Consider the following 57,671-nt stretch of genomic DNA (forward strand, 5'->3'; position numbering starts at 1 on the left):
GGTGATCGCCGCCGTTAACGTCGTCTTCCCATGATCTACATGCCCTATCGTCCCTACATTGACATGCGGCTTCGTTCGCTCAAACTTTTCTTTGGACACCGTACTCACTCCAACCAAAACAGATATTCAGCAAAAATTTCAGGATGCTTTCTTGACCACTGCTTCGGCGATGGTAGCAGGGGCTTCGTTGTATTTTGCAAATTCCATGGAATAGGTCGCGCGGCCCTGAGTGGCCGAACGCAGATCGGTGGCATAGCCGAACATTTCCGCGAGCGGCACTTCGGCGCGGATGACCTTGCCCGATGGCGAATCGTCCATACCCTGCAAGATGCCACGCCGACGATTCAGATCACCCATGACATCGCCCATGTAGTCTTCGGGAGTGACGACTTCCACTTTCATGATGGGTTCCAACAGGATCGCGCCCGCCTTGTGAGCACCTTCCTTAAAGCCGATTGATCCCGCGATCTTGAAGGCCATTTCACTGGAATCGACCTCATGGTAAGAGCCGTCGAAGATCGTGACCTTGACATCCACCACGGGATAGCCCGCCAGCACACCCTTTTCCATCTGTTCCTGCACGCCTTTGTCAACGGCTGGAACGTATTCTCTGGGAACCACGCCACCGACGATGGCATTGACGAACTCGTACCCTGCCCCCGGCTCGCGCGGCTCAAGTTTCAGCCAGACATGACCATACTGACCGCGACCGCCGGACTGGCGCACGAATTTACCTTCTTGTTCCACTGCCTTGCGGATCGTTTCACGATAGGCAACACGCGGCTTGCCGACATTAGCATCGACTTTGAACTCACGCTTGAGCCGATCTACGATGATTTCCAGATGCAACTCGCCCATGCCAGAAATGATAGTCTGGCCTGATTCCTGATCGGTATGCACTCGGAAAGAGGGATCTTCTTGCGCCAATTTGCTCAGGGCAACGCCCATTCTTTCCTGGTCGGCCTTGGTCTTGGGTTCCACCGCCACAGAGATCACCGGCTCAGGGAATTCCATCCGCTCCAAGGTGATGATCTTATCGGGATCGCACAGGGTATCACCGGTGGTGACATCTTTCAGCCCAACGCAAGCAGCGATATCGCCCGCACGAATTTCCTTGATTTCCTCACGGCTGTTGGCGTGCATCTGTACCAGCCGACCGATGCGCTCGCGCCGGCTCTTGACCGGGTTATAAACGGAATCGCCGGAATTGACCACGCCGGAATAGCAGCGGATGAAGGTCAGGGTACCGACGAAGGGATCGGTTGCGATCTTGAATGCCAGTGCGGCAAACGGCGAATTATCACTCGCTGGGCGCTCGCCTTCGCTCTCGGCGGCATCATCCAGCACCCCTGTAACCGGCGGCTTGTCGATAGGTGAAGGCAAATAGCGGATCACCGCATCCAGCATCGCCTGCACGCCCTTATTCTTGAACGCGGAGCCGCACAACGCCGGCACAATCTCACCTTTGAGGGTGCGGGCGCGAATCCCGGCGTAAATCTCTTCCTCGGTCAGGGTGTGACCTTCGAGATATTTATCCATTAACTCGTCGGAGGCTTCAGCGGCAGCTTCGACCATCTTCTCGCGCCATGCTTCGCAATCGGCACGCAAATTGGCGGGAATCTCGACATATTCGAACTTCATGCCGAGGCTTTCCTCGTCCCAATTGACGCCTTGCATCTTCACCAGATCGACCAAGCCCCTGAACTGGTCTTCAGCCCCGATAGGAAGCTGGATCGGCACCGGCTTGGCGCCCAAACGGCTTTCAATCTGGCCGACCACACGCAGAAAATCAGCTCCGGCACGATCCATCTTATTGATGAACGCCAGACGTGGCACACCGTATTTATTGGCTTGCCGCCAAACGGTTTCCGATTGTGGTTCCACACCGCCGACTGCGCAAAATACCGCGCACGCGCCATCCAATACCCGCAATGAACGCTCGACTTCAATGGTGAAATCGACGTGGCCAGGGGTATCGATAATGTTGACGCGATGCTCGTCAAACTGGCCCGCCATGCCGTCCCAAAAGCAGGTCGTCGCCGCAGAGGTAATGGTGATGCCGCGCTCTTGCTCCTGCACCATCCAATCCATCGTGGCTGCGCCATCATGCACTTCGCCCAGCTTGTGGGAGACGCCCGTATAGAACAGGATGCGCTCGCTCACTGTGGTCTTGCCGGCATCAATGTGAGCCATGATACCGAGGTTTCGGTAGCGCTCGATGGGGGTTTTACGGGCCACGACTCTTTATTCCTTACGAACCAAACTTACCAGCGATAATGGGCGAAAGCCTTATTGGCTTCCGCCATGCGATGCACGTCCTCGCGCTTCTTGACGGCGGCGCCGCGACTGTCCGCGGCATCCAGCAACTCACCGGCCAGACGCCGGGCCATGGATTTTTCGCCACGCTTACGGGAAGCGTCGATCAGCCAGCGCATCGCCAGGGTGTTACGGCGAATCGAGCGGACTTCGATAGGCACCTGATAAGTCGCGCCACCGACCCGGCGAGATTTCACCTCGACGACCGGCCGCACATTATCGAGCGCCTGCTCCAGCGTCTCCATGGGGTTTTCCTTGCCCTTCTCGGCCATGACATCCAGCGCACCGTAGACGATACTTTCAGCCACGGATTTCTTGCCGCGCTCCATGACCATATTGACGAACTTGGCCAGCATTTCGCTCCCGTGCTTGGGATCGGGGAGGATGATGCGCTTGGGGACTTCTCTTCTTCTGGGCATAACCGTCTCGATCTGCTACTAACGCGAATAAGGCGATATTTAGGATTTGGGCCGCTTGGCGCCATACTTGGAGCGGGCCTGACGCCGCTTGACGATACCGGAGGTATCCAAGCTACCGCGCACAATGTGGTAACGCACACCAGGTAGATCCTTGACGCGGCCGCCACGAATCAGCACTACCGAGTGCTCTTGCAGATTGTGGCCTTCACCGCCGATGTAGCTGGTCACTTCCTGGCCGTTGGTCAGGCGGACACGCGCGACCTTGCGCAGCGCCGAGTTGGGCTTCTTCGGCGTCGTGGTGTAGACGCGGGTACACACACCGCGCTTCTGCGGACAGCTTTCCAGCGCCGGCACGTTGCTTTTGGCTTTTTTGCTGGAACGCGGCTTGCGCACCAACTGATTGATTGTGGCCATTGGCCCCTACTCCAATACGCTTTGAAATTCGGTGAACCCGGCAGCGGGCGGGCGCTGTCAAAAATCCGGGCTGCAAAGACGCGGAACTATAGGGAGGTAAGACACTGAAGTCAAGCGTGGTTCTGCAATATCAGGGTAACCACGCTATGTAAGCAGTATGATAGACAAATGATCGTACGAACAAAATAACTCTGCGCTAATCCAACGCAACCCTCTCCGAAATCTCGACCTCCACCGCGTGTTCCCGACCGTCATCCAGCAAGCGGATCACCGGTTCAGGCTGTGCTACCCCGTCCACGGTCACCTGCATTCCGCCCTCGCCGGTGGCGCTTTGCGCGACCGTGATCGCGTAGCCCGTCTGCCGATAGCGGTAATGCACTTTGAATCCCGACCAGTCCGCGGGCAGGCAGGGCGCGAGATGCAACACATCCACGTCTAGCCGCAAGCCCAGCAACGATTCCACGATCAGCCGATACAGCCAGCCCGCTGATCCGGTATACCAGCTCCAGCCGCCCCGGCCGATATGCGGCGCTACCCCATACACATCGGCCGCCACCACATAAGGCTCGACCTTGTAGGTTTTCACGGCTTCGGGCGTCAGGGCATGGTGGATCGGATTGATCAGACCTAACAGCTCCCAAGCACGCTGGTGGTCACCCAGCGCGGCGAAGGCCATCGTCGCCCATACCGCGCTGTGGGTGTATTGACCGCCGTTCTCCCGCACGCCGGGCACGTAACCCTTGATATAGCCGGGATTCAACTCCGAGCTGTCGAACGGTGGATCGAGCAATTGAATCAGCCCTTTATCCCGCCGCACCAGCCGCGCGTCCAGCGAGTCCATAGCCAGGCGAGCGCGAGCACCATCGCTGGCGCCGGAGAGCACCGCCCAGCTTTGCGAGATCGAATCGATTTGACATTCGACGTTGCTGGCGGAACCCAGCGGCGTCCCGTCATCGAAATAGGCGCGGCGATACCATGCCCCATCCCACCCCTGTTCCTGAATCGCTTGGCGCAGACGATCCGCGTGCTCACGGCACTGTTCGACGAAGGGTCGATCACCGTACAAGGCGGCGACTTCGCTAAAGCGCAACAGCACGTCGTACAGGAAAAAGCCCAGCCAGATGCTTTCGCCTTTGCCGTGGATGCCGACCAGATTCATGCCGTCGTTCCAGTCGCCCGCGCCCATCAGCGGCAACCCGCGTGGACTGAGCAAGGCCAGACCGCGCAAGATAGCGCGTGTACAGTGCTGGTACAGACTCGCGGTTTCCTGGGATTGCTGGGGCAGGTCGTAATAGGAATCCTCCCCGACCGGCACCGGACGACCCTCCAGAAAGGCGACTGGCTCATCCAATACCTCGCAATCACCGGTCGTCAGCACGTAACGGGCTGTGGCCAGCGGCAGCCACAGATAATCGTCGGAACAGCGGGTGCGCACGCCCCGGTTCGACGGGGGATGCCACCAATGCTGCACGTCACCTTCCCCAAACTGATGCGCCGCGCACAGCAGTAATTGCTCGCGCAACAGCGTCGGCTGGGTATGAACCAGCGCCATCACATCCTGCAACTGATCGCGGAAACCGAACGCGCCGCCGGACTGATAGTATCCGCTGCGCGCCCACAGCCGACAGGCCAGAATTTGGTAGACCAGCCAGCCGTTGGTCAATACGTCAAGCGACGGGTCGGGGGTTTCCACCCGCACCGCGCCGAGGGTATGACGCCAGTAAGTCCGCACGGCGTCCAGGGCAGAATGGGCGGCCGCCACGCCGCGATAACGATGCACCAGCGTCCGGGCGTCCTCCGCACCATGCCGACCAGCCACCCCAAGCCTGAACACGATTTCGCGTTCCTCGCCAGGGTCGAGATCGACCACCACCTGGATGGCGGCGCAGGGGTCGAGGGCAGAGCCGACCCGGCCGGATAGTCGCGCCCAGCCCAGTGCGGCTGGCTGGTCAGGCCGACCGTTACGACCGAAAAATTCTACCCGGTCACCACTGACGGTTCGCGTCGGGTCGTCTACATCGAAAAACGCAATCCGATCCGCAAATTCGCTGTTGTAGGGATTACGTGCGAACAGCGCACCGCTGTCGGCATCGATTTCAGTGATGACATAGGGGATCGACTTGGGCCGCAGGTCGCCGAGCACCCACTCGATATAGCCGGTCGCCGATAGCCGACGCGGTTCAGTCGAGATGTTATGCACCTTCAGCGCCCAGAATTTGATCGGCGCGTCGATGGCCACATACATCCACAATTCCGAACGGATGCCGCCTTCCGTATGCTCGAAGACGCTGTAACCGAAGCCGTGCCGACTGGTGTAAGGCCCGACACCGCGCCGGGGCAGTGGCGTGGGTGACCAGTAATGACCGCTTTCTTGATCGCGCAAATAAAATGCCTCGCCGCTGGCGTCGGTCACCGGGTCATTGCGCCAAGGGGTGAGGCGAAACATGTGGGCGTTTTCGCTCCAGGTGTACGCTCCGCCGCTTTCCGAGACCACCGTACCGAATTGCCGGTTCGCCAGCACGTTGGCCCACGGTGCGGGCGTCACGTTCTCTGGCGTAGTGGTGATGACATATTCCTGACCATCTGGGGAGAAACCACCTAATCCGTTGCGGAACGCCAACTCGCGGCGTGGCGTCTCAATGGGTGTTTCGGCCTGATGGATACGGGTCGGATGAAGCACGGGCGGGTGTTTATAGGGGAGCACGCGCTGATTGATTTGCTCGGCTAGCGTGCCCCGGCCGTCGCTGAGAATGGCGCGAGCCACCGTCTGGAACAGGATGCGATCCTCGTGCGAGATTTGCTCGGCGGCACGTACAAAAATGCCGCCGGGTCGGTCGATCATATGCGCCTCATCACCGGCGGTAATCAGGCCCACGATTTGCTCCTGAAGCGATTGCCGGTAGCCCACGCGATCCTCGTTCCAGATCACCAGATCCACGGTCAGACCCTTCAAACGCCAGTAGGCGTGCGCCCGCACCAACTGGCGCACCAGTTCGATGTGGGTCGCATCCCCAATCTGCAACAACACAATCGGCACATCACCGGAAATCCCATAGGCCCACAGTGCGGATTGGCCGCGCCGGTTCTGACTGATGACGCCCGCCTCAGCGCGTAACGAAGCGTTGGCGTATAGCACGGAACTGGCCAGATGGGCGTACAGTCGAGCCTCGGCCTGGGTGGCGTCGAGCTGACGCAGCACCACCTGCGCATGGGTCCAGGCCAGTTCAAACACCCGATCCGCCAGCCGCTGATCCTGATATTTGCCGATCAGATTCCAGGCCAGCTCGCGGGTGTCGCACGCCCCACACACCAAATCCACCGTCGCGGTTTGATCGGGATCGAGCGTGATCCGATAGCGGATGGCGGCGATGGGATCGAGCACCGAGCCAGCGCTGCCGGAGAGCGCCTCCGGTTCCAGTAAGGCTTGCGGTTCGGCCACGGTGCGGCCGCGCCCGATAAACTGCATTCGGTCGGTTTCATACGACACGCTCGCTACCGTCTCGCCGCGCACCACCATCAGGGAAAACAGCCACGGCGGCTGCTCCTCGCGGGAACGGGGTCGGCGCGTGCACAGAATCGCCGGATGCGGGTGCAGGATTTCGGTCTGCGCAAACAGATTGCTAAAAGCCGGATGCAGCGCATCGGCGGCCGATGTGGCTAGCACTAACTCGGAATAGCTGGTGATCTCAATGACCCGACGGGTGCGGGATCGATTGCCAAGACGAATCCGCCGCAGTTCGATATCGTCTTCTGGCGACACCGCAATTTCGGTGTAGGACTCAATGCCATGATCGCGGCGGCGGAATTCGGCGCGGCCCTCGGTAAAAATCGCTTCGTAGCTGTCGGGTTGCTTGAGGGTCGGCTGAAAAGCGGTGGACCAAAATTCGCCGCTGTCCAGATCGCGCAGGTAACAGAAGGTGCCCCAATGGTCGCGGGTGGTGTCTTCCCGCCAGCGAGTGAGGGCTAACTCCTTCCAGCGGCTGTAACCGCCGCCTGCATTGGTCACCATCACATGGTAACGGCCGTTGGATAACAACTGCACTTCGGGGAATGGGGTGTTGGGTGTAGTAAACACCCGCACTGAATCCTCCGGGCCACCCGCGATAAGCCGACTGTCGGTCAATTCGCCGGTGGTGCGGGTGTGGAACGCGATGGTTTTAGGAAGGCGCTCCTGCAACAGCAGCGCGGTCGCCTGAAATTGCGGCGTCGCAGCAAAGCGTTTTTGCATCGGCCGATCCAGTAACAGATAGGCGAGCGCCAAAAAGCTCATGCCTTGATGGTGGGCCATATATGACCGCACCACGGCGTGATGTTGGCCGCGCGGTAACCGGGACGGCGTGTAATCGATGGCCTCGTAGAAGCCGTATGGGCCGGTAAAACCGGCGGCGGCCAAGTGCTGTAAATTGGCGCAGGCGGCTTCAGGATCGACCATCAGCGCCAGCGCGCTGGCATAAGGGGCAACCACCAGGTCACTGGCTAACCCGCGCTTCAAGCCCAAACCCGGTACGCCAAAAGCGTGATATTGGTAGTTGAGTTGGGCATCCACCGCGTTGTAGCCGGATTCCGAAATCCCCCAGGGCACACCGCGCTGCCGACCGTACTCGATTTGGCGGGCCACCACGCCCCGATAAGTCTGATCGAGCAAGGTGTGGTCATCGGTGGGCATCACCAGCAGCGGCATCAGGTACTCGAACATCGAGCCGCTCCAGGAAATCAGCGTCGGTTCGCCCGCTTCGACGCTCAACAGCCGCCCCAGGGCAAACCAACTTTCTTGGGGCAACTGGCCTTGTGCAATGGCTGTGAAAACACCCAACCGAACTTCCGACGCCAGCAGGTCGTAGTAGCTGACATCCCGCCGTCGGTCGCTGTAGTTGTAGCCAATCGCCAGCAGGTGCTGCGCTGGATCGTACAAAAAATCGTAATCCATTTGCGCCATTTCGCCGGCGTGTAGCGCCAACTGCTCGATAGCGGCAAGGCGCTCGCAGGCATGGCGGCGGGCGATCTGAAAGGCTGGCCCTGTCTCAATCAGCCACTTGCGCGCCGCTGACGCCACCGCTGGCGATAATCCGGGCCGCTGCTCCAACAGCGCCGCCGATTCCGCGTCCAGTTGGGCCAGTTGCCGCAAGGTCGGCAGAGCGCCGCTTACCAGGAACCCCGTCAACCCGCTGTCCGGCGGAGGCGGCAGCGTGAGCCACGGCGCGAGAAACAGCAGTTCATCCAACGCGCTCCGACATTGCTGGGCCAGGGCTTGCGCCCATTCCCACGCTGTTTTGTCGGCATTCTTCTCTACCTCGCCAGCGCCTTGTTCAGCGGCGGCGGTGAGCTGTTGGAGAAGCTGGTGCACGGCAACCAGTGTGCCGGGGCGCTCTGAAGCAGCCCGTTCCAAAGCTTGCTGGAATTGCTTGAGGGGCAGCGGCAACTTTTGTTTCAGTGCCTCCGCCAGCATCCCGAAGGTGTCTTGCAAGCCATCAACCCAGCGGACTCCGATAATGGGGTCGTCCGATAGCGCACGCAATCCAGACTGCAAAATCAGCAAGTGACCGGCCAGGTTGCCGCTGTCCACCGCTGAGATGTAGATCGGGTACAGCGGCTTGAGCGATTGGGTGTCGTACCAGTTGTAGAAATGGCCGCGATACTGCTCCAGGCCCGCCATCGTGCGCAGCGTGCAAGCGGTTCGCTCGGCCAGTTGCCCGGCGGTGAGGTAGCCGAAATCGTAGGCCGATAAATTCGCCAGCAACGACAGCCCGATGTTGGTGGGCGAGGTGCGATGGGCGACGGCAGGCGGCTGTTCCTGATAGTTATCCGGCGGCAGCCAGTAGTCCTGCGGCCCGACGAAGGTTTCAAAAAACCGCCAGATTTTGCGCGCGTTCGCTCGCAGGAACCGCCGTTGCTCGTCGCTTAGCCGTGCTTCACGGCGCTGCAAGGGACGGCTCAACCACCAGGCGATGCCCGGTGCCAGCAACCACAACAGCAGAACCGGCCCGGCTGCGACCAGCGCCACCGGATTGAGTAGCGCCAGACCCGCCGTCGTCAGCGCCGCCAGCGTCGGTGCGCTGACCATCGTCCGATAGAACTCCGCAAGATCGCTCCGCTTCTGGTGTGTTGCATCAGTCGAGGGTGTCCATTCCAACAAGCCCCGACCGCTGGACGCCATCCGCCACAGGGTGCGCCCGATGGCGTCCAGGCTGAAAAACGCTTCATAGGGTAAACAAGCGAGCGTGAAAACCTCATTTGCCAACTGCTGAAGCAGCGACCACGCGGCAGTGCTGAGATGCTGGCGCCAGCCGATATCACCGGGTTTGCCCACCAGCCCCGGAAACGCGGCAATGGCCGGCGGCAATAAGAGAATACCGAGCACGGCCAACGTCCAAAAAACTGGACTCGCCAACACCAGCCAGCCCAGCACCAGCAACAGCGTCAACGCGGCTGGGGCCACACTGCGGCGCAGGTTGTCGAAAAGCTTCCAGCGGGATAAGGCGGTCAGTGGATTTTTGCACGAGCGCCCTTCCAGATCGGGCACGCGGGGCAACAGCCAGTGCGCGATTTGCCAGTCCCCGCGAATCCAGCGGTGGCGGCGACTGACATCCACGCGGTAGGACACGGGATAGTCTTCATAAAACTGCACATCACTTAACAGGCCCGACCGCGCGTAACAACCTTCCAGCAGATCGTGGCTGAGGATGCGATTTTCGGGAAAGCGACCCGCGAGCGCGTGTTCGAAGGCATCAACATCGTAGATGCCCTTGCCGATGAAAGAGCCTTCCTGAAACCAGTCCTGATAGACATCGGAAACAGCCCGTGTATAGGGGTCAATACCCGCATCATTGCTGTGGAGCCGGGCGTATCTGGAGCGGTTCATGCCGGTCAGGCTCACGGTAACGCGGGGTTGCAAAATGCCGTAGCCTTGCCGGACGCGCTGCTGACTTTCATCGTAATGCGGCCGATTGAGCGGATGCGCCATGACGCCGACTAATTCGCGGGCCGTATCGCGCGGCAATTGGGTATCGGTATCCAGCGTGATGACGTACTGGACGTTTTCCAGCATCGTCGTATCGCCGACAACCCGCGAGAAGCGGTCTCCAGCCTTGCCTCGCAAGAGGGCGTTCAAATCGCCCAGCTTGCCACGCTTGCGCTCGTAGCCCATCCAGACCCCTTCCTGGGGATTCCAGCGGCGTGCTCGGTGAAACAGAAAGAACGCATCCTCACCCCTGGCTCGTGGGTATTTTTCGTTCAGTGCGGCAATGCCTTGTGCGACTGCCGCGACCAGCGCCGCATCTTCCGGCAGCGTCTCCTGTGGCGCATCACGGAAATCAGTTAGCAAGCCAAAATACAAATGGTGATCCTGATTGGCCAGGAAGCGGACTTCCAGCCCTTCCAGTAAGTCGTCGATGGCCTGAAAGCTGCTAATCAGCGTCGGCGTGACCACCAGAGTCCGCGCTGTCGGTGGAATATCGCTGGAAAAATCCAGCCGTGGCAGGGTGAGCGGCGACACCAGCCGCGTTGCCAGCCAATTGGTCAGCGCCACCGCCAGATGGCTGGTGGCCACCACCGCCAGTAGGCCCAGCAGCACGAGCATTCCACTCGACAGCCCTTCAATCCGCGCCTGGCTGAGCAGGCTGCCGGTGAAGACCGCCGTCATGAGAACTATCGCGCCCAGATACAGCGCTAAAGGAAATTGGCGACCCGCTCGGATCAAGGCCGCCGCTGGGTGAAAACGGGCCTGCACCAGGCGTTCGAGCTGCGACAAACCGGCGGTGACTATGAGGTAGTAGCCGACATGCGCGGCCCGGTCGCTGCGATGAGAGCGGGCGGCCTGATCCCTGGCCAGGCCGATGGCATGGCGGGCGACCTCGGTTTCGGCTAACGGGCTGTTTCTCGCCAGCTTCTCCACGATATGCCGGTAACAGTCCCGCGTTGCGAAATCCATCCTGCCGTAAACGCCGCTCGGATCGTCCCGCAAGATATGCTCGACCGCGCTCAGCGTCTCCACGAACTCGCGCCAGTCCATCGCCCCCAGGGCGCGCAGACTGCCGATACTGTTGCTGACCGATACCTGATTGGCGGCTTGTTGCTGGGTCTCGGCTTGAACCGATTGCTCAATGGTCAGACCCAAATCCGCAAGATGCTGCTCGATCCACGACAGCGGCAAAGCCAGCGTGGCGCTTTGGCCTCGCAAGCGTCGCACCAATTCCGCCACAAAAGCGCTCGATAACGACGGGTTGGATCGGGCCATGTCGGCCACGGTCAAAACCAGATTTTTCGGGTCTGTCTCGACCATCGCCGTCAACTGATCAGCCCAGTCTCCGGCCCGATGGCGGTCGGTGGCGCTGGTAGCGATCCGGGCCGCCGCGCGCCGCAGATTCTCGATCAGCGCCAGCCGCAACATGATCGGCACCGCCCACAATTCGCCGAGTTTGAGAACCGAGACGCTCTGGTAAGCGGCGATAAAGCGACTCAGGGTGTCCGGGTCTACCCGACCGTCGCCGTGCGCGATGATTTCCAGGGCCAGATCGTACACACGCGGCAACCCGGACGACGGCCCACCGCTCAAACGGGGCAGTTCCCGACTGTAGCCTTTGGGCAGGTGGCGTTTGGCGGTGCGGATTTGTTCTTCGATCAGATAAAAATTGTCCAGCAACCACTCCCCGGCCGGGGCGATTCGTTGCTTCGCAGTCACTGCTGCGGTTAGCAGCGTGCAAACCTCGGTCAGGACGCGCTCGTTTTCGGTCAGGCGCGCCAGTAGTCGATCAGGGAGTTGTCCGACCAGCAATGGGTGGGAAGCTGCCAAGCGCTTGCCATGCTGTTCCATCTGTACGGCGCTGAACAGCTCGGCACGCAGCGGTGGTTCATCGGTAGCAAGATGACTCGTGGAACCGCGACCGGAGAGCCGCGCTTTCAGTAAGGGCAAGGCTTCACGAATCCGCATGAGAATGGACGCCGTTGTTGGGAATCAGTGAAGAAGCAGGAGAGCTAAAGCCGGAAAGCCGGCGAGCAAAACCCCTCTGCCTAAGCATCCTGACCCGCAGGCGTTATATCGGTGATGCCGGGGCTATCGAGTACGAACGCCAGGGCATTGAATGTGAAGGTGTCTAAAGCCTGAGAGGTGACCCTATGACCACCGAGCAGCCAGTAGATGATCTATGTGATATTAGAGGACATACGACCGATATTATCGTTAGCTAATTAGACAACATAAATCGTTAAAGTTCGTTCAAATTTTGTTTCAATCTAGTGCTATCGTCGCCCGTTCCCGGCCACCGCTGCTGTGCGAGGCCAGCGGGGCAAATTCCTGACTGCTGCAATGACAAGGCGTTTGTATAGAGCAGACCCACACACGCCAAGGCGGCAATTCTCGCTAGGCGTTCCCGCCAGATTCTGATTAGAGTATGTAGGGATGGGTGAAATTGCTGTGACACCTGCCGAGGACCACACGGAAAACCTGGACGATGATGCCCTTACAACGCTCGCAAACCCTGATACTCGCCACTGTTGCTTTGCTGGTGCTGCTAACGCTATCGGGCCTAAAGCCCTTCGACCGCACCACCTGGATGCTGGAGGTGTTCCCGGTGGTGATCACCCTGCCGGTGCTGTGGGCGACCTATCACCGCTATCCCCTGACTAACCTATTGTATTTTTTAATCTTCGTTCATGCCTTGGTGCTGATGCTGGGCGGTGCTTACAGCTATGCCCGCGTACCGCTAGGCTTTTATATTGCCGATTTATTCGATCTGAGCCGCAATCCCTACGACAAGATCGGCCACTTCATGCAAGGCTTCGTGCCCGCCCTGATAGCGCGGGAAATTCTGGTGCGCGGCCAATTTGTGCGCGGTCGGAACATGCTGGCGTTCATCGTTTTGTGCATCATTCTGGCAATCAGTGCGACTTACGAGCTAATCGAATGGGCCGCCGCGCTGATTTTGGGCCAGGGCGCGGATGAGTTTCTCGGTACGCAAGGCGATCCGTGGGATACGCAATCGGATATGTTTCTGGCGCTGATCGGCGGCATCACCGCGTTGCTGGTTTTCTCCGGCATTCACGACCGGCAGATTGAACGTCTGACCGGCGCTGCGCCATCACAGCCACCAGCCTCAGCGCCATGAAATCACCCGCTGAAAGCTATTTCACCGCCTTGGCTGAGGTGCGCGCCACCGGCGGCGGGGTCAAGGAAACCTCGTTTTATCCCCCGCTAATCAACTTGCTGAACGCAGTCGGCGAGACGCTCAAACCACGGGTGCTGGCGGTATCGCAGTTGAAAAATGTCGGAGCCGGTAGCCCGGACGTTGGCTTGTTCGCCGCCCATCAAATCCCCAAGGGCGAAGCGGAACCGTTGCCGGGTCAGTTGCCGGAGCGCGGCGCGGTGGAAGTGAAAAGCGTCACTGAAGACAGTTGGTTGACTGCCAGCAGCGCCCAAGTTAGCAAATACTGGACGAAATACCGGCTGGTGCTGGTCACTAATTACCGCGATTTTCTGTTGGTGGGCACGGATCGGCTGGGCCAGCCCACCGTGTTGGAAACGCTGCGGCTGGCGACCTCGGCGGATGCCTTCTGGGCCAGGCTGGTGCAACCGTGCAGTTTCGCCCAAACCGAGGGCGAGCGCTTGCTGGAGTTTCTCAAGCGGGCGTTGCTGTGCGCTGCGCCGCTCGATAATCCGCGCGATGTGGCCTGGTTTCTGGCCTCCTATGCCCGCGATGCGCGAGCGCGGCTGGCGGATCAACCCGATTTACCCGCCTTAGCCGCTTTGCGCGCGGCGCTGGAAAATGCGCTGGGCTTGCATTTCGACGCCAGTGATGGCGAGCATTTCTTTCGCTCCACCCTGATTCAGACCTTGTTCTATGGCGCGTTTTCGGCGTGGGTGCTGTGGCATCAGGAGCAGCCGGATCGGCGCGATACCTTCAATTGGAAGATGGCCAGTTGGACGCTGCGGGTGCCGATGATTCATGCGCTGTTCGAGCAACTGGCGCAACCCTCGCGGCTACGGCCATTGGGTTTGGCGGAGGTGCTGGATCGGGTCAATGCGGTGTTGAATCGAGTGGATCGCCCGGCCTTTTTCGGCCAGTTCGCCGCCACCGGCGCGGTGCAGTATTTCTACGAACCATTTCTGCACGCCTTCGACCCGGAACTGCGCAAACAATTGGGCGTTTGGTACACGCCGCCGGAAATCGTCCGCTACATGGTGGCGCGGGTCGATGCGGTGTTAAGGGAGGAGCTGGGAATCACCGACGGGCTGGCCGATCCGCAGGTGTTCATCCTTGATCCGTGCTGCGGCACCGGTGCGTATTTAACCGAGGTGCTGCGCCACATCAAGGACAAGCTGGATGAGCAGGGCTTGGGCGGTTTGGCGGCGGCGAAACTGAAGCAGGCGGCGCTGGAGCGAGTGTTTGGCTTCGAGTTGCTGCCCGCGCCGTATGTGGTGGCGCATCTGCAATTGGGCTTGTTGCTGCACCAATGGGGCGCGGCGCTCCAGGTGGACGCCGCCACCGATCAGGCGGAACGGCTGGGGGTGTATCTGACCAACGCGCTGACCGGCTGGCAGCCGCCGGACGAGGACGGCAAGCGGCGCATGGCACAACTGGCGCTGAATTTCCCGGAGTTGATGGCGGAGAACAACGCGGCGCGGGCGGTGAAGCAGGAACGGCGAATTCTGGTGATTCTCGGCAATCCGCCCTACAACGGTTTCGCCGGGGTGGCGATGGATGAAGAGCAGGAACTGACCCGCGCTTACCGGCAAACTCGCCGCGCGCCGCCGCCGCAAGGCCAGGGTTTGAATGATTTGTATGTACGTTTTTATCGGATGGCGGAACGGCACATTGTCGAGCACAGCGGGCGCGGGGTGATTTGCTTTATCTCCAATTATTCCTGGCTGGACGGCTTATCGTTTACCGGAATGCGTGAGCGTTTTTTGGAGAAGTTCGACCGGGTGTGGATTGATTGCCTGAATGGCGATAAATATAAAACCGGCAAGTTGACACCCGAAGGCTTGCCCGATCCCAGCGTGTTTTCCACCGAATTCAACCCGGAAGGGATTCAAGTCGGAACCGCCATTGCTTTACTGGCGAAGAAACCGCAATCGGATACTCCCCTGCTTCATTTCCGATATTGGTGGGGAAAATTCAAACGCGAGGAATTGCTGAAAAGCCTCAATCAACCGCCCGATTCCGATTACCAACTGCTGCAACCACCGCTCGAATTGGGCTTGCCGTTCACACCGATGCAAGTGGAAGCGCACTATCTGGCGTGGCCGCTGCTACCGGATTTGCTACCAGCTTCCTTTCCTGGCGTAAAAACCAGCCGCGATGAAGCGCTGGTGGATATTGACCGGGCAGCTTTGGAACAACGGATGCAGCGCTATTTCGATCCAAACGTCAGCGATGAAGAAATACGCCGGATTGCGCCGAGTTTGATGGAGAAAACCAGCGGTTTTGATCCTAAAGCAACTCGTACAGCGTTAAAAAAACGCGGCTTTCGACCGGAAAACATCGTCCGTTATGCTTACCGACCTTTTGACACTCGCTGGCTTTATTGGGAAGCAGAAACCAAGTTGCTTGATAGAAACCGCAGCGAATATTTTCCACAAGTCATTACAGAAAACATCTGGTTTACTGCTGCTCAAAAGCTCCGACGAGATTTCGATCCACCCACTGTCACTAAAATACATGGTGCAGGGCATCTTATCGAACGAGGAGCTAACCTTTTTCCGGTTTACATCAAGCCCTTTCACCAGCGCGATGAATATCAACCCAACCTCAGCAAAGCTGCCGCTGACTACCTCGCCCGCCTCGAATCCGACCCACCGACGCTATTCCATCACCTCGTCGCCGTGCTGCACGCGCCTGCCTATTGCGCTGACAACGCCGGAGCCTTGAAACAAGACTGGCCGCGTATTCCGCTACCCGCCACACGGGAACGTCTGCTGGCTTCCGCCGAACTGGGCTGCCAAATCGCCGCCCTACTCGACACCGAAACCCCGTTGCCCGGCGTCACCCAGGGCAAGCCACGCCCGGAACTGGCCGCTATCGGCTTGCTCACATCGGTCGGAGCGGCCGCCATCAGCCCGGAACGCTTGAAGCTCACCGCCAGTTGGGGCCATGCCGGCAAGGGTGGCGTCACCATGCCCGGCAAGGGGCGCACGGTCAGCCGACCATTCGCGGGAACAGAACAACCAGCGCTGGGTGAGGAAACGCTGGATGTGTATCTAAATGCTGATTGCTACTGGAAAAACGTACCGCGCCCGGTGTGGGATTACACCCTCGGCGGCTATCAAGTGCTGAAAAAATGGCTGTCGTACCGAGAATACGAACTGCTGAATCGACCGCTTGAAACCGACGAAGCATTGGAATTCACTTGGATGACCCGCCGCATCGCCGCGCTGATCGTATTGCGCCCGGCGCTGGATGAAAATTATCGGGCGTGCGCCGACTAAGGCGCTCAACTCCACTGGCCCTGGCCTCTCGTCACAAGCCCAATCCTACCTGAGTAGGCCAAAGTAACCGGTTCATTCTGACCACTTGAAAGCCCAATCACCCGACTGAAAGCGCTGAACCATTCCATTTCCCGCTGACCGCGCTACTCTTAGTAACATCAGTGCGACCAAAACGCCCTGGTATGATTCTTGATAACTTCCTCCATCACGATCACCACCATTTCCAGAGAATTGATGGTTCAATCAGCGCCGATCACCAGGCGAAACTCGCATGGAGAAGGTTACGCCGCTCCCTGCACACTGATCCTCCTGATGGGGGAACCCTCAAACCAGAGTGTATTTCGATGAAAAGCAAACTGTCCTTCAAACGGTTCGATGCGGAGCTAAACACCGACGTCTGCGACGCCTACAACAACGCGGAGCTTACGCTTACCCTTAGGATGGGTTTTCGTCAGATCAACCCCGCAGGGGGTGCGGCCGAGGGCACCTATAACGACTATGGCGACGCCACCGCACCCTCGCGCAAAATCATCAAATGGACCGACGCCTCATGGACGGCGTGGAAGGCAAATTTCGTTCAATCCGCTCAATCCTTCTGGAATGGCAAATTCTGGCTGATCAACGATGCCGGGGCGTTTTCCTTTACCCAAGCCGGGGAAACCTATTACCCGAACGTCTGGTGCCGCTTCAAATTGATCGGCAACGAAGCAAATGCGGCCGGCAACCATCACACCATTGATGTGGTGCGCCTCCATGCCAGTGAAAGCTGGTTTGGCTCGCATTCAACGCTCTATGACAGTAAAGATACCAACCTCAACAAAAAACGCACCGATAGCAAAGGCAAGTCCGTGATGCAGCGCGCCCACGTTCATGAGGTCGGCCATCTTCTGGGCCTGGACCATGTGGATGTGGGTAAGCCGCATTGCCTGCCTACGACCAACACCAATGCCTCGGCTTGCTACGGAATCGCCGATGTTGACATACGGTCGGTGATGGGATCGGGGATGGAACTTCGAGAGGAAAACGCCTACCCCTGGCGCGAGGCTTTGCGGAATATCACGGCTTGGGAACTCCTGACCGCTTTATTGAACTCAACTCCCAACGTGGCTTCGGCGACCGCAAATTTGATCGCAGCGATTGGAGGGGGGCCGCGTCAGTCGCTACAAATCCCCGTTGTCCTACTCACTGCGGTCTGGCCCGCCAAGATGAAAAGACACTACCCGCGTACTGCCGAGGAAATCAAAGCAGGCAAGATGATCGTCTCGTGGCCCGTCCGCCGGGTTGCCTGATGAGGGAACCGTTATGACGTTCAGAAACAGGATCATAGCCTTCGCCGTTGCGCTGACGGCGATCTTCTGGCTGAGCGGATTTTCACCGTCGAAAAAAGCAGGCGGCGACGCCGTAGCAACGAGGAACTGTAAGATGGACGCAATCAAACAATCCGTTTGTGTTTACCAAGCGATTCTGGACGATGTGGATAAGAACTATTCCCTGCGTGGTGGCGGCGGAATTAGTCGGATCGTGCAGAATTCAACCAGCACTTATTCAGTCCATCTCCTCCAGGAAGAGCGTGAAGATGTCCGTACCTACGAAGTGAAAGTCGCGCCCAACGGCACAGTGACAATCACTGGCGTCACCGAGAAAACCATCTCGCATTCAAGATAGGATCGGCAAAATAGCCCAATAGGGTCGTCTCTGCGGCTGGCCATGGGTAAGTACTAGAGACGACTGCCCGATCCCGGTTCCACCCACAACCGATCCCGCAGGCCCGACGAGCGCTGCAAGCGGCGTTCCACCGCGCCCGCGAACACGGCCGGAACACCATAAAAACTCGCCTCAGCTTTCGCACGGGTCAGTGCCGTATAAATCAGTTCTCGACTTAAGACCGGCGAGGGTTCATTGGGCGTCACCACCAAAATCCGTTCGAATTCCGACCCCTGACTTTTGTGGACCGTCATCGCGTAAACGGTCTCATGCTCCGGCAAACGCGCCGGTGCGAAACTGCGCAATAAGCCATCACTGCCCAGGAAAAACACCTTCACCCGCTCCGGCTCATTAGGGTCCGGCAAGGCAATGCCGATATCACCATTGAACAGCCGCAAGTTGTAATCATTGCGCACGATCATCACCGGCCGACCCACATACCAGGGCTGACGGCTATCCAGCAAACCTCGGTTGTGCAGCACCGTCTCACACAGCCGATTCAAGGCTTCAACCCCAAACGGCCCGCTGCGCAGCGCCGATAACACCCGAAACCGATTGAAGTGCGTAAACACGTCACTGGGCGCAGCTTGTTCTCGCACCGCATGGAGATAAGGGGCAAAGCCCGCCACCACCGGTGTTGCCAATTGCTCCGGCAATCCCGCCGAATCGGCCAGCAACCGCCAGCCGATATCGCCATAGCGGCCCTGCGCCAGTAACCCGACCGCTTCGGCCGATTGGCCCCGATTGACCGCACGGGCCAGCGCGCCAATCCCGCTGGTTGCCCCAAAGCGGAAGCTGTAGCGCAGCAACACGATGGCATCGGTCAAAGGTGAAACCGCATCCCGACCCTCCGGTAATTTCTCACCGGTCAGTTGCACCAGCTTGGCTTGGAACGCGGGCGAAAACCGACCGGCGCGGGCGCAGATTTCGCCCAGCACTGACCCCGCTTCCACCGACGCCAATTGATCCTTATCGCCCAGCAGAATCAACCGTGCCTCTGGCGGCAGTGCCTCCAGGGTCTTGGCCATCAGCGCCAGCCCCACCATCGACACCTCATCGACCACCAATAAATCCAGCGGCAGCGGATTGTCGGCGTTGTAGCGGAAATACACCGAATCCGGCCGACTCCCCAACAAGCGGTGCAGCGTGGACGCCTCATCGGGAATTTGCGCAGCGTGTTCCGAGGCCAGCCCCAAGCCTGGCTTGGCCGCGCGGATTGACTCCTGCAAACGCGCTGCCGCCTTGCCGGTGGGCGCGGCCAAGGCGATGCGCAACGGCCGGTCGGTCTGACCGCTGAGCAGCGCCAGAATCCGCAACACGGTGCTGGTTTTACCAGTACCCGGCCCGCCGGAAATCACGCACAACCGTTTCAGCGCCGCCACCGCCGCCGCGACCTTCTGCCAATCCGGTCCCTCCAGTTGCGGCGGACGTGGGAACAGCCGATTGAGATCGGCCTGCAAGCGCGCTTCATCCGTCACCTCGACCTCGGCACTCGCGCGCTCAAGCAAATCCGCCGCCAACTGCTGCTCATAGCCCCAATAGCGGTACAGATACAATCGGCCCCGCCGATCCAGAATCAGTGGTTGCCGCTGGCCCGGTCGCCCGACCACCGGACTGACGCGCAAACCTTCCAGCCAGTCACTGATAGGTGGTGGGGCAAAGCCGACGCTTTCCGCCATACTCGCCTGCCAGCGCCGCGTCCATTGCCGGAGATTGACGCAGATATCACCCTGGCCGGTGGCATGACTGGCCAGTGCCGCCGCCAGCTCCAGCCTGCCCTTAACCGCTAGCCCATTCTCTGGGGAGACAGGGCCAGCCAAGCGCCCCATTAAGCGGGCGAAATGGATATCAAGATCGGTCAGCACGCCCTGTTCCCGTAACAGCGGCAGCGGATCGGCCAGGTTGGGAATCGCACTGACGCCGCTCATGCCGTCACCGTCCCGGTTGCCATCAACACATCGAGCGCCCGTATCAGTTCAGCGGGTGGCCGGTCACGAAACACCCCATAATCCTCGCCCCAAGCGGGGTCCATCCCCCGTAAAAACAAGTAGAAAACCCCGCCGAAATGCCGATCATAGTGATAATTGGGCACCCGCAGCCGCAGATAGCGGTGCAGCGCTACGGTGTAAATCAAATATTGCAAGCCGTAAGACTCGCGCGCCATCGCCTCATCCAGGCGCGAGCGCCGGTAAGCAGCCACCTCTGCCCCCAACCAGTTGGATTTGTAATCGGCCAAGTAGAAACGACCACCGCTTTCAAACACCAAGTCGATGTAGCCCTTCATATAACCGCGCAAGGGCGTGAATTCTAAGGTCTCGATCATGTCCTGAAGGGGGCCGCTGTCCTGGCCATGCAGTTCCAACACCCGCCGCAGATGATCGGGGCGCAGATGGGCGAGCGAATAATAAAATTCCAACTCGTTCAGCCGTTGCTCCAAGCCGACGGCTGCCAGGCAAATGTTGCTGTGATCCAGCGGTGTAGCCAGCACCCGTTGCACCATGTCCGCTACGACCGGCGTCCAGGTGGCTGCGTCAAATCCATGGCCGTTCAAGGTCCGTTCCACCAGCGCTTCCAGCGGTTCACGGTTGTACTCGGTAAAATCCAGGCGCTCGAACAGCGCGTGCAAACAGGTGCCAGCTTTAGCCCCGCGCGGGAACTCGAAAATGCTCAAGCCAGGAACTGCGGCCGGTGGCTCTGCGGTTGCCACAACCACTGGCACGGCCGTGGCCATGTCGTAATCCGGTAATTCGCCACCCTGCCCCGCCGCCAATGCGGTAAAACTACCGACCTGCCAGGATTCACGCATCGAGCCTGCAAAAACCCGCGCCGCCAAGTCCGGTTCAGGTACGGCGGGTGGTTGATAGCGTTCTCCCGCAGCCCACGGCAACGGGGCGACCGCGACCGTATCACCGGCTCCGGCCAGCGCGGTGTGCAAATCACCCAACACGGCTTCGGCCGTCATCTCCTTGAAGCGCTGTTTAGTGACTTCGAGCGGATCTTGTGCAGGGCCAACCACTGGCGGCCCGTGCAGGAGCCAAGCCGCTGGCGCGGTTTCCGCCGCTTTGATCTTGCCCCACACCAGATAGCAGCGCTGTTTAGCGCGGGTCAGCGCCACATAGAACAGCCGCAAATTCTCAGCCATCTCCTCGCGGCGGGCGTGCTCGCGCGCTTCGGCATCCTCGCTGGCGCCAAAGGCTAGAAAGGTTCGGCTAGGGTCTGCCGGGTCATGATAGAGCAAGGTTTCGTTGGCTTTTTCTTCGGTGCGCAATTTGCCGTCCCACAAAAACGGACAGAACACCACCGGATACTCCAGTCCCTTGCTTTTGTGGACAGTGACGATCTTGACCAGATTCTCGTCACTCTCCAGCCGCAGTTGCTGCGCCTCATCCTGATTGCCGGGGGCACGGCGCTGTTCACCCAGCCATTTCAGCAAACCGCTCAGGCCAGGATGGGTGCGGCTGGCGAGATGCAGCAGTTCGGCCAGATGCAGCAGATTGGTCAAGCGCCGGTCGCCATCACGAAAGGCCAGCAACCGCTGCGGCACGCCCTCCGCCATCAGCCAGGCGCGGAAAAAGCGCATGAAACCGTGTTCGAGCCAGGTTTGCCGATAATCCTGTAATTTTTGCAGCCACTGCGCCCAGGCCCGCTCGTCCTCACGCAAGCGGTACAGTTCTTCCCCGCTCAAGCCGCACAGATCAGACGCTAGCATCGCCCGCACCCAGCCCTCGTTACCCGGCTCAGCTACAGCCGCCAGCAACCAGGCGAGCTGTTGCGCTTCCTGGGACCAGAACACACTGTCATCGGCGTGCTGGACGCTGGGAACGCCAAGTCGCAGCAACTGATTACGGATCATCCGTCCCTGCCAGTGGCTGCGCACCAACACAGCGATATCACCACCGGCCAACGGGCGGCTGCCTTCACCGTCCGGCTGCTCACCGATGCGCGCCTGATTGCGAGCACCGAGATTGAGCAGATGGGCGATTTCAGCAGCGGTCGCGCACACGGCCTGTTCACCGGCCATGCCTTTGGGAACGGCGGATTCGCTGCTGGGTTCCAGCAACCACAGATGCAGCGCCGGTTCCAATCGCCGGTGCAGCCAAAGATGCTCTGGACGTTTGCTACCGGCCGGCCGAGCCGGATGGAACGGAATACCGTCAAACAAAAAAGTTGGTTGCCGGGTGGCGCCGAATACAGCGTTCAGGGCAGTCAACAAGCGGGCATCAGAACGCCAGTTGACATCCAGGGTGTAATGGCGCGGCGTATCACGCCGAGCGGTCAGGTAGGCAAAGATGTCCGCCCCACGAAAGCTGTAAATCGCCTGTTTGGGATCGCCGACCAGAAACACCGGCTTGCCGGTATCCGCATAGATATGCCGAAAAATGTCGTACTGCACCGGATCGGTATCCTGAAATTCGTCGATCAAAGCTGCCGCATAGCGTCGCCGCAAGCTCTCGGTCAGAGCGATGCCTTGGCGGGGATGGCGCAAGGCGGCGTGTAGATTGAGCAGCAGATCGTCGTAGGATTGCACCTGCTGTTGGCGTTTGCGTGTGGCCAGTTCGGCATTACACCAAGCCAGCAGCTTGACCGGTACCTGATGGCGGCAGTAATCAGCCAGCGTCTCGCAAGCGGTTTTTAGAGTTTGGCAGGCATCAAAAAACGGATGTTGGGGCGCAATCTTGCCCTGTTTGAGCGAGGCTTTGTCTTGCAGCGTTGCCGTGGTGAATTTGTCGAATTTCTCGAACAGGGCAATTTTCGGTAGATCCACTGTCAGATAGGCATTCATCACTTCCAGCCAACCGGGCAAGGATTTCAGGCTGTATTTTTGCCGATTGAGCGCAGGCGATTTCAGCAATAATTCTTCGATCTGGGCGCGCTCCTCCAGCCACAACTGCCGCGCCTGTTGAAAGGCGGCGCTGAACGCTTGTTCGAGCACCCGGCCGTCGGCTTCACCGCTCGGCGTGGTGATTTGCAGGTAGGGTTTACCTAAATAGCGCTCAATCTGGCCGCGCAATTGCTCTGGGCTGGCGCGTTGATCAAGAAAATACTGCACGACCAGCGGCGAGGCGGCGTAGAACTCCCGCCGCCAGAAATCATCGACGATTTCACCCAGCAAATCGCTGGTGTCGGCCAGCAGTTCCGTGTCGAAGGACAGGCCACTCTCGAAGGCGTTATCGCCCAGCACCCGCTTGCAAAATCCGTGGATGGTGAAGATGGCGGCTTCGTCAAAACCGCGCGCGGCGTTGGTCAAACGGCGGATAGCGATCTCCCGATCAGGGGATAAATCGAGCAGACGGGTGGCTAGTTCATCGTCTTCCGAAGCACGACCATCCAGAAAAGCGCGGCGGATTTGCGCTAAACGCTCACGGATACGATCCCGTAATTCCTTGGTGGCGGCGTTGGTGTACGTGACCACCAAAATACGGTCAACCGGAATCCCGGCCTCAACCACCAGCCGTAGATACAGCCCGGTGATGGTGTAGGTCTTACCGGTTCCGGCACTGGCTTCGATGAGGTTGAAACCGGCCAGAGGGATGTAAAGCGGATCGAGGTGTTGCATGTTACGCACCGGAGTTGCTTTCAAGCTGCTGATGAGCCGAAGCGATATGAAAGAATGGCCCACTTAACGAGTAGGATCATTATCCCATTGTCACAAATAATGAGGCTCAAAACGCCTTATCCATCATAATCATTCCTGGCCCCACAAGTATTTTTTGTAGTCCACGGCAAGGCGGCCATCTCCTTCCATACACCCCAGCAGGTCATGCTCCTTAAGAATTCGCAACACTTTTTGGCCTTCGGTTTCCGGTGGAAATGTCGTTTCATCAAGAGCCTTTATCAAAATATCTGCTACTAATTGTGGCAGTGATTTATTAGAGTGATGTTGAAGCTCTAACAGACGCTTGGCGTGTATCTCATCCAACTCAGTTTCAATACGCATGATGGTCTTTCATAATCTTGCATTCATCCGCCAAGTATTTGGCCTAAAGTGTAATAACCGAGATCAGCCGTCAGAGGACCGTAAGCCCCCTGAAACCCAGCCGGCTATAACACGCACCGGTTAGGCTGGGAATGGGCAGAGGATTGTTGTCGGCATAGGTTTAAGGTGTATGGATCAAAGCATACTCTCCCTACTGATGTTGACCCACGCTTTCCGAAAGTATCACTTGACAATAATGCTTGATAGTTTATCCCAAGCCCAAAAAGCATGAGGAAGAAGAAACCTAAAATCGATTTTTTTAGATAAAATCTATACTCTTTTTCGCAAACTCTTGGGATTAAAGTTGTAGCTTGAAAATACTGCAAAAATCCGGAAAAAAGCATTACTGCTATAATTTGAAAAAATACTCCTATGAAAATACCTGCCGCTGAAACCGGTGGGCTGAATTCGCAGCGAAGGTGGTAGAAATATAAATTCATCACAATAAGTAATAAGCCAAAGCCAATTGTAAGAAAATGTCCGACTTTATTGAGCTTTACCATAGAAATATGATGTTCTAACATTAGTTTTTATCCTTAATTATTCTGAGAAAAGCCAGCAAGCTGTATTCAGATAAAAGGCAAAATTCCCAGCATGACTAATGATCATCATCCGAAAAAATAGATTACTGCCAGAAATCAGTCACCTGATCGTTATTCTTCATCCTCCACCCGCACATGCGTAAACAACGGCTCAAAAACCGCCATCGCCAGCGCCTCAAACTCTTTATTCAGCGGATCGGTATCGCGTAACGCCAATTGATAATACGGGTCATCCCGTTCCGCCGAACCCTCTCGATAGTCGCTTCCTTCCCAAGCCATGTGAGCCAGGCGCGCGGCCTTGTCTGAATTGGGTTCCTTGCGCAATTGCTGGACATAGGCCAGTGCGCTTTTTGGGAAGAAATGCACTAACCGCCGCGATCCTTGCCAATACAAATCCAACAGCGCCCGAAGTTGTGGTTCCGGCTCTGCAACCGGCTCCAAGATCACATCTTTGTCTTCCGCAATCCAATGACTTTGCAATAAGACACCCGGCGGAGACATCACATTCAACGCCAGATGATGCAGCCACAGATTCAGATAATCGGCGGCTTTCATCCCCGCCAGCCGATAACCCACCCAGCCTTTCGGCGTCAGCCCGGTTAACCGGTCGGTCAAACGAAACTCGCCTAACGTCAAATCCAAATTCAGCCAATCGGTCTTGCGACTCGTTAAGATCCGCCCCAGGCGACCGGCAAACCGGACCACCCGCTCTTGCGCCTGAGCGAACACGCATTCGCCGACCTGGCCATGCGGCAGCGCACCGCTCGCCTGCATCACCTTGGCAATTTCGGTGACCGGCCGCCGATCCAGATACAAATCCAACATACGCCCGGTCAGCGCATAGCTTTCCAAGCCATCCAGCACAAAGGGTTCGCGGGTTTCCAGATCTTCTTCATCCGGGTCTGGGCGAATCCCCAAGCGCTCCCGCAACAGCCAACGGGCCGGGTTTTTGAAAAACCGCGCCAGACCTTCCAACGTCAATGAGCGCGCCGCCGGTTCCGCTTCCGGCAGCTCACCTGCCAGCAGCGGCACGGTATCCTGCGCTCCGCGCCCGGTATGCCGGCTCGCTTCTACCCACTCGCGCGCGTAACTAAACCAGCGCCCATCGCCGATAAAATAACGCCGACTAAAGGCTTGCAAGGGATGGCGGGTGATGAGTTGCTCACTGGCCCTGCCACTATCATCAGCCCGCCGAAAACCCCGATTTACCGTATCCAGCAACTCGCCCACCAACACCGATGGCGGCAGCACCGCATTGTCACAAATGCTCTGGCCGACATAGCTGATATACAAAAACCGGCGGGCCGACAGCAGCGTCTCCAGAAACAGATAACGATCATCCTGCCGACGAGAACGGTCGCCGCGCCGGAAGCGGGCCGCCATCAAATCGAAATCAACCGGCCGCTGCGGGCGCGGGTAGGCGTCGTCATTCATGCCGATCAGGCAGACCACCGGAAAGGGGATGCTGCGCATCGGCACCATCGCGCAACAGGTCACCCCGCCGCCGAGGAATCGGCCCGGTTGATCGTCGGCTGTATTGATCTCCCGACGCAGCGCTGATTTGATGACCGCCAAGCTCAACGGCTCGGCTAACTCCGCCAGTTCGACTTGCTCGTTCAGTGCGGTGAGCGCGTCGCGCATCAATTGCAACTGCGCTTCCTCGCGCTCGCGGGCGTCGAAAAATTGCTCCAGGACCGCCGTCAGGGTGCTCACCCACGCCGCCACCGGTCGCCGCTCACGCAATTGCGTATCCAAGCCAAACAGCGCCTCGGTGAAGCTGTGCAACTGCCCCAAAGCCTGGGCTTCGCTGCCCTCCACATCATCGTAGGGCAGAATATCGCCATACAGTTCCCGGTCACCGCCCGGCAGGGCATAGCCCAACAATAAGCGATCCAGTCCGGCTCGCCAGGTATGCTCGGCCGTCGCCGGCAACTCCCAGGTGGTTTTAATACCGCCATCGATACCCCAACGAATACCGGCCTCCCGCACCCAGCGCCGGATGCGGTCCAGATCGGCTTCGGCTAAGCCAAACCGTCGCCGGATCGCAGGCGCTGCCAACAAGCCGAGCACTTGCGCCGCGTCGAAACGGCCACCTCCCAAATCCAACAGATTAAAAAACACCTCGACCAGTGGATTTTCTGCCTGAACACCCTGATCGGCGACGCTGAACGGAATCCGCCGTTCGCGTGGGGCGCTGTCGAATACCGCTTCGATCAAGGGGCCGTAGGTGGCGATAGCCGGGGTCATCACGATCACATCTGAAGGCCGCAAATCCGGCTGGGCCTGGAATAGCGCCAACAACTGATCATGCAACACCTCGACCTCGCGCATCGGGCCGTGGCAGACATGCACTTGCACCGAGCGGTCGTCCAGCCGTAACGTCAACGGCGGACACTCATCACCGCCACGCTCGCGCAGATGCAGGATGTCAGCCTGCAAACACGGCAATAATTCTGCCCCGACCGGCTCGACGAACTGTTCCCACTCACTGCGCGGATACGCTTGCAGCAAATCAAGAAAATCCCGCCCCTGCTTGCCGAACGAAGCCAATAGCGGATTACCGACGGTCAGATACGCTTCTTCAGGATCGATGTCTTCGCCCAAGCGGGCAATGTCACGCTCAGGCCGGATATCACCCCAATATTCCCGACATGGGTCAAGGAGGAACCAATGGAGATCGGCATAGCGCGCCAATCCCGCCAACAAATCCAGATACAGTGGTGGCAGCGCCGCTACTCCGACAATAGCGATCCGCTCCGGCAAGCGCGCCTGATCGAAAGCGCCGTCGGCCAACGCTTGGCTAAACTGCTCTTGCACCCGTACCCGATGCGCTTCACCGCGTCGCGACAGCCGCCGCCACAGTTCCGCCTGCCAGTGTTCCCCCTCCCCAGCCTCCCACTTGCGAATCCAATCAGGCCGGTAGATCAAATATTGATCGAAACAATCCGCGATGTGATAAGCCAATTCATAGCGTCGGAAATCATCGTCCCGGTCACCCAGATAGGCGCGTACCGGCTCGAAACAGGGCGCTGTCCCCACATCGCGCAGCAGCTCCAGCAAACGCCAAACCAGCACCGGCTTGTCGAATGTGGAGGTGGCTGGCAATTGCCGCAGCACCACGCGGCTCATTTCCCAGAGAAAACTGGCCGGAAACCGCCACCTGACGTTGGCACAGACGCCCAGCCGATCCGCCAAGCGCAACGCCAGCCAACGCGCCATGCCATTGCTTTGCACCACCATCAGCTCTGGCGCCAGCGGCGAGCGTAACGGTTGTTTCAACAGTTGGCTTAGCCGGTCGGCGAGGGTTTCAAGGCGGTTGCTGCGATGGGTGTAAAACATAATTTTTATCCCGGCACAGAAGGAGCGCGCGAACGGTGTGCGGGATCAGCCATCCGTGCGCTGTCATTTGGCGTCCGCTCCATTCGGCCTCTTAAGAGGGAGGATGAGCGCGCGCCGCTAGCTTACGCAAAGCAGCGCTTAATCGTTCATCGGATTGATTGCGGGCCGCGACTTCCAACACTTTAGCGCTGCGCTTGGTCAGTTTCATCGGCGGGCGCGGTTTGCGGACAGGCACTTCGGGCGGCACAACCCGAATATACGGCTTGGGCAACTCAAGACCCAACTGTTGACCCAGGGTTTCCCGAATATTGTGCAAAGCATAGCGCAAGCGGGTAGCCCAACTGGAGGAGTCGGTATGCACCACCCACTCTTCCGCATCCAGCCGGATGAGCGTCGCGTGGTCGTGTAGATGCGGTGGCAGGTAGGCGCGGAAAACCCGGGTGAGTTTCACCAGATGTTCCGCCCGCTGCATCAACTCACCAAGGACGCCCTTTTGGCGGAACAACGTCTCGCCGATAGGGGAGATCGTCCGCAGCTTGGTGGGTTGCCGTGGGACGGTAGGCGTTGCGTCATGACCTGACCGCGCACCAGAGGTTTTGCGTGGTTTTCGCGTCGGAGCAGGTACGTCAGGATAGGTGGGCGGCGCTTCGGCAACCGTATTGGCCCGCTGGTCCGGGGCGGGTGCCACAGGCGGCAAGACTGGTTGCGGATCGGCCGGGCCGTGACCGCGCAACATCTTCAACAGTTGGGCGGTATGCTGTCGAGCAGTAGCGCGCGCGTCCGTAGAATCGGTCATTGCCAGACCCTCTTTGACAGTAAATGGCCGACAACATGCCAAGCGGCTTCCATCTGGGCCAAATCCTCCGGCGCATTAAGATTAGCAAATAATGCCGGTCCTTCAGGAAATTCGACTGCAACCGGTCGCTGGCGTGACAACCAGCGCGCAACGCCCCTCTCACCTGATGCGAGAAATAAAGCCAGATCGTCCTGCAAACTGATCGGCACCCAAGCGAACACGGGTTGCCAGGCATCGGCCCAACAGGCCACCGCAACCTGAGTATTGGCACGCTCCAGCGCCTGCCACAAGCGCCGCGCGTAATCGGCCGGCAATAGGGGGCAATCGCAGGGAACCGTCAACAGATACGGCGTCCGAGCGACCTGCATGGCCGCCAATACACCGGCCAATGGCCCCTTGAACTGTTCCGGTTCGGCATCCTCAATCACCGGCCAGCCAAACTGGCGATAACGATCCAAATTGCGGTTAGCGCTGATCAGCACCTCGCTGACCTGCGGCTGTAACCGCTCAAGCACATGGGCGACCAAGGGTTTCCCGGCTAGCGACAGCAATCCCTTGTCGCAACCTGCCATCCGTTGGGCGCGGCCACCGGCCAGCACGAGGCCGGTCACCGCAACTGGTGGATCGACCCGCATCGGCTATCTCCAAAAAACCAAGCGGTATCCTGAGTAATGCTTCTCACAGTCATACGCCCCTAGGTGCGTTCAATCTGGCGTTGATCCAACTGGTCGCGCACCGCTGAGTTTCGGGTATTGGCCGCGCTTGCCGAAGAAATTCTTAAACGCTTCGTTCTGACCCAACAGCTTTTGCACCAGGTAACCTGCTGTCGAATCGGCAAGCCACAGGAATTCGCCACGCTTCCAGTCGGTAACTTGGCGACTGAGCGAGACGTAGTGATGTCGCGTCTTATCCGCTTCCCACGCCTGGCTTCTCAAATTCAGACAGCGATTCCAGGCAAAGTGCGCATTGCCAAATTCAACGGCCTGTTGCTTACGCTGGATCGCCATCAGATAGAAGCGGAATTTGTAGGCGCATTGAATCAACATATTGAAAGCATAACACAAACTGGCGATTCTGACCGCCGCGTGCTGCGAACTCATGCCGAAAAACCGGCACGGATAAGTGATCAAGAGCCGCTGGGGGGGTAGCTTTGGGCGCAATCGCCGCACCCTTCAATCAAGGCAGGCGATTCCAAGGCTCATTGCTCCGCCTCAAGCTGACGGGGTTGTCCTCAACCCATAGAGTCCTTCAAAGCCCGAAAAGCCGCGCCAGGCTGGGATATCTACGCGCTCGAACAGCAATGGCGGGAATGGATCGCCACCAAAGACACCGCGCCCAAGCGGCCCGATGGCGCATTCGTCGGCTTCTGTCGGCGCAAGAGGCCGTGCCCGTGAGGGCTACGACTGCCTGCGTTCTTTGAGCGCGGTGAGATTATCCCGAACCGCGTGTGTGTGCGGATGTGCTGGTCCCAGCGCTTTCTCGAAAATCGCCAGGGCGCGCTCGAAAAGCGGCTCGGCCTCATCCAGCCGGCCCTGATCGCGGTACAGACTAGCCAGGTTGTTGAGGCTAGTGGCGGTGTGGGGGTGATCCTGCCCCAGCGCGTGTTCCCGAGTCACCAGGGCGAGCTGGCACAGCGGCTCGGCCTCCGCCAGCCGACCTTGAGCGCGGTACAGATCGGCCAGGTTGTTGAGGCTGCCGGCGGTGTCGGGATGCTCTAGCCCAAGCGCCCGCTCTCGAATCGCTAGTGCGTGATCAAACAGCGGCTCGGCTTCGTCCAGCCGGCCCTGATCGTGGTAAAGCAAGGCCAGATCATTAAGGGTTTGGGCAGTATCAGGATGCTCTAGCCCCAACGTCTGCTTTCGGATCGTCAGGGCACGCTGGTACAGCAGCTTGGCGTCCGTGTGGCGACCCTGATCGTGGTACAGACTAGCCAGGTTATTGAGGCTTTGGGCGGTATCAGGGTGCTTCAGTCCCAGCTTCTGCTCGGTAATCGCCAGAGCGTTTTGCAAAAGAGACTCAGCCTCATCCAAGCGTCCCTGATCCTGATATAGTTCAGCTAAATTATTAAGGCTTGAAGCGGTGTCGGGGTGCTCTGGCCCAAGCGCCCGCTTCCGAATCTTTAGTGCGCGCTGGTACAGCGGCTCGGCCTCATCCAGCCGCCCCTGATACCAGTACAGCCCGGCCAAGTTGTTGAGGCTGGTTGCAGTATTGATGTGCGTTGGTCCCAGCAGCCGTTCATTAATAGCCAGAGCGCGTTTTAATAGCGGTCCAGCTTCCTCATATCGTGCTCGTGTTCGCAGATAATATCCGGTTTGATTTAACAAACGTGCCGCTACCACCACTGGTGGAAAATCTTGAGATGCAATCCATCTGTCGCAGGCTAATACCTGGGGCAGCAAACGCTCACAGCGAGGCCAGTGCTCAAATCTCACTTCAGGGAAAGAGTCATTGACTAGATGGATCGCTAGATTGATCCAGTCGACACGGGCTTTATCATCTAATTCATCCCGCAGCGCATCCTGCACCACTGGATGGATGACCAGCAGCCGATTATCGCGGTCGCGATGCAGCAGCGATAGCCGGGAGGCGGCCCGCACCATTTGATGCAAATCTTTAGGTTGCTGGATTGCTCTCTCCCTTCTTATCCACCTGCCCAGAATCATACTAAAAAACCAACGCCACCAATTGTGCTGATCTAACTTCTGCTTGAGTTCTGCCATACTTTTGCCGAATATCTCTTCAGGAATGCCGCTACCGTCAAGAAAAGCGCACAACCGCAAAAGATCCGCCGCCACTGGGTCGCTGTTCGCCACCTGCGCGAAAGCCAGCGCGAAGGTGGCCGCCACTGAGTCGTGGTCGGCCAGCTCGCCACGCCTGGCTCGCAGCGCATGACCTGCTTCCCGATACCGCTTCAGATACTCCTCGACACTAATCTGTATCTCGTCCAGATAGGCCCCAGCCTGGTCGAGCGCCAGCGGTAAGCCCCCCAGTTCGCCACCCAGCGTCTGGGCGATAGTCTGATCCAGCGGCGTCGCGTCCGCCAGCGTCGCGTCCTTTGCCAGTCGTCCAGCGCGGCGCAGCAGAAACAGCGCGCTGACTTCGGGCGACAGACAGTCCACCGCTACCGGCTCGGCCAAGGCGCGGGTCGCTGGATCACGGGTGGTCAAGAGCAATCGCCCCATTTTGTCCGCTGGCAAGAACGTCTGCGCCAGCTTCAAATCATCGGCGTTATCGAAAATCAGCAGCCAACCGGTTTCCTGCGCCAGCCAGCGCCGTGCGACGGCGACGCTGATTTCCTGCTCGACGGCGGCTTTTTCCGGCAAATCCAGCAATGTCGCCAGTTCGCTAAAACCAGTAATCAGCTCTTCGCGGGTTGCCGCCCGCATCCAAAACACCGCCCGGTACTCCGCCCGATGGCGCATGGCGTAGGCGAGCGCGGTCTGGGTCTTGCCAACGCCGGGCAAGCCGTGCAACGCCACCGCCCCACCCGCCTGAAGCAGTTCATGCAGATGGACAAGCAACGCCTCCCGGCCCATGAAAAAGCGGCTGGCCTGCTGGTCGAGCACATTCCACAGTCCCCCCGCCGCGCCCGGTGTGTGCGAAGGGACGATTAAGAGTTTTGTGGCGACTGGGACTTCGACTTTAAAACCGGGGTCTGATGTTCTGGAATGCCCGCAAGCTGGAGGGCATTGCAAGCGAGTTGGTAGGCGAACGCGGCTGACTCGCCCGCTGCCAACCCATCATAGAGCGCCACCGCAAACTCCATTGCGGCCTGATCACTAATCGCTTGGCTCATCCCGATCACATGGGGGATATGCTCGGCGATAGCCTCCGCTTGCACGGCGGAATAACAGGCATTGAGCACTACGCACTCCACCGAACTGGCGAATAGCGCAAACAACCCCGCCAGCGCCTCCGTACTCACCAATCTGGCGTTTCCGCTGTCATCCTCAAGGGCAATGCCTTCTCGCCCGCCGCCATGACCGCAAAAATGCACGATGGCCGGTTTGTGGTCCAATATCGCCCGGCGCAAATCCACAGGGCGCACCGCCCAGGCTTGCTTGAGCACAAAGTCATCCCGTCTTCTCGCCCGCTCCAAACCCGCTTGAATATCGCGCACTTCCTGATCAAGGCGGAGCCGATGCGTGTCACTCGGATTGGCCGCCAGAATCAAAATCGTCTTGGCCATGGTTCTACTCCTTTTGGCATCCTGATCGTTAGCCTCATTATCAGGGATAGCTGCCGGAAAAGCACGGGCGTTAACGATACTACTGTGAACGGTGGGCTGAGCCATGCGCTATATGACCGGGCTAGTGGGCCGTGACAACCTCGTCGAAAAAGCTGCTCAGGAGGTCCGTAAGTGCCGTCACGTCATCCACATCAGCGACCACCAGCCGAAAGCCCAATTCATCTGCATCGCCCGGCGGCTGTGGAAGTCAGCCTGCTCGATCCCGTCCTGCTGGAGCTGCCAGAGCAATACCAAGACCTGCCGCCGGAGTTGATCGAATGGGCGAAGATTCGGCGCAACGTCAGCCGGCTGAGTATGCGCGACCTGACCGCCGCCATCATTCCCACCCTGCACGATCACCACGGCAAGGTTCCCAACCATCGCATAGCATGTTCAATTGAGCGGTAAGGTGACATGAATCACCCCAGGATCATCCGGCGAGGTGTGAAAACTGAAGTTGAGCGCCCGATTCAGCCGCAACATCGCTTCGTTCTCGCGCAAGACTTCACCGTACAACTCCTTGATGCCCTGGTTCTTGGCATAGTTGATGATATAACGCATCAACAGAGGCCCCAGCCCGATGCCCGTCATCGCCCGGTCCACCAAAATAGCGTATTCGGCTTTCTCCATGTTGGGATCGGCGTTGCAGCGTACCGCGCCTAAAATTTTACCCTTGCCCGGCAAGCTGTTGGGTTCGGTCACGACAAAAGCCATCTCCCGTTCGTAATCCAACTGGGTCAAGCGTGCCGCCATTTCGTGCGGCAATTCACGAATCGGTTGAAAAAAACGCATCCGTACATCTTCCGCCGGCATCCGCTTGACCAAATCTTTCAGACCCGGCTCGTCCTCGGGCAAAATCGGCCGGATCAGAAACGAACGGCCATCTGGAAAATCGTAGACCCGTTCTAGCTGCTTGGGATAGGGTGAGATGGCCAGCCGTTGTGCCGCCGGCTCGGTGGAAGGCTCAATCAAGATGTTCGCATCCAGGGTCAACACCCCGCCGGCATCCGTCCAAATGGGATTGATGTCCATTTCGACGATTTCCGCCAGATCAATCACCATCTGCGACACTTTGATCAAGGTCAGTGCCACGGCATTCAAATCGACCGGCCGACCGCGATTGGTGGCCAGGCGTGCATACAGGCGGGTGCGCGACATCAGATCCCGCGCCAGGTGCATGTTGAGAGGCGGCAGGGCGAAGGCGATGTCGCCGATGACCTCAGACTCGGTGCCACCGTGGCCGAAGAAGATCACAGGCCCGAACCGGCGGCCGGTGCGGACGCCGATCATCAGCTCATAGGCACCATGGCGGGATTGCATTGATTGCACCGCGAATCCATCAATCACCGCATCAGGTGCCAGCTCCTGAACCCGCTTGAGCATGTCGGTAGCGGCGACCAACACTTCCAACGGGTTTTTTAGGTTGAATGCCACGCCGCCGACATCGGACTTGTGGACGATATCCGGCGAAAGAATCTTGAGAGCCACCGGCCCGCCCATCTCCAACACCCTGTCGGTGGCCGCTTCCGGCGTGGCGGCAAAATACAGCGGAGCGACTGGAATCTCGTAAGCGCTCAGGATCTGGCTGGTTTCGTAAGCATTCAAGCGGAATCGACCGGCGGTTGAGGCGATTTGAATGATACGGCGGGCGGTCTCCACATCGGGTGTGAACCCCTCCGGGATCGAGGGTGGCGTCTCCATTAACAGATCTTGGGTCCGGCGATGCTCGGCCAACCGCATGAATGCTTCCACCGCTTCACCGGGCGCCCGATAAGTCGGCATGTGCGCTTTGTTGAATAGCTCACGCGCCGATTCGACCGAGGACTCGCCGACCCAACAAGTCATGATCAAACGCCGGTTTTTGGCGCGATCCACCACCACCTTGGCACTCTCCAGCGACCGGTCCACCGACGGAGGGGCGTGAATGACCAGGACGCCATCGGTCCCGGGTTCTTGCAGTAGGTAATCCAGTGCCTTGGCGTACTGTTCTGGACCCGCCATATCACCTAAATCGACGGGATTTTCAATTGGATACCCTGGGCGACAATCCTGCGCCAGCCGCTCCCGGGTCGTGGCGCCGATCTCGGCCAGACGGCCGCCACGCCGCAACAACGTATCGCTGGTCAGCAGCGCCAGACTGTAGCTATTGCTAAGGATGGTCAGGCGGTTGCCGTACACCGGCTTGGCGGTGGCCAGGGTTTCAGCGGCACCGAACAGTTGTTCGATGTTGTTCACCCGCAAAATGCCGGCACGCTGGAATACGGCATCGTAGACGGCATCCTCCAAAGGACCGGCCCGGAAATCGCGTGGTTTGAGGACGATGACCGGCTTGACGCGCGCAGCGGCGCGGGCGGCGGACACGAACTTGCGACGGTTGCGGGTATTCTCCATGTACATCAAAATCGCCCGCGTGCCGCTATCCCGCAGCAGATAATCCAGCAGATCCCCCAAATCCACATCCCAGCGCATCCCCACCGAAATCACATGCGAGAAACCGATGTTGCGGCTGGTGGCCCAATCGATGATACCCCGCATCATGGCGGCCGATTGGCACAGCAGCGCAATATTGCCCGGTAGCGGCCGGGTGGCGTTTAGGCTGGCATTGACATTAGCCGAGGGCACCGCATAACCAAGATGATCAGGACCCATCACGCGCAGCAGGTGAGGTTTGGCAGTGTCCAGAATGCGCTGCTTAAGGGACTCGACTCCATTGGGATACTTGCGCGTCAGCTCTTGACCGAGCAGGGCGGGCCTATCGCCGCTGTGGTCTTGCAGCACTTCCCGGCTTAACAGCAGTGCCGCTTTGGTGCCACGCACGCCTAGTTCGCTAAGCAAAGCCGGTGCTTCCTCCAGCGGGGTCGTCAAAATCGCCAAGTCCGGCACCACCGGCAGGCTCGCGATATCTTTGTAGGCCAGCACCCCGGAAATGGATTGGTAATCTGGATTAACCGGCATCACCGGCCCTTTAAAACCACCTTCGATCAGGTTGAATTCCACTGTCGCATCGGGATTACTGGGCGATTTGCCCCGGCCAACGACCGCGATGGAACGGGGTTTGAAAAGATATTCAAGGTTGCGGATGGTCATGGCTGCGTCTCGCGATGGTCCCCGGGCCGGGACCCGAGATGGAATAGATCGGCTCAAGCGGTGGCTATGGTACGCGATTTGGATAAAAAAATTCGCCGGTAGCGATACTTGTACCTGCTATGCCGGTTTTTTCTACAATGCATCGGCCCATTGGTAACCGGAGAACCCCGATATGACTGGTGGAAGTACCGATAACTCCCCTCGACCGAACGAAACCGCCCACGAGCAAACCAATGTCTGGAAAGCCGCCCGCGCTGAATTGGCGGGTTTGCCCGACGGCAACATGAATATCGCTTGGGAAGCGGTAGACCGGCACACTCACTCCGGCCAGGGGGATGCGGTAGCGCTGATCTGGCTGGGCAAGAACGGCGAACGACGGGAAATCCGCTATGGCGAACTAGCGCGCCTCAGCGATCAATTTGCCAATGCGCTGGAGCGACTGGGCATCGGCAAAGGGGAGCGAGTTTGCGCCCTAACTGGCCGCATCCCGGAACTGTTCGTGACGGCCTTGGGAACTCTGAAGGCCGGTGCTGTGTTCTGCCCATTATTTTCGGCATTCGGCCCGGAACCGATTAAGGTTCGTTTGGCTAAAAGCCAGGCCCGTGTGCTGGTTACCACCGCCACGCTCTATGAACGCAAAGTCCGCTCGTTGCGCGAGGATTTGCCGGATCTGCGGCAGGTGCTGCTGACCGACGTGACTGAGGCAGGGCCTGGAACCGGTTCGTTTCATGATCTGCTGGCGGCCGAATCTGATCGGCGTGCTTTACCGAAGACCCGGCCTGATGATATGGCGCTGCTGCATTTTACCAGCGGCACCACCGGCACCCCGAAAGGCGCCATCCACGTCCATGAGGCAGTCATTGCCCATCGCCTGACCGGTCGGCTGGCGCTGGATCTACGCCCCGGTGATATTTATTGGTGTACCGCTGATCCTGGCTGGGTGACCGGGGTGTCCTATGGCATCATCGCGCCGCTGACGAACGGGGTGACCCTGGTGGTGGATGAAGCGGAGTTCGATGCCCGCCGTTGGTATCGCATTTTGGCGCAAGAGCGGGTCAATATTTGGTACACGGCGCCGACCGCCATCCGCATGTTGATGAAAATCGGTTCCGAAGCGGCGCGCGGGCATGATCTGAGTGCCTTGCGGTTTATGGCCAGCGTCGGTGAGCCGCTTAACCCGGAAGGCGTGCTCTGGGGCCAAACCGTTTTTGGCCAGCCGTTTCACGATACATGGTGGCAGACCGAGACTGGCGCGATCATGATCGCCAATCACGGTGCTCATCCTGTTCGGCCCGGCTCCATGGGTCGGCCGCTGCCCGGCATCGAAGCGGCTATCGTCCGGCGCCGTTCCGATGGCCCGCTGGAGCCATTGGGACCCGATGAAATCGGCGAATTGGTGCTCCGGGTTGGTTGGCCTTCGCTATTTCGTGGCTACTTGAACGATGCGGCCCGCTACCAGGCTTGTTTCGCGGATGGCTGGTATTTGAGCGGCGATCTGGCCACTCAAGATACCGACGGCTATTTCTGGTTTCTGGGCCGCTCCGACGACGTCATCAAAACGTCGGGCCATCTGATTGGACCATTTGAAGTGGAAAGCGCCCTATTGGAACACCCAGCAGTGGCTGAAGTCGGCATGATCGGTAAACCCGACCCGTTCGCCGGCGATATTATCAAAGTGTTCGTGGCGCTAAAATCCGGCTATACGGCAAGCGATGCCTTGCGTAAGGAGTTGCTGGGTTTCGCCCGGACCCGCTTAGGTCCGGCAGTCGCCCCGCGCGAACTGGAATTTGTGGCCGATTTACCTAAAACTCGCAGCGGTAAGATCATGCGCCGCCTGTTGCGCGCTCGCGAGCTGGGGTTACCGTTGGGTGATTTATCGACCTTGGAAGGCCAGCAGTCGCCCGATAACGACTAGGCAGCAGTCATCTGGCATTCATATTGCTTGGTTATACTGTGTGGGCACGACAAGCGATGTCATCTGAAAAAAGCACTGCTTGATTTTGCCGAAGCGGAATGCCATACTTGTTGCGATGCAGCATTTAAATATAAAAATCAGGATTTGAGCTTTTATTACTAGCGCTATTCCAGCGCCAAGGAAACGAATCATGAACGCCAAAAGCCAACCGCCGGTCCGCGAAACCATCCTTCGCGTGCTCAGCGATGTCGTACCGAACGCCGATACCCAGGCGATTAAGCCCGATATTAGTTTTCACGATCAGATCGAATTGGACTCCATCGATTTTCTGCGGCTCATGATGAGCTTGGAAAAGGAGCTGGGTGTTACCATTTTCGATTTCGACTATCCCAAGCTTTCGACTTTAAAAGGCTGTGAGAACTATTTGACCGAACGCGCCACCACTGCGGCGTGATCACAGCACTTCGTAATACGCTAAGCGGGGATATCGTCTTTTACCGTCGCGGATAGAGCGATTTTGGCATGGGCGAGATGCCCACTGACATCCGGCCAAGGGTTCACTTTGCAAAGCGGTTGCTGTAACGGAAACAAAAAGACCGACCTAGAAGGGTCGGTCTTTGAAAGGATAAAGAGATTTAGAATGGGCGTTCTAATCTCAAACTTTAAAATGACTTGCTTTGCGCGGAAACACTTATGCTTGGGCTTGTTTTCCGCGCAACCTCCTTTAGTAGTTTTCGGTCGGGCATAGAGACCCGGCCTTTTTTGGTTTTTCTGAATCTTACCGACTCTGAAAACCTTTACCCGGATTCGGGGTCGCCTTTGGGTTAAGCATTGGTTTGGTTGATTATTAGCCACCCAGCATCGACGGGGGGGATTATACCGATTACGTTCGGTCTAGCAACTTTTTCATGATTGCATCAACAATAAGCTCCAATTTAGAGTCGAATCGTCTTATAAAAAATACACTTCACCGCATTGCTAGCCCGTTTGGCCCCATTTCCAAAGGGAATGGGCTAAAACCTACCGTACAACTAGGACTCTGCTCTAGAAAAGTGCTACAAGCTAGATTGACCGAATTTTGCGGCGCAGCGTCATCTTTCTGACGCTCTTCCGGCGCGAAAGCACGCGGCGTCTTTTCATAACGTCAGGATTGATCTTCAGGGTTCCAACCGTTCCAGCCGCCATCCCTTCTCCTCGCGGCGATAGCGCAACCGATCATGCAGGCGACCTTGGCGGCCCTGCCAAAATTCCATCATTACCGGCCACACGCGATAGCCGCCCCAGTGCTCAGGCATCGGAATAACGTCATCGGGATATTGCGCTGCCAACTGCTGAAAGCGCTCATCCAATTGCTTGCGGCTTGCTACGACCTGACTCTGCTGTGAAACCAATGCCCCCAGGCGGCTTTCCCGTGGTCGGGTATGGAAATACGCCTCCGACTCCGCACTGGAAATTTTGGTGACTGTCCCTTCAATCCGTACCTGCCGCTGCAATTCCAGCCACAGAAACACCAGCGCAACATGGGGGTTTTCAAGCAATTGCTGACCCTTATCGCTTTGGTAATTTGTGAAGAATACGAAGCCGTTTGCATCGCAAACTTTCAGCAACATGGCTCGCGCATGACAGTGGCCGCTCAGGTCGGCGGTAGCGACTGTCATGGCGTTCGGTTCTGGCAATTGCGCTGCAATCGCTTCTTGCAACCATCGTTGAAATTGCTTGATGGGATCAGGATCAACGCTCGTCTTGCTCAACGCGCCCAAGGTGTAATCGCGGCGTAATTCGGCAATGGATTTATCCATCGTAGCAAATGCTCCTTCAGTGGGTTCTTTCATGCAGATCATCATAACAATTCATTGCAGCCGTTTCGTCTTCAGGTTCGCTGGCCGTTAATTTTTCGATCCTTGAACCGAATCATTTTTTTGAGGTCTGGTATTTCCTTCAGGCCGTCTATTCTTTTCAGACAAGGAGTCATCACTATGGCCAACAAGCAGCTTTTCAAATCGTCAGTCGGTCGATTACCACCAGCAACCAACGCCCGCAATGAAGCCGGTGGCAAAGCCTATGCGCTGTCACCACCGGCTGCGCTGGCGCAATATGCCGCAACCGGTTGCCTGAACACCACCTTCTACGCCAATGCCGAGATGCAATTGAGCGCGGTGCTGGAGCTGTGCGCGGCGGTAGAACCGGCGTTTGTGGCTAAAACGGCGGTGTATGCCCGGCAACGCGGCCAGATGAAAGACATGCCCGCGCTGCTGACCGCGTGGCTGGCCCAACATGGCCCGGACTGGCTGGAGCCGACGTTTGCCAAGGTGATCGACAATGGCCGGATGTTGCGGAATGTCGTGCAGATTCTCCGGTCTGGCGTGGTGGGGCGCAAATCGCTGGGTAGCCGACCCAAGCGCCTGGTGCAGCAGTGGCTGAACGACAGTTCCGATGCCCGGCTATTGGCGGCTTCTGTCGGCAACGATCCATCGCTGGCGGACGTGCTGAAGATGGTTCATCCGAAACCGGCGACACCGGAGCGCACGGCCTTCTATGCCTGGCTGATCGGCAAGCCGCACGAGGCCACCTTGTTGCCAGAGGCCATTAAGGCGCTGGAGCGATTCAAAAATGATGTGGAAGCGCCAGTGCCGGATGTGCCGTTTCAATTGCTGACTGCGCTGCCCTTACGACCACAGCACTGGGTCGCCATCGCCTGTCAGGCGTCGTGGCAAACCACACGGATGAATCTGAATACCTTTGCGCGGCATGAGGTGTTCAAGGTCGGCGGAATGGCCCAGCGCATTGCCGAACGGCTGCGCGATCCGACAGCCATTCGCCGGGCGCGGGTGTTGCCGTACCAGTTGCTGAGCGCCTACACCATGACTGGCGAGCAAGTGCCTGCCCTAGTGCGAGAGGCTCTACAAGGCGCGCTGGATGTAGCCCTGGCGAATGTGCCGGAACTGCCGGGACAGGTGTATGTGTTGCTGGATGTATCCGGGTCGATGGCCTCGCCGGTGACGGGTCATCGCAAGGGTGCAACTACAACGGTTCGGTGTGTGGATGTAGCGGCGCTGGTGGCCTCGGCGCTGCTGGCGAAAAACCCGGCGACGGAAATCTTGCCGTTCGACACCCAAGTTCACGCTCACCGGCTGAACCGGCGTGACAGCGTGCTGACGAATGCGCAAAAGCTGGCGGAATTCGGCGGTGGCGGTACGAATTGCGGCTTACCGCTGGCGGAGTTGAATCACCGCAACGCCACCGGCGATCTGGTGATTTACGTCTCGGATAACGAGTCGTGGGCCGATCCACAGCACGGACGCGGCACCGAAACCATGCACCAGTGGGAAATCTTCCGTTATCGCAACCCACGGGCGCGGCTGGTCTGCATCGACATTCAGCCTTACGCCACGGTGCAGGCGCAAACCCGCGAGGAGGTGCTTAACGTGGGCGGTTTCTCGGATGCGGTGTTTGAGGTGTTGGCGCGCTTTGCCGCCGGACAATTGGGCGGTGATCATTGGGTGCGCGAAATCGAGGCCGTGGAGGTATAATGCAGTAATGGTTTTGCCGTTCGTCCTGGAATGCCCGACCGGGAGTACATCTCCTGTTAAGAGCCAATCCTCTCGGTCACTTCCTTGTCCAGTTCGGGCGGTTTGTTTTACGGCGGCGAATGCCGGTGGGACTACATAGGTTTCTTTATGATGATGTCGTCATGTGCAGGTGCAAATCCTGCCGACCGCTCGCAAGCGGTCGTGGCGGAATGAAGACGCGAAGAAAAAATGTCTCATCAATCCTGGTCGCCGCCTTTCAGTTGCCGTGGCGAATGCTCGCGGGACTACATGCCTATCACGCCCCAGGTCGTGGGTTCGACTCCCACCAGCCGCTCATTGCAATGGCGGCTGTAGCTCAGTTGGTAGAGCAGGGAACGTCTCGCAAATCCCTTGTCGCCACGCTTTATTGAGAACGGAGCGTCATGCTGAATACATGCGCTCCTTTTTCTTTCAGCCTTCCGCCATGCCCACGATTCTACTAACTACTCTTAACGCCCGTTATTTCCATTCCTCCTTTGGCCTACGCTATCTGCTAGCCAATATGGGTGATTTGCAGGCACGAACGACCATTCAGGAATTTATTATCACCCAGCGCCCGCTGGACATTGCCGAGGCCATACTGGCCACGCAGCCGCGTATTATTGGATTCGGCGTTTATATCTGGAATGTGGCGGAAATAACGCAGGTGGTCGCCTTGCTCAAACAGGTGCGGCCCAATTTAATCATTGTACTGGGCGGCCTGGAAGTCAGTTATGAATGGGAGGAACAACCGCTTTTTGCCTTAGCGGATTACCTCATTACCGGCCAGGCCGATTTCGCCTTTGCCGAACTCTGCCGCCGCTTAATAGCAAATGAACCACCCGTTGAAAACATTATTCATGCCGACCCACCACCGCTGGATCAACTCGTTCTGCCATATCACTTTTACACCGATGAGGACATCGCCCATCGCCTGATTTACGTTGAAGCCTCGCGGGGCTGTCCGTTCAAATGTGAATTCTGTTTGTCCGCACTGGATAAAACGGCCTGGCCGTTCGAGTTAGAACGGTTTCTCACAGAGATGGAAGGGCTTTATGAACGCGGCGTGCGCCATTTCAAATTCGTGGATCGCACCTTTAACCTGAATGCCAAAATCGGGGGGCGGATTTTAGATTTCTTTCTGGAGCGGCTGGATAAGCAACTATTCCTCCATTTCGAGCTAATCCCCGATCATTTGCCGGACGCGCTCAAAGAACGGATTGCCCGATTTCCTGCCGGAGCACTGCAATTTGAGATCGGCATTCAGACTTTTAATCCCACCGTCCAAGCCTTAATCAGCCGCAAACAGGACAATCGCAAAACCGAGGAGCATTTGCACTGGCTGCGCCAACACACCCAAGCACACCTGCACGCCGATTTGATCGTCGGCCTGCCAGGCGAGGATATGGCCAGCTTCGCGGCGGGCTTCAATCGGCTGGTCGCGCTCGACCCGCATGAAATCCAGGTCGGCATTTTGAAACGGCTGCGCGGTGCCCCCATCAGTCGCCATAGTGCTGAATTCGGCTATCGCTACAACCCGCATCCGCCCTACAACCTGCTGTGTTCGAGGTTGCTGGATTTTGCCACAGTACGCCGTCTGGAACGCTTCGCCCGCTACTGGGATTTGATCGGTAATTCAGGACGTTTCCGTCACACTCGCCCGTTACTGCTCGGCGATGACCCGTTCGGACGCTTACTGATCTTCAGCGATTGGCTGTTCGCCGCTACCGGCCAGACGCATCAATTCGCCCTGGATCGGCTGTTCGATTTAGTGTACCGAGGGCTGACCGTAGCCTTGAATGTCCCCGAAGCCATAGCCCGCGACAGGCTGGTAGAAGATTACAAAAACAATGGTGCAAAAGGTTTGCCCTTATTTCTGCAATCCCAGCCAATCCCAGGCTCGCTCCCCATCCCACAGCACCCATCCCTATCTTCGCTAAAACGCCGCCAAGCGCGCCATTGATTACTACGACCCAATCAGTCAAGGCCGAGCATTTGTATCTGTTACGCTACTATGTTGCGTAATAACAATTTTTTGTTGCATTGCGGTAACAAAGGCAGTATCAATAGACCTAAATCTTTAAGGACAATCCCCTTCACTAAGGAATCGTAGCCATGAGCCTTGCTCCTATCATTTATACCGTATGCCCTAACTGCAAATGTCCGGTGGCGATGGTACCTGGACAAACCAACGCTCGTTGTCGAGAGCACGGCCTGGTCATCCCAATGCGCAGCGCTATCGCCAACCTACACACCCAGCCAGCCAGGCCCAATCGAGCAGTGTAAACGCGCATTGCGATCCAACCGTCCACCCGCTAAGTCCTTGTCCCTACAAGCTTGGTGTTATTGATTTCGTGCGCACCGCATCTTATGATGCGTTGCATCATCGCCCGAAGAGACGATGAGTCCGGAGCCGGCCGGAGTGCGAATAACAATAACCAGAGAGGGCTAGCACGATGTCCACGCATGAAAAAAGCCGCTCGTCAGCGCTGATCATAGGAACCATCGGCGTTGTTTTCGGCGACATTGGCACCAGTCCACTTTACGCCCTCAAGGAAACCTTCACTGGCTCTCATCCGATACCGGTTGAGCCGGAGAGCATCCTCGGCGTCTTATCCCTGATCTTCTGGACCATCATGGCCTTGGTGACGCTGAAATACGTCGCCATCATCATGCGCGCCGACAATCGGGGCGAAGGTGGCAGTTTAGCTCTGCTGGCCCGCGTGACCGAAATGACCAAGAATTCGCCGGCCACCTGGTTTGTCACCATGCTCGGCATCTTCGCCGCCGCGCTGTTTTATGGCGATAGCATGATCACACCGGCGATCTCGGTATTGAGCGCAGTCGAAGGGCTGAACGTGGTCGCGCCGGGCCTGAAGGATTACATCCTACCGATTACTGCCGTTGTGTTAACCGCGCTGTTTTCGATTCAAAAACATGGGACTGGCGTGGTGGGTCGCTTCTTCGGCCCGATCATGTGCGCGTGGTTTGGCGTACTTGGTTTGCTCGGCTTGTTCAGCATTTTGCAAGCGCCCGCTGTTTTGGCGGCCCTCAACCCGCTCTATGCGCTTGAGTTTCTGGCTCGCCATCCCTGGGAAAGCTTTCTTGCCCTCGGCGCGATTGTGCTGGCGGTCACCGGCGGCGAGGCGCTTTACACCGACATGGGCCATTTCGGCAAATTCCCGATCCGCCTGGCTTGGTTTAGCTTCGTGTTACCGGCGCTGGTGTTGAACTACTATGGCCAGGGCGCTCTGTTGCTCAAGCAGCCGACGGCGATTGAAAATCCGTTCTATTTGTTAGCGCCTTCCTGGGCTTTGATTCCGATGTTGGCGCTAGCCACGGCGGCAACTGTCATCGCCTCGCAGGCGGTAATCTCAGGGGCGTTTTCGGTCGCTCGCCAAGCGGTGCAACTCGGCTACTTGCCGCGCATGAAGATCGTCCATACCTCGCACATGGAAGCCGGGCAAATCTACGTCCCCTTCACCAATTGGACGCTGTATATCGCCGTCATGGCGCTGGTGTTCGGCTTCCAGTCCTCCAGTAACCTGGCGGCGGCCTACGGCATCGCGGTAACCGGCACCATGATGATCGACACCATTTTGGTCTCCTTCGTCATTTTCCTGGCGTGGCGCTGGAATCCCTGGCTGGCCGCACCGCTGCTTTTGACCTTGTTGCTCATTGACGTAGCCTTCTTCTCCGCCAACGCCATCAAGCTCTTCCAAGGCGGCTGGTTCCCGATCATCATCGCTTTGGCCTCTTTCACCACGTTGACCACCTGGCGGCGGGGACGGCAACTGCTGTTCAAGGAGATGGGCAACCTCACCATGCCGCTCAACCAGTTCATCCAGTCGCTTGAAAAGCGCAGCTTGTCCCGCATCAGCGGCACCGCCGTTTATCTCAGCAGCCGACCCGAAGGCGCACCGTCGGCGCTGCTGCATAACATCAAGCATAATGAAGTGCTGCACGCCCGCAGCGTGTTCGTGACCGTTCTCACCGCTGAGGTTCCCTCGGTCACCGATGCGGAGCGCATTGAAATCACCGATCTCGGCCAAAGTTTTTATCGGGTGTTTATCCGTTACGGCTTCATGGAGCAGCCGGACATTCCCCAGGCGCTGGAGTTGTGCGGTGAGAAAGGCTTGGCCTTCGAGATGGAAAAAACCTCGTTCTTCCTCAGCCGTGAGGTGGTGGTGCCGAAACTGGCGCCGCCGATGATGTTGTGGCGCGAGCTGTATTTCATCTGGATGCTGCGCAACGCCCAGAGCGCCACCGATTTCTTCCGTATTCCCACCAACCGCGTGGTCGAGTTGGGGACGCTGGTCGAGATTTAACAAGTACCTGAACACGGGTTCACACCTGCCTGCAATGAACCCCGAGTGAAATCGGGGACAGACTGCGTCCATGCATAAACAGCTTTACGGTTTAAGGGTTTTGAACTGTATTCAATAGCTGGCATGGTATCTGCTTTGCTTCAAGCGATGGTTGAGAACAGTTTCATCGCTTGTTTGAATAACGCGATTTAAAACCATTTAATAATTGTAGGAGTTACGCAGTTGAAATTCTAAGTGATTGATTAATAGAAGATTTCGGTTGTCTGCCGCACAAGTCGATTTCTTTTAAAATCAGAGCGTTAGAGATCCAACTGCGTAACTCCTAAATTGATAAATGTAAAATATTTTATTGGAGCTTAGAATGAAAACTCAACATGTTATGTTGCTTGCAACAGCCGCCGTTCTAGCGAGTCCATTCAGTTTAGCTAAGGAGGGACCCGACCAATACCCTAACGGTATCGAAAATTTTTTATCGGGGGCGCTGCCGCCCGCCGGCCATTATTTTATGAATTACCTCGGTTATTACGGAGGCGACTACCGCGATAATCAAGGCGACAAAGTGCCGGACCTAAACGTAAGCGCAGTTTTTAATGCCTTCCGTTATGTTTATGTCAGCAATTATCAAATTTTGGGCGGTGCTTGGGCTATGCATGCGATAGTGCCTTTGGTCTATCAGAGTTTGGAAACTCCAATTCCCAGCATCGGCGACGGCGATGTCTTTGGCCTGGGCGATATTACCATTGATCCAATCATCATCGGCTGGCATCTTTCGCCAGAATGGCATGTTACGGCCGGGCTGGACATTAATTTACCCACGGGAAAATACGACAGCACCGACCCTACCGACAGCATCGGTGCTAACTACTTCAGCTTCGAGCCAGTTTTGGCATTTAGCTATCTTTCACCGAATGGTTTTGAAGCATCGGCCAAGCTGATGTATAACATTAAAACCAAAAATGATGATACGAATTACCAGTCTGGTAATGAGTTTCATCTGGATTATTTGATCGGCCAGCATTTTGGTCCGTGGGCGGCGGGTTTGGGAGGTTATTATCTCCAGCAGACGACCGACGATAAGATAAACGGAAAAGCCGTTGAGTCGAACGGAAATCGTGGAAAGGTATTTGCCTTAGGGCCGGCCATCAAATACGATTACAATCACATGAGCTTTGTCGGCAGTTGGAATTCCGAAACGACCGCCGAAAATCGCTTTAAAGGCAATAAATTCTTGTTTAAATTTATTGCTAGCTTCTGAAGTGAAACAATTTTATCGAGCTTCAAAATAATTTGAGGCTTTTTGATCAATAACCCCGCAACTTGGTGCGGGGTTACTTGTTTTTTAAATGTCGAATGACTCGTTAAGGCCAGCTTAAAATTCCTCCCACTCCTCGGGCGCGGTGGCGGTCTTTTTCTCGGCCGGGGCCGGGCGGGTGGCGGGGCGGGGCTTGGGGTTGCTCGGGCGCGAGGCGACGCCGGGCACGGGCCGCAAGTCGGAACGCGCCTTGGCGGATGGGGAGGTTGCCGTCGCCGCTTGAGGCAGGACAGCCTTACTGGCTGTGTTAGGTGTGCCCGATGTGGCCTTGTCATCGAGCTTGAAGAAGGCCATGAGCTGTTGGAGGTGTTGGGCCTGTTCGCCCATGGCGTGGCTGGCGGCGGCGGTCTGCTCGACCAGGGCAGCGTTTTGCTGGGTGGTCTGGTCCATCTGCAGGATCGCCCGGTTGACCTGCTCAATCCCCGAGGCCTGCTCCCGGCTGGCGGCGGCCATCTCCGCCACGATGTCGCTCACCTTCTTCACCGAGACGACAATCTCCTGGAGCGTCTGCCCGGAGCGCTCCACCAGCTGCCCGCCGCCCTCCACCTTGGCCACGCTGTCGGTGATCAGCGCCTTGATCTCCTTGGCCGCGTCCGCGCTCCTCTGGGCGAGCTTGCGCACCTCCCCGGCCACCACCGCAAAGCCCCGCCCCTGCTCGCCCGCGCGCGCCGCCTCCACCGCCGCGTTCAGCGCCAGCAGGTTGGTCTGGAAGGCGATCTCGTCGATCACCCCGATGATGTCGGCGATCTTCTTGCTGCTCTGGTGGATCGCCCCCATCGCCGCCACCGCCTGCTCCACCACCTGCCCCCCCTGCTCTGCCTGCGCCCGCGCCGCCCCCGCCAGCCGGTTCGCCTGCCCCGCGTTCTCCGCGCTCTGCTTCACCGTCCCCGTCAGCTCCTCCATCGACGAGGCCGTCTCCTCCAGCGCCGACGCCTGCTCTTCCGTCCGCTGCGCCAAGTCCCCGCTCCCTCGCGCAATCTCGGCCGCGGCGGAATTGACAGTTCCAGTTGTGGTTTGCACAGTCGCAATAACACCTCCAAACATATTGACAAAAGTGTCCAGCGCCGAAGTTGCCTTGCCGATTTCATCTTCTCGTTTAAGCAGCTTTTCCTCCGCTATTCGAACGATCTTACCTTTAGCCATCTGTTCGATCTGTTCGGTGAGGATCGTCATCGATTGACCGATCGAACGAGCTAACCCCGCTTGAATCAAAGCTACAAGCAAAATTAAGGAACCCAAAATCAGAAGTTGAAGAGTCAGCGAGGAGCTAATCGAGGAAAAAGCAGTCTTGATACTATCGCCAGCACGTTGGAGTAATGTTTCTGTAACTGCTAAGCGAGTTGATTCTGTTTCTGAACGTAATTTCTGTAGAAGGGCGATATTACTAATATATTCTAGCCCAATTTCTTTGATTCTTAAATTGTTTTGTCGCGCCTGAACCACAAGATTTTCAAAAGGTGTGCCTTTTAGGTTCTCAACATCCTTTTCAGCATTTTTGATGCTTTGATCGAGAAGCTCGATAAGTTGGTCAGGTTTTCCGCGACCCAGTTTGATTTCAAGAAACTTCTTTTGGATAATATGATTAGAATTGGAATTTAAGCTGGCGCCAGCGATCACTAGCCTTTCAAGTTTTGTAACCTCTTTCTCTGTTGCCGCATCAGCCAACCGTACGGACATTTCATTAATGAACTTATTTGATGCTGTAATCGAACTCTCAGTTAACTTCTCAACTTCAGAAAATAATTCGTTATTGCGTTTGATCAATATATCGCCCTTTGAGACATTATTCTCGATACGCTTTGTCTCTTCGATGGCTAATGCGTTAACTTTTTCTTCAAATTTTTTTCTTGCCGTGACCAATGAATCAATATTGATAACTTCACCAAGAAACCCTAAAACTGTCGTTAGGTACTCAGTTGTGGAAGCGCTTTGTTTTTGTATTTCACTAATTTGATTATTTTGAAAAGCAATTTGTGACTGAATATTCAGATAAAAAAATCCAAATATACTCAAAGCAATGGCAAGTAACAAAGTAGTAATTTGTAATTTTAGCCCTAGCTTTAATCCAGAAAACCAATTCGTATTCACATTGAGTACCTTATATTCCTTAAAATTAAAGATATATAAAATCTGGATCGCTATTTATTTTCAATAACGATATAGATTTATTTGCTATTGTTCGGGTGTTAGGTCTGTAGGCCGTGTCAGTCTCGGCTGGAGACGAGATATGCAATATCGATGCCCATTCTAAAAATATGTGAATATGCGATTTTTTGAGCAAATATTGCTGATCGGTTACCAGCATGTCAATAATTTGGCGATTTCGTCTCGTCCCGCCAATTTTTTGATCGTGCGTTCTGTTCACGGCGGTCCCGCAACCAGTAGGCCACTACCTGACGTGATGCGCCTTCAGGTTGTTATCCGGAATCAGAAAGGCCTTCTGCGGCTTGCCGGCAGTGAGCTGATCCCCAAACGCCACCCGCAAACCGACTCACTCCGGCCGCAGGTGCGGGAACAGCAGCACGTCTCGGATCGATGGAACGTCGGCGAACAGCATAACCAGCCGGTCAATGCCGATGCCCTCCCCTGCCGTTGGCGGCAAACCGTATTCCAGCGCCCGGATGTAGTCGGCGTCGTAGTGCATGGCTTCGGCATCACCGGCGGCTTTGGCGTCGGCTTGCTTGCGGAACCGTTCCGCCTGATCTTCCGGGTCGTTCAACTCGGAAAAGCCGTTGGCGATTTCTCGCCCACCGATGAACAACTCGAAACGGTCGGTGATGCTGGGATCAGCATCGTTACGGCGGGCCAAGGGTGATACTTCGGTCGGATACGCGGTGATAAAGGTCGGATGACGCAATTGATGCTCGACCGTCTGCTCGAAAATCTCCAGTTGCACCCGACCCAAACCATAATCGGCTTGAATTTTTATCCCCAAGCCTTCCGCGATCCGGCGCGCGGTGGCCAACTCATCAAGTTGCGCGGCCGTCAGCTCAGGATTGAAGCGTAAAATGGCCTCTTTGACCGTCAACCGCTGGAAGGGCTGGCCAAAATCGCAGGATCCGCCCTGATAGTGCAATTGGGTGTTGCCGAGTAGCGTTTGCGCCATACCGCGCAACAACGCTTCGGTCAAATCCATCAAATCCCGGTAATCGGCATAGGCCAGATAGAACTCCAGCATGGTGAATTCGGGATTATGGCGGGTCGATAAACCTTCGTTGCGGAAATTGCGGTTGATCTCGTAAACCTTCTCAAAACCGCCGACCACCAGCCGTTTCAAATACAGTTCCGGCGCGATGCGCAGATACAATTGCATATCCAGCGCGTTGTGATGGGTGATAAACGGCCGCGCCGCCGCGCCGCCGGGGATCGGCTGCATCATCGGCGTCTCGACTTCCAAAAAACCGCGCTGGTTAAAGAACTCACGGATGTGGGCGATGATGGCCGAGCGCAGCTTGAACGTGGCGCGTGTAGACTCGTTCATGATCAAGTCCACATAACGCTGTCGGTAGCAGGTTTCCTGATCGGCCAGCCCGTGAAACTTTTCCGGCAAGGGTTGCAGCGATTTAGTCAGCAAGCGCAGCGTATCGACTTTAACGGACAGTTCGCCGGTCTTGGTTTTGAACACCACACCTTCGGCGCCGAGAATATCGCCCAAATCCCAATTCTTGAACGCCTCGTAGCGACCTTCCGGCACCGCACTTTTCTGAATAAATATCTGTATATCGCCGGACATATCGCGTAACCGGGCAAAACTCGCCTTGCCCATGATCCGCTTGGCCAACATCCGTCCAGCAACGGCAACTCGTACCGGATTGGCTTCCAACTCAGCATGATCCTTTCCGCCATACGCCGCGTGCAGTTCGGCCGCCAATGAATCGCGGCGGAAATCGGTGGGATAGGCGTTGCCTTGTTGACGCCATTCGGTCAATTTCTGACGGCGCAGGGCGATCAGCTTATTTTCATCCAGCAGTTCGGTCAGTTCTGAAGGCGTAACCTCGGACTCAGTAGACATGGCGCACCCATCCATTAATTTTTGATTACAAACCGCTTTTTAAGCTGGCTTCGATAAATTGGTCGAGATCACCATCCAACACCACTTGGGTATTACTGGTTTCGATATTGGTGCGCAAATCCTTGATACGGGACTGATCCAGCACATAGGAACGAATCTGGCTCCCCCAACCGATGTCTGACTTGGAGTCTTCCACCGCCTGGGCCTTGGCGTTGCGCTTTTGGATCTCCAACTCGTATAGCTTGGCCTTGAGCTGCTTCATCGCGGTGGAGCGATTCTTGTGCTGGGAACGGTCATTCTGGCACTGCACCACGATGTTGGTCGGCAAATGCGTAATACGAATGGCGGATTCCGTGCGGTTGACGTGCTGGCCACCAGCGCCAGAGGCCCGAAACACATCGACCCGCAAATCGGCGGGATTGATGTCTATTTCAATGTCATCGTCTACTTCCGGGGACACAAACACGGCCGCGAAGGAGGTATGCCGCCGGTTGCCGGAATCGAATGGTGATTTGCGCACCAAGCGATGCACACCGGTTTCAGTGCGCAGCCAACCATAAGCGTAGCTGCCCTCGTAGCTGATGCTAGCGCTCTTGATACCGGCGACTTCGCCCGGCGTCACTTCCAGTAATTCGGTTTTGAAGCCGCGCCGCTCGCCCCAGCGCAGATACATCCGCAGCAACATATCGGCCCAGTCTTGCGCTTCAGTGCCGCCGGAACCGGCCTGAATATCAAGAAACGCATTATTGGCGTCCAGTTCGCCTGAAAACATCCGCTGAAATTCGAGATCGGCCACCACGCCCGCATACCGCTCTAAATCCCGCACCACCTCTGTTACCGCCGCCTCGTCACCTTCTTCTCCAGCCAGCAATAACAATTCGGCGACTTCGTTCAAGCCTCGGTCAAGACTTGCCAGCCGATTAACGACCGCTTCCAGTTGCGCCCGCTCCTTGCCAAGCGCCTGCGCCCGTTCTGGATCGTTCCAAACATTGGGTTCCTGCAATTCGCCGTTGACCTCATCCAACCGCTCGCGCTTGGTCTCGAAGTCAAAGGTACCCCCTGAGAGACGCACAGCGCCCCCGCAAGTCGCTAATCAGGTTGAAATAGGGATTGAGTTCCTGCATGACGGCCGTCTCCGCACCAAACTGACAAAAGAGAGGGATTGTAGCGGCGCAGCGGATGCAAGTCACCCGCCATGCAGTCGGCTTAGGAGACTCGGTGAAAGCCTCGCGCTGGGCGAGGCTTTTTAAGGAAAGGCCGCCGCTAGCTGATCAGGCAACCGTTACGCTCGAATCGAGATACACATCCTGAATGGCGTTCAAAATAGCTGCGCCTTCTTTCATTGGCCGCTGGAAAGCTTTGCGGCCGGAGATCAGACCCATACCACCCGCCCGCTTGTTGATGACCGCCGTCATCACCGCCGCCTCCAAGTCGCCCGCACCCTTGGATTCGCCGCCGGAATTGATCAGGCCCGCGCGACCCATGTAGCAGTTGGCGATTTGATAGCGACAAAGATCAATCGGATGATCGCTCGCCAGCTCGGTGTAAATCTTCTTATCGAACTTGCCGTAACTGGAGCCGCCCATATTCAGCGCTTCAAAGCCGCCGTTATTTTCCGGCAGTTTCTGCTTGATGATGTCGGCTTCGATGGTGACGCCCAGGTGATTAGCCTGGCCGGTCAGGTCGGCGGAAACGTGGTAGTCCTTTTCTTTGGTTTTGAAGGCGTTATTGCGCAGATAACACCACAGCACGGTAGCCATGCCCAATTCGTGGGCCATTTGGAAGGCTTTCGCCACCTCCACAATTTGCCGCCCGCTCTCGGCAGAACCGAAGTAAATGGTCGCGCCCACGGCCGCGCAGCCCATATCGTAGGCTTCCTTGATGGTGCCCCACATGATCTGGTCGGCTTTGTTGGGGAAGGTCAGCAACTCGTTATGGTTGATCTTGACCATGAACGGAATCTTGTGGGCGTATTTGCGGGAAACCATGCCCAGCACGCCATAGGTCGAAGCGACCGCATTACAGCCGCCCTCCATTGCCAGTTTGACAATGTTCTCAGGATCGAAATAAATCGGGTTCTTGGCGAAGCTGGCGCCGCCGGAATGCTCGATACCCTGATCCACCGGCAAAATGGAGAGAAAACCGGTGCCAGCCAAGCGTCCGCCACCGAACATCCGTTGCAGGTTGCCCAGCACCCGGTTGTTGCGGTCAGAGGCGGCGAAAACGCGATCCACGAAATCCGGCCCCGGCAAGTGCAGCGATTCCTTGGGGATGGTTTTGCAGACATGTCCAAGCAGGTGCTCGGCATTGGCGCCCAAAAGTTCAGCAGTTTTAGCCATGATGAAATGTAGCCTCCTCAGGGTTTAACGTGATTAGACAGCACCAAAAGCCACTTTTATAATGAGTTATTCTGGTTCATCCTGACTCAAGCAGCAATTGATCACCGACGGGTCGCCTGATTTAAGTTAGCCCTTCGGGTTGAAAGGCTGTGGATGGCCGGTATCTGGCTTTGATGGCGACAGTCGAGCAGCTATACTGCTTTGTGCTATTCATGTTGTTTAATCATAACGATTCACACGGCGAGGATTCATTCATGGCGCAACTTAAACCCGGTGTTGTTACTGGCAAGGATTATCTGACCTTAGTGGCCGCCGCCAAGGCCGGGGGCTACGCTCTACCCGCAGTCAACGTCAGCAGCAGCAGCACCATCAATGCGGTGCTGGAAGCAGCTGCTAAAAATCAAGCCGACGTGATCATTCAGCTTTCCAACGGCGGCGCTCAATTCTATGCTGGACAAGGACTGAAAGACGGCACCAAGGCTAAAATCCTGGGTGCGGTGTCGGCGGCGCAACACGTTCACCTCATGGCCGAGCATTATGGCGTATGTGCGGTGCTGCATACCGACCATGCCAATAAGGGCCTGATCCCCTGGGTCGATGCGCTGCTGGATCACGGCGAAGCCTTCTTCAAACAGCACGGCAAACCGCTGTTCAGCTCGCACATGCTGGATTTGTCGGAAGAATCCATGGAATTCAATTTGAACGAGTGCGCCCGCGTCCTCAAGCGGATGGCGCCGTTGAACATGAGCCTGGAAATCGAATTGGGCGTGACCGGCGGCGAAGAAGACGGCATCGGCAAGGAAATGGATGAGAGCGCCGACAATTCCCACCTTTACACCCAGCCAGATGACGTGCTGCAAGCCTACGAGCGGCTATCCCCCATCGGCCATTTCTCGGTCGCCGCCTCTTTCGGCAACGTGCATGGCGTCTATAAGCCGGGCAATGTGCAACTGCGGCCAGAAATCCTCAAGAACTCCCAGGCGCTGATCGAGCAACGGCATAAAACCGCTGGCAAGCCGCTCAACCTAGTGTTCCACGGCGGTTCTGGTTCAGAAAAGGACAAGATCACCCAGGCGGTCAGCTATGGCGTGTTCAAGATGAACATCGACACCGACTTGCAATTCGCCTATTCGGAAGCCATCGGCAAGTTCGTCACCGCCAATCCCAAGGCCTTCTTGTATCAGGTTGATCCCGAAACCGACAAGCCGTACAAGAAGTACTACGACCCGCGTAAATATCTGCGCGCTGCCGAAGAAAACATGGTCGCGCGTCTGAACGAAGCCTTTGCAGACTTGGGTTCCAAAGGTAAATCCCTGGCAATCTAAGCAGTGATCGCTGACGGCGGGCAACGTAGCGGAATTTGCCCGCCGTTTTTGAATCTTCCTTGATTGTTAGCCGTTCGTTGCAGGGGCCATCAGTCCCGCCATCTTCTCCCCGTCTGGCCTCAACACCACGCCGCGCTCCGTGACTAAGGCATCAATCAATGCCGCTGGGGTTACATCGAACGATGGATTCCAGACCTCTGCACCAGCCGCCGCAACCGGTTGTCCGCCCAAGCTCAGTAGCTCCTCAGCGGCGCGTTGTTCAATAGGAATAGCGGTTCCATCCTGAAGGCTTATATCGACGGTCGATGCCGGAGCCACCACCATGAACCGCACGCCGTGATAGCGGGCGGCAATGGCCAGATGGTAAGTGCCGATCTTGTTGGCGACATCACCGTTAGCCGCAATTCGATCCGCGCCGACGATCACCCAGCACACTTTGCCCTGATGCAGCAAAGCGCTGGCCGCGCCATCAGCCAGCAGCGTGACTGGAATGCCGTCCTGCATCAATTCCCAGGCAGTGAGTCGAGCACCTTGCAGCCACGGTCGCGTCTCGTCGGCATAAACCCGCTCAATCAGCCCGGCCGCGAATCCGCTGCGGATCACCCCCAACGCCGTGCCGTAACCGCCGGTCGCCAGCGCCCCGGCGTTGCAATGGGTCAATACCGCAGTTCGCTCGCCCAGCAGCGCCGCGCCCAGCTCGCCCATGCGCTGATTGGCGGTGATATCCTCCTGATGGATCGCTTGCGCTTCGGCGAGCAACTGGGCTACCGGAGGGCCTTCCACGTTTTTAATACGCTGTCCCATGCGCTGTAGCGCCCAAAACAAATTGACAGCGGTCGGCCGAGACGCCGCCAATTGGCGTATATCCGCCTCGACCAGTTCTCGCCAATGCGGTGGGTCTTGGTGATAGCGGGCTTTGGCCGCCAACACCACCCCATAAGCGGCGGTAATCCCAATGGCCGGCGCACCCCGCACCACCATCTCGCGGATCGCCTGGGCCACCTCCTCAGCGCTCAGCAACCGCTGATAGCGTATCTCGCCAGGTAACAGCCGCTGGTCTAACAGTTCAAGGGCCTCTTCGCGCCAGGCGACAGCGCGTACCCGATCAGATGCAAAAGGCATATTGGGTTTATTTCAATCCGCGCCCGTGATTGGGCGAAACAGTATGGACGATTTTGAGCCTCCCCATACACGATCATTTCCTTGAAAGGGGAGCTTGCAAATCAGAGTTTATTTTCGGTAAAAATCTCGAACAGCGCTTGCGCTGCAAGATGGAAAACCGAGAAATACTCTACATGGGCCTCTCATGAGCAACTAAACTTACCGGCGGTTATCGCAAAAATTTCTTGCCAAAATACCGAAATGACGCGCAAAATTAACTCATTTATTGTTGGTACAACATTTTTTGCAATTCTGACACAAAGTTGTATCATTACCCATCATGGCCGGCCGAATTGCCGCATGCGGTATTCATCGGTCGGTATACTGGCCAAATCAATGATCGCGGTTTGACCGACCCCGGTTTCCGTGACCGAGATTGTTTGTTAACGTACCGCGCACAGAAATTTTTGGTGCCTATTTGGGAGAGTATATCGATGAAAACGAAACTGCATAAGCTTGGCTTGGGCTTGGCTGCTACAGTGGTGCTGTTTGCCGCCGTGCCTGCCCATGCGATCAACAAGTATGGCTGCATCTATGCGGTCGATCCTTGGGACAAGATTGTCAAAGACCCCTACGGCCGCTGCATCCGCACTCCGTGGTGGACACCGGAGAAAGATGTGCCGGAATGCGGCGGCGGTGCTTCCGTTGAGCAACCGGCTGCCCAATGCGAAAAGGTGACTTTGGGCACCGATACGCTATTCGACTTTGATCGCTCCGAGATCAAACCACGCGGTCGTGCCAGACTCGACCAGCTCGCCTCCGATATCAATCGTGCCGAGCGGGTTTCCGGTATTAAAGTGGTCGGTCACACCGACGCCAAGGGTACCGATGCCTACAACATGCGGTTAGGCCAGCGCCGTGCGGACACGGTAGCCAGCTATCTGGCTTCCAGAAATATCCCCAGCAGCAAACTGCGGACCAGCAGCATGGGTGAATCGCAACCGGTCGCGCCCAACACCCTGCCCAACGGTAGAGATAACCCGGAAGGCCGTGCGCAAAACCGTCGGGTAGAAATCACGACCCTCACGGAAATGTGCCGCGAGTAATTTGCCTCACTCAGCCGGTTAATCCGGTCTGAATTGCGCCCCGGCTTGCCGGGGCGTTTTTTTATTACTGTTCTGTGGTTCGAGTCTATAATCCGGAGTCCTTATCCGGAGAACCGCGAATGCCGCAAGCTGTCGCCACTCTGCTCAATGCCCGCTGGATCGTTCCTGTCGAACCGGAACAACGTGTACTCGAACACCACACCATCGCAATCCAAGATGGCCGTATTCTCGCCATCCTCCCGCAGGCGGAAGCGGCGACTCGTTACCAAGCCGATACTTGTCTCGATCTCGATAAACACGTCCTGATCCCGGGTCTGATCAACGTCCACACCCATGCCAGCATGACCTTGCTACGGGGTCTAGCGGATGATTTACCGCTGATGAAATGGCTGCAAGATCATATCTGGCCGGTTGAGGCGCGCTGGGTGAGCCGCAGCTTTGTC

36 protein-coding genes (1 of these 36 running past the window's edge) are annotated in these 57,671 nt (G+C 57.3%); 14 read left to right on the forward strand and 22 right to left on the reverse strand.

The features are described 5' to 3' along the window. The 5 genes from BN873_RS19175 to BN873_RS00020 all read right to left on the reverse strand — a co-directional run. On the reverse strand, positions 1-99 hold a 99-nt coding region (locus BN873_RS19175), incomplete at its 3' end, for a GTP-binding protein (protein WP_001363157.1). A 39-nt stretch (positions 100-138) separates the two neighbouring features. Beyond that, positions 139-2,238: an elongation factor G gene (gene fusA, locus BN873_RS00005; protein WP_048669813.1), complete on the reverse strand. Its 2,100-nt coding sequence runs from the start codon at positions 2,236-2,238 to the stop codon at positions 139-141. 26 nt (positions 2,239-2,264) lie between these two features. Beyond that, a complete protein-coding gene (rpsG, locus tag BN873_RS00010) occupies positions 2,265-2,735 on the reverse strand; it encodes a 30S ribosomal protein S7 (protein WP_048669814.1) in 471 nt (156 codons plus the stop codon). A gap of 39 nt (positions 2,736-2,774) precedes the next feature. Beyond that, the gene (gene rpsL, locus BN873_RS00015; RefSeq protein WP_048669815.1) at positions 2,775-3,149 is read right to left on the reverse strand and encodes a 30S ribosomal protein S12; all 375 of its coding nucleotides are present in this window, start codon (positions 3,147-3,149) and stop codon (positions 2,775-2,777) included. Positions 3,150-3,345: 196 nt separating this feature from the next. After that, positions 3,346-12,075, reverse strand: a complete 8,730-nt coding sequence (locus tag BN873_RS00020; RefSeq protein WP_048669816.1) for a GH36-type glycosyl hydrolase domain-containing protein — start codon at positions 12,073-12,075, stop codon at positions 3,346-3,348. 523 nt (positions 12,076-12,598) lie between these two features. Between BN873_RS00020 and BN873_RS00025 the strand changes: the two genes are divergently transcribed. From BN873_RS00025 to BN873_RS00040, 4 genes are all read left to right on the forward strand, one after another. Further along, complete coding sequence (locus tag BN873_RS00025; RefSeq protein WP_048670078.1) at positions 12,599-13,249, forward strand: DUF2238 domain-containing protein; 651 nt, start codon at positions 12,599-12,601, stop codon at positions 13,247-13,249. Further along, positions 13,246-16,569 carry a type ISP restriction/modification enzyme gene (locus tag BN873_RS00030; protein WP_048669817.1) on the forward strand — a complete coding sequence of 1,108 codons (3,324 nt, stop codon included), beginning with the start codon at positions 13,246-13,248 and terminating at the stop codon, positions 16,567-16,569. The genes BN873_RS00025 and BN873_RS00030 overlap by 4 nt, the downstream gene beginning before the upstream one ends. Positions 16,570-16,751: 182 nt before the next feature. Beyond that, entirely contained in the window at positions 16,752-17,858 is a 1,107-nt protein-coding gene (locus tag BN873_RS00035; RefSeq protein ID WP_242434330.1) for a hypothetical protein, read from the forward strand. Between the two features lie 13 nt (positions 17,859-17,871). After that, positions 17,872-18,234, forward strand: coding sequence for a hypothetical protein (locus tag BN873_RS00040; protein ID WP_048669820.1), 363 nt, complete (start codon positions 17,872-17,874; stop codon positions 18,232-18,234). 53 nt (positions 18,235-18,287) lie between these two features. Here BN873_RS00040 and recD read toward each other — a convergent pair whose 3' ends face one another. The 10 genes from recD to BN873_RS00085 form a co-directional block, all read right to left on the reverse strand. Further along, entirely contained in the window at positions 18,288-20,201 is a 1,914-nt protein-coding gene (recD, locus tag BN873_RS00045; RefSeq protein WP_053085181.1) for an exodeoxyribonuclease V subunit alpha, read from the reverse strand. Continuing rightward, positions 20,198-23,830, reverse strand: coding sequence for an exodeoxyribonuclease V subunit beta (gene recB, locus BN873_RS00050; RefSeq protein WP_048669821.1), 3,633 nt, complete (start codon positions 23,828-23,830; stop codon positions 20,198-20,200). Before recB ends, recD begins: the two co-directional genes overlap by 4 nt. Positions 23,831-23,959: 129 nt before the next feature. Beyond that, positions 23,960-24,211: a hypothetical protein gene (locus tag BN873_RS00055; RefSeq protein ID WP_048669822.1), complete on the reverse strand. Its 252-nt coding sequence runs from the start codon at positions 24,209-24,211 to the stop codon at positions 23,960-23,962. A gap of 104 nt (positions 24,212-24,315) precedes the next feature. Beyond that, positions 24,316-24,774 (reverse strand): hypothetical protein, encoded by a 459-nt coding sequence (locus BN873_RS19965; protein ID WP_139031610.1) that lies wholly within the window; start codon positions 24,772-24,774, stop codon positions 24,316-24,318. A gap of 129 nt (positions 24,775-24,903) precedes the next feature. Then, entirely contained in the window at positions 24,904-28,131 is a 3,228-nt protein-coding gene (gene recC / locus BN873_RS00060; RefSeq protein ID WP_082160998.1) for an exodeoxyribonuclease V subunit gamma, read from the reverse strand. A gap of 91 nt (positions 28,132-28,222) precedes the next feature. Beyond that, positions 28,223-28,927: a DciA family protein gene (locus BN873_RS00065; protein ID WP_048669824.1), complete on the reverse strand. Its 705-nt coding sequence runs from the start codon at positions 28,925-28,927 to the stop codon at positions 28,223-28,225. Next, complete coding sequence (gene mobA / locus BN873_RS00070; protein ID WP_048669825.1) at positions 28,924-29,562, reverse strand: molybdenum cofactor guanylyltransferase MobA; 639 nt, start codon at positions 29,560-29,562, stop codon at positions 28,924-28,926. Before mobA ends, BN873_RS00065 begins: the two co-directional genes overlap by 4 nt. A 69-nt stretch (positions 29,563-29,631) precedes the next feature. Next, positions 29,632-30,027: a helix-turn-helix domain-containing protein gene (locus tag BN873_RS00075; protein WP_139031611.1), complete on the reverse strand. Its 396-nt coding sequence runs from the start codon at positions 30,025-30,027 to the stop codon at positions 29,632-29,634. Positions 30,028-30,324: 297 nt separating this feature from the next. Further along, positions 30,325-32,493 carry a tetratricopeptide repeat protein gene (locus BN873_RS18670; protein ID WP_053085182.1) on the reverse strand — a complete coding sequence of 723 codons (2,169 nt, stop codon included), beginning with the start codon at positions 32,491-32,493 and terminating at the stop codon, positions 30,325-30,327. 44 nt (positions 32,494-32,537) lie between these two features. After that, positions 32,538-33,116 (reverse strand): CHAT domain-containing protein, encoded by a 579-nt coding sequence (locus BN873_RS00085; RefSeq protein ID WP_048669827.1) that lies wholly within the window; start codon positions 33,114-33,116, stop codon positions 32,538-32,540. A 171-nt stretch (positions 33,117-33,287) separates the two neighbouring features. Here BN873_RS00085 and BN873_RS00090 point away from each other — a divergent pair, with 171 nt between their 5' ends. Further along, complete coding sequence (locus BN873_RS00090; RefSeq protein ID WP_048669828.1) at positions 33,288-33,563, forward strand: hypothetical protein; 276 nt, start codon at positions 33,288-33,290, stop codon at positions 33,561-33,563. On the opposite strand, the gene BN873_RS00095 is transcribed toward BN873_RS00090, so the two are convergent. Beyond that, a complete protein-coding gene (locus tag BN873_RS00095) occupies positions 33,549-36,242 on the reverse strand; it encodes a bifunctional acetate--CoA ligase family protein/GNAT family N-acetyltransferase (RefSeq protein ID WP_048669829.1) in 2,694 nt (897 codons plus the stop codon). The two genes, BN873_RS00090 and BN873_RS00095, sit on opposite strands and share 15 nt — an antisense overlap. Before the next feature lie 172 nt (positions 36,243-36,414). On the opposite strand from BN873_RS00095, the gene acsA reads away from it, so the two are divergent. Both acsA and BN873_RS00105 read left to right on the forward strand, forming a co-directional pair. Then, entirely contained in the window at positions 36,415-38,157 is a 1,743-nt protein-coding gene (gene acsA, locus BN873_RS00100) for an acetate--CoA ligase (RefSeq protein ID WP_048669831.1), read from the forward strand. Positions 38,158-38,347: 190 nt separating this feature from the next. Continuing rightward, positions 38,348-38,611 (forward strand): acyl carrier protein, encoded by a 264-nt coding sequence (locus BN873_RS00105; protein ID WP_048669832.1) that lies wholly within the window; start codon positions 38,348-38,350, stop codon positions 38,609-38,611. Positions 38,612-39,314: 703 nt separating this feature from the next. Here BN873_RS00105 and pdxH read toward each other — a convergent pair. Next, a complete protein-coding gene (gene pdxH / locus BN873_RS00110) occupies positions 39,315-39,956 on the reverse strand; it encodes a pyridoxamine 5'-phosphate oxidase (RefSeq protein WP_048669833.1) in 642 nt (213 codons plus the stop codon). A 177-nt stretch (positions 39,957-40,133) separates the two neighbouring features. Here pdxH and BN873_RS00115 point away from each other — a divergent pair, with 177 nt between their 5' ends. From BN873_RS00115 to BN873_RS00130, 4 genes are all read left to right on the forward strand, one after another. Next, the gene (locus tag BN873_RS00115; protein WP_048669835.1) at positions 40,134-41,687 is read left to right on the forward strand and encodes an RNA-binding protein; all 1,554 of its coding nucleotides are present in this window, start codon (positions 40,134-40,136) and stop codon (positions 41,685-41,687) included. 463 nt (positions 41,688-42,150) lie between these two features. After that, entirely contained in the window at positions 42,151-43,668 is a 1,518-nt protein-coding gene (locus BN873_RS00120) for a B12-binding domain-containing radical SAM protein (protein WP_048670081.1), read from the forward strand. Between the two features lie 493 nt (positions 43,669-44,161). Beyond that, positions 44,162-46,033 carry a potassium transporter Kup gene (locus BN873_RS00125; RefSeq protein ID WP_048669836.1) on the forward strand — a complete coding sequence of 624 codons (1,872 nt, stop codon included), beginning with the start codon at positions 44,162-44,164 and terminating at the stop codon, positions 46,031-46,033. Positions 46,034-46,394: 361 nt separating this feature from the next. Beyond that, positions 46,395-47,288: a SphA family protein gene (locus tag BN873_RS00130; RefSeq protein ID WP_053085183.1), complete on the forward strand. Its 894-nt coding sequence runs from the start codon at positions 46,395-46,397 to the stop codon at positions 47,286-47,288. Positions 47,289-47,402: 114 nt separating this feature from the next. Here the strand turns inward: BN873_RS00130 and BN873_RS21100 are convergent, their stop codons facing one another. The 4 genes from BN873_RS21100 to BN873_RS00150 all read right to left on the reverse strand — a co-directional run bounded on the left by BN873_RS21100 (position 47,403) and on the right by BN873_RS00150 (position 53,696). Continuing rightward, positions 47,403-49,433: a methyl-accepting chemotaxis protein gene (locus tag BN873_RS21100; RefSeq protein ID WP_053085184.1), complete on the reverse strand. Its 2,031-nt coding sequence runs from the start codon at positions 49,431-49,433 to the stop codon at positions 47,403-47,405. A 403-nt stretch (positions 49,434-49,836) separates the two neighbouring features. Beyond that, positions 49,837-51,357: a lysine--tRNA ligase gene (lysS, locus tag BN873_RS00140; protein WP_048669838.1), complete on the reverse strand. Its 1,521-nt coding sequence runs from the start codon at positions 51,355-51,357 to the stop codon at positions 49,837-49,839. Positions 51,358-51,382: 25 nt separating this feature from the next. Further along, positions 51,383-52,481, reverse strand: a protein-coding gene (prfB, locus tag BN873_RS00145) for a peptide chain release factor 2 (protein WP_102046976.1) whose coding sequence is annotated in 2 segments (ribosomal slippage) — positions 51,383-52,405 and positions 52,407-52,481 — 1,098 coding nt in all. Because the reading frame shifts where the segments join, the coding sequence is not laid out codon by codon here. Positions 52,482-52,628: 147 nt separating this feature from the next. Beyond that, positions 52,629-53,696, reverse strand: a complete 1,068-nt coding sequence (locus BN873_RS00150) for a class I fructose-bisphosphate aldolase (protein ID WP_048669840.1) — start codon at positions 53,694-53,696, stop codon at positions 52,629-52,631. A gap of 254 nt (positions 53,697-53,950) precedes the next feature. On the opposite strand from BN873_RS00150, the gene fbaA reads away from it, so the two are divergent. Beyond that, on the forward strand, positions 53,951-55,021 hold the full coding sequence (gene fbaA, locus BN873_RS00155; protein WP_048670083.1) for a class II fructose-bisphosphate aldolase: 1,071 nt from the start codon (positions 53,951-53,953) through the stop codon (positions 55,019-55,021). Positions 55,022-55,087: 66 nt separating this feature from the next. Here the strand turns inward: fbaA and mtnA are convergent, their stop codons facing one another. Then, complete coding sequence (gene mtnA / locus BN873_RS00160) at positions 55,088-56,143, reverse strand: S-methyl-5-thioribose-1-phosphate isomerase (protein ID WP_048669841.1); 1,056 nt, start codon at positions 56,141-56,143, stop codon at positions 55,088-55,090. Positions 56,144-56,616: 473 nt separating this feature from the next. Between mtnA and BN873_RS18680 the strand changes: the two genes are divergently transcribed. Beyond that, the gene (locus BN873_RS18680; protein WP_139031612.1) at positions 56,617-57,228 is read left to right on the forward strand and encodes an OmpA family protein; all 612 of its coding nucleotides are present in this window, start codon (positions 56,617-56,619) and stop codon (positions 57,226-57,228) included. A gap of 119 nt (positions 57,229-57,347) precedes the next feature. Further along, positions 57,348-57,671, forward strand: partial view of a TRZ/ATZ family hydrolase gene (locus tag BN873_RS00170; protein ID WP_048669842.1) — the start only. It continues 1,005 nt past the right edge of the window; the window shows 324 of its 1,329 coding nt (coding positions 1-324); the start codon lies at positions 57,348-57,350; its stop codon lies off the right edge, out of view.

It is taken from the genome of Candidatus Competibacter denitrificans Run_A_D11, assembly GCF_001051235.1.
GTDB classification, from domain to species: domain Bacteria; phylum Pseudomonadota; class Gammaproteobacteria; order Competibacterales; family Competibacteraceae; genus Competibacter_A; species Competibacter_A denitrificans.

What these genes read in the sequence shown, in the direction of transcription:
- rpsG (WP_048669814.1), bottom strand. Translation starts at nt 2,735, where the DNA reads ATGCCCAGAAGAAGAGAAGTCCCCAAGCGCATCATCCTCCCCGATCCC.
- rpsL (WP_048669815.1), bottom strand. Translation starts at nt 3,149, where the DNA reads ATGGCCACAATCAATCAGTTGGTGCGCAAGCCGCGTTCCAGCAAAAAA.
- BN873_RS00020 (WP_048669816.1), bottom strand. Translation starts at nt 12,075, where the DNA reads ATGCGGATTCGTGAAGCCTTGCCCTTACTGAAAGCGCGGCTCTCCGGT.
- BN873_RS00025 (WP_048670078.1), top strand. Translation starts at nt 12,599, where the DNA reads ATGCCCTTACAACGCTCGCAAACCCTGATACTCGCCACTGTTGCTTTG.
- BN873_RS00030 (WP_048669817.1), top strand. Translation starts at nt 13,246, where the DNA reads ATGAAATCACCCGCTGAAAGCTATTTCACCGCCTTGGCTGAGGTGCGC.
- BN873_RS00035 (WP_242434330.1), top strand. Translation starts at nt 16,752, where the DNA reads ATGATTCTTGATAACTTCCTCCATCACGATCACCACCATTTCCAGAGA.
- BN873_RS00040 (WP_048669820.1), top strand. Translation starts at nt 17,872, where the DNA reads ATGACGTTCAGAAACAGGATCATAGCCTTCGCCGTTGCGCTGACGGCG.
- recD (WP_053085181.1), bottom strand. Translation starts at nt 20,201, where the DNA reads ATGAGCGGCGTCAGTGCGATTCCCAACCTGGCCGATCCGCTGCCGCTG.
- recB (WP_048669821.1), bottom strand. Translation starts at nt 23,830, where the DNA reads ATGCAACACCTCGATCCGCTTTACATCCCTCTGGCCGGTTTCAACCTC.
- BN873_RS00055 (WP_048669822.1), bottom strand. Translation starts at nt 24,211, where the DNA reads ATGCGTATTGAAACTGAGTTGGATGAGATACACGCCAAGCGTCTGTTA.
- BN873_RS19965 (WP_139031610.1), bottom strand. Translation starts at nt 24,774, where the DNA reads ATGTTAGAACATCATATTTCTATGGTAAAGCTCAATAAAGTCGGACAT.
- recC (WP_082160998.1), bottom strand. Translation starts at nt 28,131, where the DNA reads ATGTTTTACACCCATCGCAGCAACCGCCTTGAAACCCTCGCCGACCGG.
- BN873_RS00065 (WP_048669824.1), bottom strand. Translation starts at nt 28,927, where the DNA reads ATGACCGATTCTACGGACGCGCGCGCTACTGCTCGACAGCATACCGCC.
- mobA (WP_048669825.1), bottom strand. Translation starts at nt 29,562, where the DNA reads ATGCGGGTCGATCCACCAGTTGCGGTGACCGGCCTCGTGCTGGCCGGT.
- BN873_RS00075 (WP_139031611.1), bottom strand. Translation starts at nt 30,027, where the DNA reads ATGAGTTCGCAGCACGCGGCGGTCAGAATCGCCAGTTTGTGTTATGCT.
- BN873_RS00085 (WP_048669827.1), bottom strand. Translation starts at nt 33,116, where the DNA reads ATGGCCAAGACGATTTTGATTCTGGCGGCCAATCCGAGTGACACGCAT.
- BN873_RS00095 (WP_048669829.1), bottom strand. Translation starts at nt 36,242, where the DNA reads ATGACCATCCGCAACCTTGAATATCTTTTCAAACCCCGTTCCATCGCG.
- acsA (WP_048669831.1), top strand. Translation starts at nt 36,415, where the DNA reads ATGACTGGTGGAAGTACCGATAACTCCCCTCGACCGAACGAAACCGCC.
- BN873_RS00105 (WP_048669832.1), top strand. Translation starts at nt 38,348, where the DNA reads ATGAACGCCAAAAGCCAACCGCCGGTCCGCGAAACCATCCTTCGCGTG.
- pdxH (WP_048669833.1), bottom strand. Translation starts at nt 39,956, where the DNA reads ATGGATAAATCCATTGCCGAATTACGCCGCGATTACACCTTGGGCGCG.
- BN873_RS00115 (WP_048669835.1), top strand. Translation starts at nt 40,134, where the DNA reads ATGGCCAACAAGCAGCTTTTCAAATCGTCAGTCGGTCGATTACCACCA.
- BN873_RS00120 (WP_048670081.1), top strand. Translation starts at nt 42,151, where the DNA reads ATGCCCACGATTCTACTAACTACTCTTAACGCCCGTTATTTCCATTCC.
- BN873_RS00125 (WP_048669836.1), top strand. Translation starts at nt 44,162, where the DNA reads ATGTCCACGCATGAAAAAAGCCGCTCGTCAGCGCTGATCATAGGAACC.
- BN873_RS00130 (WP_053085183.1), top strand. Translation starts at nt 46,395, where the DNA reads ATGAAAACTCAACATGTTATGTTGCTTGCAACAGCCGCCGTTCTAGCG.
- lysS (WP_048669838.1), bottom strand. Translation starts at nt 51,357, where the DNA reads ATGTCTACTGAGTCCGAGGTTACGCCTTCAGAACTGACCGAACTGCTG.
- BN873_RS00150 (WP_048669840.1), bottom strand. Translation starts at nt 53,696, where the DNA reads ATGGCTAAAACTGCTGAACTTTTGGGCGCCAATGCCGAGCACCTGCTT.
- fbaA (WP_048670083.1), top strand. Translation starts at nt 53,951, where the DNA reads ATGGCGCAACTTAAACCCGGTGTTGTTACTGGCAAGGATTATCTGACC.
- mtnA (WP_048669841.1), bottom strand. Translation starts at nt 56,143, where the DNA reads ATGCCTTTTGCATCTGATCGGGTACGCGCTGTCGCCTGGCGCGAAGAG.
- BN873_RS18680 (WP_139031612.1), top strand. Translation starts at nt 56,617, where the DNA reads ATGAAAACGAAACTGCATAAGCTTGGCTTGGGCTTGGCTGCTACAGTG.